This window comes from Picosynechococcus sp. PCC 7117, from assembly GCF_001693275.1.
Classification (GTDB): domain Bacteria; phylum Cyanobacteriota; class Cyanobacteriia; order Cyanobacteriales; family MRBY01; genus MRBY01.
Genome location: NZ_CP016482.1, coordinates 114,706 through 172,087 on the forward strand (window position 1 = coordinate 114,706; position 57,382 = coordinate 172,087).

Below are 57,382 nucleotides of genomic sequence, written 5' to 3' on the forward strand. Positions count from 1 at the left end.
CCAAATTCCTCAGTCGTTCTCCCATTTTCTCCCGGAAAAGATCAAGGTGCCGTTGATATTCTGCCAAGAGAGCTTGGGCGCGATTTTGTTTCCCCAAAGCCTCAGCATTCAATAACAAAATATCTTGCCATTCGCCATTTGTTTCTGCCCCCTCCAAAACCGTAGGGGCAATTTGAGACAATTGTTCATAAATTGCCCCATCATTGTATACTGCTCCCAAAATTAAATCTGGCTGTAACGATAATATTTTTTCAAGATTTGCAGATCCCTCCATACCCACAATTTCAGCCCCCTGTACCTTTTGTCGTAAAAGCTCAGGGGTATTACTAATCGTCCCAACAGGTTGCATCTCCAAAACAAGAACACTGTCTAGAGCCGCATTGCTCAAAGTAATAATTCTTTCAGGTGCCAGGGGGACACAGGTTTCTCCCAGAGCATGTTCAATAGGACGACATTCCTGGGTCTCTGCAACCCTAGTGACCCCGTCAGAATAACAGCCTATAACTAAGCTACAACTCAAAAATAAGAGTAAAAAAAAGCGCCAGTAATAGAACTTGGATTGGTGCTTTAAGGCTCTATACAGAAATTCCATAGTTTCTAAAAAGTTAAAGAGTAACGAAGACTAAGGGTCCGACCACTGCCAGCGCTGTTAAAAGTGTCAGAAAAACCAGCACTACGTTGGGCATAGGCCGGAAAATACAAAGTATCAAACAGATTTTTAACACCAATCTGAAGGGTGCCTTGACCGAGCTGGATGCTACTGAGCCAATCCACCAGAAAATAACTATCAATCTCTCGAGGATCAATATCTTCTTGAAAAGCACGGTCTCGACTGCCGACATATAACGCTTGTAAGCGATTCGTCCAACCTGGCAGTGTCTCATTTTCTACATAAGCCGTCAGCTTTAAGGGTTGGATTCTTGCGCTGCTCAAGGGAAGATAAGTGCCATTGTTTTCGAGATCTGCTTCGCCTTCTGACCAACTGATCGTTCCTCCTAGGTTCCAAGTGTCATTGAGCTGAGCATCAACGGTTGCTTCAATGCCATAAACACGTTCGGGAGCCCGTAAGATATCAAATAATCCAGTGCTCGGATTAAATTCAAAGGTAGAGCCTAGATCTGATTGATTATAAAAACCAGCAATAGAGGCTTGAATATTACGCCAATTACCCCGAATACCAAGTTCAAACTCGTCAACTTTTTGAGGTTGGTTAACCGTCACATCTGACGCTACAGAAAATCCAGGGTCTGGAAAGCCTAAAACCAAGCCAAAATCAGGTACAGAAAAACCCTGGGCAAAATTCGCAAACAAATTGGTATGATCACTGGCATCATAAACAAGACCTGCGTTGAAAAGTACAGTGTCAAAGTCCTTACGCCCTCCTTCGATAAAGTCTCCGAAGAACGTTGTGTAATCTCCAACCGCAAGATCGATCTTTTCGTAGCGGATGCCTCCCACCAGTTGTAAACGTTCTGTCGCATCCCATTGCACCTGGGTAAATAAGCCAAGGCTATTGAGATCAAAGGGAGGCACTAAAGCGCGTTGTTCAGTGAGTACATTAACTTGGCCATTGCTAGCATCAAATGCATTGGGGTCAAAAAGATTAAATGTATTTGAGGTGGTTTCTTGATCGTAGTCTGCCCCCAGAGTAGGCTCAATTTGGGTGTCAGCGGAGTTTGTACGCCAAGACGTCCGCCCCAATTTTCAGAATTGAGCTCCCCTTGAAAAATGCCAAAAGGACGAGGGCGACGGTCACGGGGATCAGTGCGGCTCAGGTTGTCTCGATAATAGACTTGGGCAGAAACGTTGCTACCCCATAGATCTGCGTGATTGTAGCTCACATTAAAAACTGTGTTGCGATCCGTTTGGGGGCCTCCTCCTGCGGGGAATTGGAGTTCTCCGACTTCTAGGGCTTGGGCTTTTTGGACACCGGGTATCGCATCTACGATGGGATCAGAAATGACATCTGTGGTTCGTTTACTGTTATAGTGATTAGCCGAAAACTGGAGCCGTTGTTGTTCTCCGAGGGCAATCCCCACTTTGCCTAGGATATTGAATGTCTCACTCTCATCATTTCCTTGGATGACAGGGATGCGATTGCCTTCCGCATCAAAAATGGCTCCACTACTGGTGCGGGATAAATCGACTAAATAATCAACATTGTTTTCCTGGCCAGATAAGCCATAACGAAGAAAATTACCAAAGCTTTCCCCCTCAAAATTCCCTAGAGCAGCATCAACACCCAATTCAACCTGCGTGACCAGTCTCTCTTCCCCTGCCCTACGGGTAATAATATTGATAATGCCCCCAGTCGCCTCACCACCATAGAGAGCAGAAGGGCCTCGTACCACTTCAATCCGCTCAATAGCATTTGGGGCAATCGTCTTTAATTCCCGGTCAAAATCACGGTTATTCACATTAAGGGGAACGCCATCTACCAAGATCGAAGCCGTACGACCCCGCAAAGATGCAGCCGTAAACGCTCGGTCTGAGGTGGGGCCAAAACCCGGTACTAACTGTCCTAAAATATCACCTAAATTTTGATTGAGAGCAGCTTGGGTGACAATTTGGTCGCGTGTAATAATCGTGACAGAGCGGGAAATATCCTCTGGATCTTCTGGTGTACGAGTTGCCGTAACCACCAACTCAAGGGTTTCCGTTCCATCGTCCGTTACCCGGTTAGGCTCAGAGCCTTGTGCCCGGAGAAACAAACCGTCTATCGTTAAATCTGTGCTGATTTCCGGCAATGCATTCATGCCTGTGATCTGAATTTGGACGCTATTTTCTGTAGCCTGGAAAACTTCTACACTTTCGATTGTGTTGCTAAAGCTAGTTTGTTGCAGAGGCTGTCCTTCTGGCAAACGCAATTGGGCATTGGTAATCTCAGTGATCAGGGTATTGCCTGATTGAGTTGTCGATATTTCTAATGCTTGAGTCGTCGTTGTCTGTAAAAATACTTCAGCCCCTGTCAATGTTTCAATAATTTCAATGCCTGTAATGGCTGATGTTTGTGCCTGGGCGGGCTGGGTGGCAATTAATACTGGCATCATACTTCCCACCGCCAGGGCAAAAGAACCGCGTGCTTGTTGCTTCATGTCTCACACCATCTACTTTACTAAAAATAATTCTCAAATACCTGGGTATAGGCTTTGGATAGTAAAGGATTTAGCAGATTCTTTTTTGCCCGAAACGGAGTTTATTTTGCCCCGGAGGGATCCGTTTTATATCCATGGAGTTGTTTTTGATAGGTTCTGGGCGTCATGCCAAATTGCCGTTTAAAAGCATCGCAAAATCGACTGGGGCTGTTGTAACCGATGGATTGGGCTACCCCCGCCAAAGTCAGATGTGATTCTGCAATTAATTGTTTGGCTTGTTCCATGCGATAGGCACGTAAATATCCAAATACGGTTGTCCCAAAACAGTGACGAAAGCCTCGCTTTAGTTTGTGATCGTTTAAACCCACCTGTCGAGCCAGATCTAGTAGAGAAGGCGGATTATCAAAATTATTGATTAAAATTTCTTTGGCATGGTGAATACGATCAATATCTGCCCTGGGTAAAGGGGGGCAGTTAGCCGTAGATTTAGTTGTGAACTGTTCCAATTGAAGGACAAATAATTCTAAGACTTTACTCTCTAAGTACATCTGGGCCATCAATCCTTGGTAAGGACAACTCAAGATCTGTTTGAGGATGACTTGCATATTAGAAGTTGTAATGCCTGTGGTAAGAAATGGCGCTACTGTTTTTTGATCGATCCATCTTTGAAGCGGCGAAGGTAATTGGTATGTTGGCTGATTGCTAAAACTCTGAAGGAAGCAGGGCTCAATTTGCAATTTGATCGAAATAATTTGTTCCTGGCCTGGGATTTCATCAATTTCTTTGGTATCTGCCATCAAAAACATTTGATTTGACTTAATATTCAAATGACGATGATCGCTTATGCCCGGCACAATTGATTGATAATTACCTGCTAAGTAAAAGCTAGAGACAAAGTGTGGTGACGCTTCAGTTTGTCCATATTCAATGATTGAGTCATGGCAAGTGTAGTCTTGAATCAATAAATTAATACCCGAACGTAACTGAATATCACGCCAATAGCCTTTTCCTAATTGTTTCGGAAATTCAGTGAAGGTAGCTAGTGCATCGGAATATTGAACAATTGTCCCTGTTTCTAAGCTATCATTCCAAATTTGATACAGATCATTTGTGGACAGCGTAATAGTCATCGTCGGTGTAGAAGCTAATTAGTAGGGGAGTAAATGAGAATTATTAGCATCATACTGTAATTGACGAACTTAATGTTCATTGTTATGGCATTTTTCATTGAAACAAACGCTTTAATGTGAGGAAATCTTAGCGTCCATGGGTCATTTTGGAACTATTGCCATTATGGAAAATTGATCCCAACAAAATTATTTTGTTGGTTTTAAGTTGTTTGCAAATAGGTTCTCAACGGAAAATTTTTTGATTTTACGGGCGGTAGATATTTTTTGCAAAAAGATGTTTACCCATAAAGTGATTGATCGATTAAAAAATTATCTACTGTGTTTCAAAATCCCCCCTTGAGGTGAAGGCGATTGCCGGGATAAATTTAAAAAGACGACCAAGCCCGTTGAAAGGCTTCGTAAGGCAAAGTTTTTGACCAGTCCCAGAGCAATTTATAACAGTAGCGTCGATTGGGAGAATTGGGGTTTACTGTCTGATAAATGTGTTTCACCTGGGGCAAAATGAGGGGTAATTGTTCCGTCTCAATTAATTGACCGAGGGTGTCAACGGCCAACTTGAGGGTACTTTTGCGGCGGGCCTGACGAAGGGTTGTGAGCAGATTGGGAATCAGATCCGGGTGGTCAGGCAGATAACCACTGAGACGGGCAACTAGCCTGGTGCGCTGATCGAGATTAGTTTCTAGGCTTAATTTTTTTAAAAGACTTTGGCTAGCTAGAGTCTGCTCACGGGGCGATTTTGGCTGGGGCGATCTCTCCGAGATCCGCTTTGCGGTGCGCCGTCGGGCGGGCAGAGTTTGACTAACAGTATCTGTTTGCACCAAGGGATGATCCGGACAAATTTCCTGGAGGGTGGCGATCGCCTGGGGATGATGGGGCTGGAGTTTACCGAGACGCAGGGCGGCTTTACGGCGGATGGTTGCTTTTTGATCCGCTGCCAGCAGGCGGGTAAGACTGGCAATGACTAGGGCATTATCGGGAACGATGGCCCCTAAACTACGGCAGAGATTAAGTTGAAAATTCGGATCTGCGGTTTCCGTCAGCAGATCTTCGAGGTTGGCGATCGCCGTTGGATTGCCGAAATCATGGTTTTTGCCGAGGCTATGGGCTGCTAACCAACGGTCAAAGGCATCAGGATGGGTCGCTAAAAATTGCTCGAGGGTAACCACCACCCGCTGGCGATCGCTTCTGGAGAGCGCAATGCCTGCCTCTTCAACTAGGGGCGATGGTAACTTGGGTTGCCTCTGGGCGGTGACAAAACGCCATTGCACCAGTTGATCGATCACTGCTTGCCCTTGGGAAAATTCCGGAAACTCGGCTAAAGCTTTGCCAACAAAACAGGTGGCGCGTACTTCGTAGAAACCACCACAATGGTCTTGCCAGTGCAAAAGCGCTTGCAGAAAATTTTCTTTTTCGCCAGCGGCAATTTCTTCGCGCCCCAGCCACAGTAAAATCGTTTCCTGCCAACCCAACGAAAATATCGGATATTCGCCGCCTTCGTCAATAAAAATCTCCCAGTGGGCGATCGCCGTTGCCGCAAAGTATTCTTGAAACGTTAAATGATGGAAAGCGTAGACATTTTCCCCCGTTGTTGCAGAGCGACTGACCCGCTTTAACCACCCCAACTGGAGCGCGAGGGTAAAAAAATCAGGATCAACGGCATCGAAAAACGGTTGAATTTCAGCCTGACGAAACCGAGCTTTTGCGGGATTTTTTTGAAGCACCTTGAGAGCGCACTGCCCTAAAATCTGATTGAGTTGCTGGCGTTGGGTCTGGGTTGTGGGAAAAGTATCTTGTTTCCAGTCATAGAAAGCCTCCACAAACTGGCGATACAAAATGGCTTTTGTCCCCGGCAATTTGCCTTGGGTGAGCTGCCAGGTGCGACACAGTAAGGTCAAATACAGCGGCTGGCGCGCAACCCCACGGATGCGACTATGGATACTGCGGTTTAGTTCACCATAGAGGCGATCGCCGAGTTGAGGTTGTCCTTGAAACCATTTTTGGATAAAGCATTGCACTTGTTGGCGCTGGGCATCATCACTAAAGCCCTGGCAACGGTGGATCACAAAATCAGTAAGGGCATTTTTCCCTGTGTCCCACACCGCACTGCGACAACTTAAAACGACGGAAGCATTGCCTAACCAGCCCTGGAGTTCCCGGTCGAGTTTTAATGACGCTTGGCTGAGATTGTCCCCCATTTCATCAAGGGCATCTAAAAATAACCAGACCCGTTTGTTTTGAATCAGTTCAGCAAATTCAGTCTGGATTTTTGGCGCGATGGTAAATTGCTTAAAAAGCTGCTTTAGCCAAACTTCAAGCAAATAATTTTCTAGCGATCGCCCCCCCCACATCGGCCAGGGGGATCCAAACGGGTAGATCTTCGGTTGCCGACAAAGCCAGAGCCAACTGTTGCAAAAAAGTCGTTTTTCCGGCCCCTGGCTCCCCAATGATCGCCAGTCGATTATGGGAGAGATGGCGATATTGCGCCAAAAAATCCTGGGGATCATCGCTGGGAGAATCTTCCTCTGCATGGGTGGCAGTTACTCCCAAGGGCACGTACAAATCCGCTAATTCAAAGGCCATGCCATCCCCCGCCGTTAGGGGATTACTGGTTAAGTGGGTATCCAGCGCTTGCCGACACAGGCTTTGCCAGTCCGGGTGAGTTGCGCCGTGATTTGTTTGGGAATTCTCCTGAAAATTATTTTGCTTCTTCTCGGATATCCCCAAGCGACGCGCGGCCCAAGTGTGATTAAACTGTTGTATATTTTCTGCCCGTGCCCAGCGATCGCCCCAGAAATTTAAGGAAAAATGCCAAGTATCAGACCCCCGGATCGTCGTGCGATGATCCTCTAAAATCCCCAAAAAACTTTCTAAATCCTTGAGGGCCGTTTTCAATTGGGGTACGGTTAAAGGCGTAGTAGTGAGTGCCGTTAAAGTTTGCAAATAGCGCAATTTTGTCTGCACCACCAGTCGTCTGGGCGATTGCCAATGGACTTTTATCGTCGCCCGTAGTCGGTCTAGTTGGCGTTCATCTGCATCGAGGGCATCATTCGCGAAATCAAGCAAGCCAAACAGTAGCGTTTGCGATCGCCCCTGGGGAATTTTTCCGTAACTTTGCTTTGGCATACCCTCTAGTGTCCCATAAGGATCACCAACCAAAACAACCACAACCCATTGGCGATCGCCTTAACCCTTCAAATCCTAAGACTCGACTTTGACGCCGCGCCAAAACGCCACGTAGCCTTTAATATTCGCCGCTTTCTCCTTGGGTTCTGGGTAATACCAAGCCGCATCCTTATTTTCTTCTCCGGCTACGGACAGGGTGTAATAGCTAGCCTGACCCTTCCAAGAACAAGTGGTGTGGGTGTTACTCGGCTTAAAATACTCTGTTTTAATGGTATCGGGGGGAAAATAATAGGGTAGTACTAAAGGGGTAATGAGGAATTGTAGTGATGGATGAAATTCCACAATAGTCCAATGTGATTAAATACACACTTGGAGAAGGCTAGACTGCGTCTCACAAACCGTGACATCCTTTGCCTCACAGTACAATTAAAGCGCTCAATATAACTGGTTTTACCACTCTGTTTGCTAACCACCCGATGACGCTTTGAAGGGAATACGCCACGGTAGGCTTCCCACTCATCCGTGTAGAAGACTCCACATTGCCGATATACCCCAGGCAATGACGCCCACAGTGCTTTTGCACTCTCTCGACCACGGCAACCAACGTGCAGACCAATAATTTCCCGGGTTTGAACGTCAAGGGCCAGCCAGACCCACTGTTTATTGCCTTTGTGGTCAACAAAAGACCAGAGTTCGTCACACTGCACCTTTAAAGACCCCTTTTTTTGGGGACAACTTTGGCCCTTCTTGGTACTTGTGCTGCTTTCATATTGACGTAATTTTGCAGCCATTGTTCAGAAACTTGAACAGCTCTGGCGATGCCGGCCATCGAAATACGTTCGAAAAGCAGACGGTCAATCAGAGCGCGGGTTTCAGCATCAATGAGTTTATTGGTGGGATGTTCCACGAATTGACGACCGCATTGCTTGCAGAGAAAGCGCTGTTTACCGTTGTGGATGTGCCCATTTTTGACTGTATGTTGGGATTGACAGCTGGGACATTGAGGCATGGGTCGGAGTCAATGACTTCCGTTCTACCTTAACAAAACCGTCATTACCCTTTTAGTACCACCAATAATAGTTGCCTTCTACCACCTCGCAGCGATCGCTTTCTGCCACCACTGCACCATTCCAAATTGCCTGAGCCATCGATATAATCTCCTAATTTTTGCCGTAAAATTATTACGTTTAGAGTTTAACGCACCTGCCTATCTGCTGTGGCGAAAACCGGAGTCAATTCAGTCTTACAAGCTGCTTTGAATTGTGGGCCTGATCTCCAAGCTTTAATCAGGATTAATTCTGTCAGAAATTATTCTAAGGATAGTCAGCTTAGTGATGAATTCAAAAAATTAAATGAACAGTCACAATATTGTTGGAATTTATAAAATTAAACACTATATTTTAGGTTAATACAGTGCAAAGAACCCACGCAATAAAATAGATGAACTGCTATTATTTGCCTCTGGATTCTGCCTTAAGCGCAAAAAAAAATTCGCCCCAATTGCCTAGATCGGGACGAATATAGCTTGATGGAGGAAACTTTTAAAAAACTATGGACGACACCCGGTTGTCATGGGTCAGGTAACTGTGGCGAGCATCGGGGGCGTAGTTGGGCATTCAGTCAAGGGTCGCAATAACCAAAAAATCAGAATGCTTGTATTGGTACATAGTTTCTTTTTGTAATGCTGTAATTGACTGAGACGTTAGAGGACAAGGGAATTTTGAGGGAAAAGGCAAAACCCCATAGAACTTTGCCTTTAGGGTTGGTGATATAAATTTGACAATAGTATTTAAGCTATGGACTTGAAATTTAGTATAGCTATTATTCAATGAAATGTAAACAGGTTCAGCCTTAGTATTCCGAGGAAAAATATAAGCAAAACTTATGATAGTGCTGTTTTTTAGGGTGGCGATCACCTTCAAAGTAGCGACAGTGATGCTGAAATGCCCCAAGCTACCGGAGATTGAGGGGAGTTTTGGTTTAAATTTCTAGAAAAAATTTTTTAATGTTTGGAATGAAGAGGTCTTTTTAGATCAAAGAAAAGAGTCAATTATTCAAGAGTTGTATGGATAAGAGAAAAACTTCTACACGTAAAACCCTCCCCAGGAATAGCCTCAATGGACAAACGGCGAGAATCAACTGAATAAAGCATCGTTGGGTTTTGCAATTCAGCGAGAATTCCATCCATTGCACTGGGAGATTGCGCTTCAACAATTGCCCTTTCTTCTGCATTTAAAAACGCAATGGTTTCTGATGTTTCATTTATACTTTCTGAACAACGCAGCAGAACTGCCTCAGCGGGAATTTCTATGGCATCTAAGATTCGATTGTAAGCTCTACCATCATCAAAATTAGAGATTGAATCAAAGAATAAAAAATATTGCTGCTCAAATTGAAAAATATTGACACCCAAGGAACTTGGCGCGAACACGTCATTACTCGGAATATCCAACAACCATCCCCCTTGATTGCTCCCTTGCTGAGGCAGACCGATGAAAATACCAGGGCGATTAATGGGCATTCCCCTCGTATTTGGGTCTTGGTAATAAACCAAACCCTGGAAATCCTCGGCTTGTAATAAGGGAGTAGCACTAATTTGGGAACTTGCCCCAGGAATAACGGCTATAGAACCTAAAATTACAAACGCGATCACCGCACTATTTTTAATTAAAGTTTTGAACATGGGCCATAGAAGTAAATATTAAGGTGACAGACCTAGACTAAATTGTGAGTCTAATCTTTCTATGGTAGTACTAAAGGGGTAATGAGGAATTGTAGTGATGGATGAAATTCCACAATAGTCCAATGTGATTAAATACACACTTGGAGAAGGCTAGACTGCGTCTCACAAACCGTGACATCCTTTGCCTCACAGTACAATTAAAGCGCTCAATATAACTGGTTTTACCACTCTGTTTGCTAACCACCCGATGACGCTTTGAAGGGAATACGCCACGGTAGGCTTCCCACTCATCCGTGTAGAAGACTCCACATTGCCGATATACCCCAGGCAATGACGCCCACAGTGCTTTTGCACTCTCTCGACCACGGCAACCAACGTGCAGACCAATAATTTCCCGGGTTTGAACGTCAAGGGCCAGCCAGACCCACTGTTTATTGCCTTTGTGGTCAACAAAAGACCAGAGTTCGTCACACTGCACCTTTAAAGACCCCTTTTTTTGGGGACAACCTTGGCCCTTCTTGGTACTTGTGCTGCTTTCATATTGACGTAATTTTGCAGCCATTGTTCAGAAACTTGAACAGCTCTGGCGATGCCGGCCATCGAAATACGTTCGAAAAGCAGACGGTCAATCAGAGCGCGGGTTTCAGCATCAATGAGTTTATTGGTGGGATGTTCCACGAATTGACGACCGCATTGCTTGCAGAGAAAGCGCTGTTTACCGTTGTGGATGTGCCCATTTTTGACTGTATGTTGGGATTGACAGCTGGGACATTGAGGCATGGGTCGGAGTCAATGACTTCCGTTCTACCTTAACAAAACCGTCATTACCCTTTTAGTACCACCCTTTCTATTAGTCGCTCTCTCTGGATTTAGTTAAGATATCCTGTGAGATATTTCTTTAATTCTAGCCAATTTTTTCCATTAAATTTCCCTAAAGAGCCGACATCAATGCGGTGGTGTAAATAAGTCATGCAAGCAAATAATGATGTAAAGAATCGTTGACGCTTATCAGAAGAGATGTTTGTCTTAGCATGGGTTGTGACAGCATCAAATTAATTGTTTGTCCTGGTGGATCGCTGTGATGGAACCAAGTCATATTTGGACATTTGCTCCGGAAGATGTTTATGCTGTTTTGGAATCCCGGCCTGGTGGTTTATCGGCCCAAGTAGCGCAGCGACGTTTAGAAAAATTTGGGCCAAATGCGCTACCGGAACCGCCACAACGGCCCCTATGGTTGCGTTTTTTAGATCAAGTCACTCACTTTATGGCCCTGTTACTCTGGGTGGCGGGAATTTTGGCATTTGTATCGGGGACGCCGGAACTGGGTTGGGCGATTTGGGCCGTGATCTGGGTGAATGGCATTTTTAGCTTTTGGCAGGAATTCCAGGCAGAAAAATCCCTAGCAGCTTTGAAAAAGGTGTTGCCCGCACAGGTGAAAGTGTACCGAGATGGTGTGCTCCAATCGATTTCGGCGGTGGAACTGGTACCGGGAGATGTGATGCAACTGGAAGAAGGCGATCGCCTTTCTGCGGATGCACGGTTGGTCGCTTCAGAAAGTTTATATCTTGATCTTTCGGTGATGACGGGGGAATCGTTGCCTGTGGCGCGGAATGCCTATCCGGTACGGGTGCGAGAAACGGCGTCCGTGCGTGATGGCCAGCCCCTCCGCCGGGGAGAACAACCCACCCGAGAAAAAACAAATCCTGCAGAAATTGCCAATTTACTCTTGGCGGGGGCGACAGTTTCGTCGGGGCGGGGGGTGGCGGTGGTTTATGGCACCGGTGCCCAAACAGAATTTGGTCATGTGGCCCATCTAACAACCAATGTGAAACGGGAACCCAGTAGCCTCGAAATTCAGGTGGGTAAGATTGTCCGCGTTATTACGGCGATCGCCTTGACGATGGGCGTGATTGTTTTTCTGTTGACGGAATTTTTAGTGGGGATGGAACTGCGGGAAAGTTTCGTCTTTGCCATTGGCATTATCGTTGCCCTCGTGCCAGAAGGATTGCTGCCGACTGTTACCCTCGCCCTTGCCATGGGTGTCCGGTGGATGGTGCGCAAAAATGCCCTGGTGCGCCGTCTTTCTGCGGTGGAAACCCTCAGCGCCACCACGGTGATCTGCACGGATAAAACGGGCACCCTCACGAAAAATGAAATGACCGTCCATTACCTCTGGTTGCCCTGGTTAACCGAAGCAGAATTGCCTGTTCAACCGCCTCTACAAACCCCTAATCACGGCCAACCCGGAGAAATTCAACCCTTTTTAATTGAAGTCACTGGTGCCGGTTATGACCCTGGATCGGGCACCGTGAATTTAGCCGCAGACTTCACCGCCCGCTGGAAAATTGACCTGTTATTGACGGGGGCTGCCCTTTGTTCTAATGCCCAGCTCATCCACCTCGACACACCGAGCCGCTGGCAGGAAATAGGCGATCCCACCGAAGCTGCTTTGATCGTCGTTGCGGTTAAGGCCGGCTTAAATATTGAACACTTACAACAACAATATCCCCGGTTACGGGAAATTCCCTTTGATTCTCGCCGGCGACTGATGACTGTGGTCTTAGATTGGCAGGAGTCAGATATTTGGCAGAGCGAACTGCCCTGTATGGCCTTTACAAAAGGGGCACCGCTAGAGGTGTTGCGCCATTGTCAGGCGGTGTTGCGCAATGGGGCGATCCAAACTTTGGGCCATGAACAGTGGGAAGAAGTGGTACAAGCCAATGATCGCCTTGCAGCCCAGGGGTTTCGGGTGTTGGGGGTGGCGGCGCGACGGGGACAACGGGATTTGGTTAATCTGCGCGCCCAGGATCTTGAGCGGGATTTAATTTTTATTGGTTTGATTGCGATGTTTGATCCGCCCCGGCCGGAGGTGAAACAGGCGATCACCCAATGTCATACCGCCGGGATCAAGGTGACGATGGTGACGGGGGACTATGGCCTCACAGCCCAGGCGATCGCCCAACAAATTGGCATTGTCAATCAGCAAGTCCGGGTCGTCACCGGAGAAGGCATGGGTCATCTGTCTGATGCTCAACTGCGGCAAATCCTGAAATATCGTTCGGGCCTCGTGTTTGCGCGGATGTCTCCCGAACAAAAATTACGTCTCGTGCAAGCCTATAAAGATATTGGGGAAGTGGTTGCTGTGACAGGGGATGGGGTGAATGATGCTCCGGCTTTACGGGCGGCCCACATTGGCATTGCCATGGGGTTAAATGGTACCGATGTCGCCAGGGAAGCGGCGGATATCGTCCTCACCGATGACAACTTTGCGACGATCATTAGCGCTGTAGAACAGGGCCGCGCCATTTACCAAAATATCCGTAAATTTATCACCTATATCTTGGCTTCTAATGTTCCGGAAGTGGCTCCTTTTCTGTTGATGGTGGCCCTCAAAATTCCCCCAGCCCTGGTGATTATGCAGATCCTAGCGATTGATCTAGGCACAGATATGATTCCTGCTTTAACCCTAGGGATTGAGGCGGCAGAGCCGGATATGATGACCCAACCGCCCCGCAAACAAACGGAAAATCTGTTGGGGCGATCGCTCCTGATCCGTGCCTATTGTTTTCTCGGCCCCATCGAAGCAGTCTTGGGAATGCTGGGCTTTTTCCTGGTCTGGTGGAGCCATGGTTATGGCTTAACAGAACTCCAGGCGATTACCCCAGATTTACTGCGCCACAGCACCGATGCCGCCACCGTTGGGATCTACGCCCAAGCCACCACCATGACCCTAGCAGCGATTGTCGCCTGTCAAAATGGCAATGTTTTCACCTGCCGCTCTGAAACCACCTCGATTTTTCGGTTGGGCTTTTTCTCAAATCCGCTGATCTGGGTCGGCATTGCCACTGAATGGATTTTGGTGATTTTGATTATGAAGAGTGCTTTTTTCCAGGAGATTTTTTTTACCGCCCCCCTCGATCCGTGGCAGTGGCTGGTGTTGATTACTTGTCCGCCCTTGATTTTGGGTTTTGATGAACTGTGGAAATGTTTTTTCGCTCCGCGTTGACGCTGATATCGGAGGTAATTTTATCGAAAAATAACTTGAAAAATATTACTCCCCGTCCACATTAGGCCAATAATGACCCCAATAAAAATTAAGGCGATCGCCATACCGAGCAAGCTTAAAACCCCATCATCTTCCTGGAGGCCGAGGGCCGCAAAAAAAATGGCGATCGCCGGCACCGTATTCGCCCCCGGAATCGGTAAAACCACCAATAGGGCCATGGCCGACAAAACAATTCCCAAAATAATTCGTCCCGGCAGACTGTGACAAATGGGCGTCAGGCGGGGTTTCGTGATTTTCTCGACCCTTTTTAACCAGGGAATCAGATAACCCATAAACCGCTGAATTTGCGGTAGGGAAAAGGACGTTTGGAGAACTTTGCGGGGCACCCAAGGTTTAGACTGCCCCAGACATAGTTGCAGGGTGATCGACAGCATCGCCATGCCAAAAATAAAGGAGGTGCCAGGAATTGCAAAAATACTCAAAAAAGCAATGAGCGCCAGGGGAAAACCAAATAATCTTTCCTCGGTGAGGGCAAAAACATTGGCTAGGCTCACCTTCTCCGGACGTTCCTCCTCAAAAAAATAGTGGTGTAGTTTTTCAGAAAGTTTTTTCATGCTGACTGGGCGAGCCAAAAAACGGCTTATTTATTGATAGCGTTCGAGAAAATCCAGGGCTTCATTGCGCAGATCATAGTATTTTTGAGTTTCCCGCAGTTCGTGGATATGTCGGGGTCGAGGGAGATCCACCGTTAAAACTTGCCCAATTGTAGCCTGGGGGCCATTGGTCAGCATCACGATTTTGTCGGACATAAACAGGGCTTCGTCAATGTCATGGGTAATCATCATCACGGCCTGGCGGTGGTTTTCCCAAATGTCGAGGACTTGGGTTTGCAGTTTCGGTCGGGTCAGGGCATCGAGGGCACCAAAGGGTTCATCGAGGAGGAGCATTTTTGGCCGAGTCGCTAAAGCTCTCGCAACCCCTACCCGCTGTTTCATCCCGCCAGAAAGTTCGTGGGGATATTTGTCGGCGGCGGCGGTGAGATTGACCATGTGGATATGTTCGTTAACAAGGTGGCGGCGATCGCCTTTAGAAAGATGCTTGTGAACTTCATCCACGGCTAGGCGGATATTGTCCCGGACCGTTAACCAGGGTAAGAGTGCGTAGCCTTGGAAAACCATCATCCGGTCAGCACCGGGGCGGCGAATCAGTTTCCCCTCTAGGGTGACATGGCCGGCGCTGGGTTTTTCTAAACCCGCAACGATCCGCAGCAGGGTCGATTTACCGCAACCAGAATGGCCAATCACAGAAACATATTCCTGGGCACCAATGGTGAGATTGATATCTTCGAGGACAACAAACTGACTCCCATCGGCCTTGGGATATTGTTTGTGAATATGCTCAATGGCTAGAAAAGTATCGTTGGGAGATTCCATGGCGGCAGGGGAGGGGAAAGATTGGGGTCTAGTCATAGATTTGGGATGCTAATTTTGTAATGGGGTTTAGCTGACGGGATAGATTTGGGGACGGTTGGCCCGCAGTTCAAAACTATTGAGGTAACCGACTGGATCGCTTGGATCAAAGGCTTTTTGGTCGATAAAGGCAGTGGCTGGTTCTACCTTGTAATCTTCGCTGGGACTGGTAATCCCCATTTCGGCGGCAATGTCCCGGTAAAGATCGGTGCGCCAGGCTCGCTTGGCGATCGCCTCTAGATCGGTTGGCAATGTTTCAATTTGGCCCCAGCGGGCTGCTTGGGTCATTAACCAAATCCCCTGGGACTGCCAGAGAAACGTGGAATGATCATGGGGAATTGTCGAAGTTTCGGGGTGCAGCTCAAAAAAGGTCGTCGTATCTAAACTGCTCTCTAGCCGTTGCTGGGCATCAAAACCGCCGTAGTCGTAATCCCCGACGATGGCCGGACGAGTATAGTTCACATTGGCCCCTGTAAAGGCCCGCTCGGCGATAATGCTTGCCACCTCTTGCCGATGACTGGGATCGCCACAATACTGACAAGCTTCGATCAAGGCTTTGACGAGGGAGCGGTAGGTTTTGGGGTATTGTTCAATGAAAGATTCCGCCACCGCCAGTACCCGATCCGGATGGCCCCGCCACACATCTCGCCCTTGGATGAACGTAAACCCAATGCCTTCGTTTTTGGCGATCGCCCTAGTATTCCAAGGTTCTGCCACCATGTAGGCTTGCATCGCCCCAATCCGCATATTGCTTACCATCTGGGGTGGCGGCGTAATCACTAACCGTAATTCCCGCATCGGATCAAGGCCAATGGCGGCGACTAAATAACGGGCAAAATATTCATAAATTGAAGAACTTAAGGGAATCCCCCAAGCGCGGTCATCAAGGGGAGATTTTTGCCAAAAACTGCGGAGATCTCGGCCAAATTTAGCCAAATCACCTTGGTAATCTGGCCATGGTCTCATCCCAGCCTCCCAAAGCTGTCGGTTCATGGTTAAAGCATTGCCATGGCGGTGGAGAGTCATTGCTGCCACCAACGGAAAAGCCCTGGCTCCTTCGGCACCAATTCGCGCATTAGTCACGGCCCCAGAAACCACCGGCGACGCATCTAACCGACCGAAGATCAGTCCATCACGGGCATTGGCCCAACTGGCTTCGCGACTGAGTTGGACATTCAAACCGTATTTCTGGAAAAAACCTTTTCTGTAGGCGATCGCCAAGGGCGCACAATCATTCACTGGCACAAAGCCCACCGTTAAATTCGGCTTTTCCAAACTTTCTGGCCGTACCAAGGGCTCAACCGCTAAAGCATGGGGCAAACGACCCTGAATCTTTTTACCCGTTGGGGCAGTACAAGCACCATAAACTAATGCCGAAGCCGTTGCCCCCATCCCAAATACAAAGGAGCGTCTACTTATTTTATTCATTGCAGTGATGCTCCTAATGCTGGGCCGGACGATGGGTAATCGCCGTTTGCAGATAAGCGAGGGCCGAATCTAGGATCAAGCCTGTGATGCCGATGACAAAGACCGCCAAAAATACCGAACTCACATTGAGACGGTTCCATTCGTCCCACACAAAAAAGCCGATGCCAATGCCCCCGGTAAGCATTTCCACCGCGACAATGACGAGCCAAGCGACCCCCATGCTGATCCGCAGACCTGTGAAAATGTAAGGTAAACTCGCTGGCAAAATAACCCGCCATAGTTGTTTCCAGCGGGGCATTTCTAACATTCGCGCCACTTCGAGATAATCTTTCGGTACCTGGGTCACACCTTCTGCGGTGTTGATAATCGTTGACCAGAGGGAGGTGATAAAAATGACAAAAATCGCCGAGGGTTCTGCCCCATTAAAAATAGACAAGGCGATCGGTAGCCAAACTAAGGGTGATACAGGTTTGAGAATTTGAATAATCGGGTTAATCGCGAGCCAGGCATTACGGGAGAGGCCAATCCAGATTCCCACTGGGATCGCCACCAAAGCCCCCAAGATAAAACCAATAATTACCCGGCGCAAACTGGCCAGAAGCAACCAACCTAAACCCAAATCTCCAGGGCCACGCCGATAAAAGGGATGCAGAATAAAATCCAGGTTATTGACCAATGCTTCTAGGGGCGTCGGCATCATTTCGCCCCGCACTAAGGCGATCGCCCACCAGAGCAGTAACAATCCCCCAAAACCATAGAGGGGTAGCCAAACTTCTTTCCGGAGACTTCCTTGCCAAAAAGGTGGTACCAAAAACTTTCTGACCCCACGGGCCAAACTTGATAATAAAACCATGCAAAATTACCTACCCTTTCACAGTAAATAGAGGGAAGTGATTGGTAACTGACAGTCGTTGTCTGGGAATTCTGATTTACGGTGCGATCGCCGTGCTTCAGTCTTCTTCCGATGCTGACGAGGTTAGCTGACGGGCTAGGACTGGAAGATGTCCCTTTTCTATGTATCCCAGAAAATAAGCCCCGGTGTCTTCCCGGTTGGGTTGACGGGTGGTTCCCCCGCTTCAAGGCTTCGTAACCTTGAACTAAGCTGACTTACTCAGTTGGCCTATAAGCTAGCATTTCTCCAAGGACTTTGTAAATTACCGTAGGGATCAAAAAATCAAAAATCCAATCAAGCCCAGGGGACTGAACTCCCTTTGCCTCTGCCAGGAGATATCCCATTGGGGGGCGATCGCTGGGAGATTTTCGGTGCAGCTCTTCAGATCCAACGCCCATGCAATTCCATCGAGCACAGGCTTCCCTGTGGCCAGACCCCACCGGGCGTTTCCTGGGCTTGCTTCAAAACTCCCAAAATCCCTATTCTTGATCATAGGTTGGCCCTATTGCCGCAACAGTCACCACAAGATTTATCTTTGAGATTTCCTTAAAATTAGCGACTCTTTTTGGCACTTTTAATTTTTAACAATCCTCAAGCATAAATTTATGATTTGTCTGAAGAATATTCGCCTTCAGCACTAAGAATATGAATTCAATGATATTATAGAATCTACTTTCGGTTCTAGTGGGGATCAGCCACTGGAGGAAACGGGGAAAGAGCAGTGAAAATCTGCCGCTGTCCCGCAGCTGTAAGCCAGTTTTAGCGCTGTAATTTTAGGGGTCATTGCCATGATCAATCTAAAATTAAGCTCTAAAAATTGTGTAAGTCAGAATGCCCGCCGATCGCCAACCACCTTCTAAAACATCTGCGAGGTACGGATGATCACTGTTTTAGTCTTGGCACGTTCAAGAACGCATCGCCATAGAAGCATTTCGAACAAGCTTCTCCCCCAAGTCTTCAAAACCACTCAGGCATCACTGCCAAAATATTCCTAACGATTTTGTCGATTAAGTTGTGGTCATTGGCGCTGTTTCGATTCAGGGCCTGGGCGTTTTTTGCTGCCTCAATTTAATGGGCGATCGCCTTTTTCTTTTTAGTTTGTTTAATCCCTAAATGGGGTAATTTTTTGCTGCATTCATAGCATTAGTTTTCCCAGGTTAGTGGTCAAGCTTCCTAACAATTTGCCGTTCAATTTTTTAGCATCAAATTCATTCAGGACAATACATAATGACGACATTTCAAACAATGACTCTCGGCTATGCTCGCATGGGTAAACGCCGGGAACTCAAGAAAGCATTAGAAACTTTTTGGGGCGGAACTTCTAGCGCGGATGAGTTATTGGCCCTACGGCAGGATCTTGAGGTCAAAACCTGGCAAGCACAGTTAACGGCGGGCATTGATCGCATTGCCGTAGGGGATCAAACCCTCTACGACCATGTCCTAGACTGGACGGTGCGTTTGGGGCTGATTCCCCGGCGGTTCCAGGGTTTGAGCGGGCTTGATCGCTACTTTGCCATGGCTCGGGGCCGGGATGCTTTACCCGCGCTGGAAATGACCAAGTGGTTCGACACAAACTACCACTACCTGGTGCCTGAGATCGAAGACAAGATGCAACCCCTGGGGAACTTTGGGGAATTTTTGGCGATGGTGCAGCGATCGCAAGCCGTTTTGGGCGATCGCGCCGTACCCGTAGTCCTCAGTCCGGTGACCCTCTTGGCCCTGAGCCGCCACAACGGGAATTTGATAGCTTGGTTGGATCGGCTACTGCCGCTATATGTCGATCTTCTGGGCCAGCTCAAAGCTCTGGGGATCGAGGAAGTCCAACTGCATGAGCCAATTTTGGTCACGAGCCAAGCCGCCGATCTCAAGGCAGCGGTGCAGAAGACTTACCACCAACTAGCCGGAGTCGGCTTGCCCATACAGCTAATCACCTACTTTGATGACCTGGGGGTGAACTATGGCTGGGTGACGCAGCTACCTGTGGCCGGGATCAGCTTAGATTTTACCCGGGGTCACAACTTAGATCTGCTGATATCCCAAGGATTCCCCACCGACAAAATTCTGGGGGCGGGGGTCGTCGATGGACGTAATATCTGGCAAATTCATCCCGATGTCACCTTGGCATTGTTGAAAAAATTACAGGCGATCGCCCCCAACTTACGGGTACAGCCATCCGCCTCACTGCAGTTTGTCCCCCACGATGCCACCTCAGAAACCCAGTTGCCTGAACCCTTACGCCAGGTTTTGAGCTTTGCGGAACAAAAGTTGACGGAGGTGACCTTTCTCGCTCGCACGTTAGCTGGTGATGAGACGACGACCCAACAAATGGCCATTGAGCAGCAGTGGCAAACCTTTAAGCAGTTCAATCCGCCAAATGTCGCAGTGCAGAGTGCAATCCAGAAATTGACTGCAACAGATTTTCAGCGATCGCTCCCCTATGACCTCCGTTTAGCCAAACAGATCCAATTGCCTCCCTTGCCCACCACAACCATCGGTTCCTTTCCGCAAACGAAAGCTGTACGTCAGTTGCGAGTGAAATATAAAAAAGGGGAGATTTCCCAAGCAGACTACCAAGCAGCGATCGATGGGCACATTGCCGATTGCATTAAGCTCCAAGAAGACATTGGCTTGGATGTGCTGGTGCACGGGGAATTTGAGCGCACCGATATGGTGGAATATTTCGGTCAACAGCTGCAAGGTTTTGCCTTTACAGTCCACGGTTGGGTACAGAGCTATGGCAGCCGCTGCGTGCGACCACCGATTATCTATGGTGATGTTTCATGGCTCCAGCCGATGACGGTGCGAGAGTTTCAGGTCGCCCAATCCCTAACGAACAAACCAGTGAAGGGTATGCTTACTGGGCCAGTGACGATGATCAATTGGTCGTTTACCCGCACTGATATTCCCCGCCGTGACCAGGCAATGCAAATTGCCCTCGCCCTACGGAAGGAAGTAGCAAGTCTAGAAGTGGCTGGAGCGACCCTCATTCAAGTGGATGAACCAGCCCTACGGGAAGGGTTACCCCTAAAAATCAAACGTTGGCAAGCATACCTAGATTGGGCAGTCGATGCTTTCCGGTTGGCCACCAGTGCTGTTCAACCAAAGACCCAGGTTCATACCCATATGTGTTACTCCGAATTTGGCGACATCATTGAACATATTGAACGCCTAGATGCGGATGTGCTCTCTATTGAAAACAGTCGCAGTAATAATGAAACCCTGTTTGAAATTACTAATGCTGGCTATCGCTACCAAGTAGGAAATGGGGTTTACGACGTCCATAGTCCAGCTGTTCCGAGCGTTGAACAGATGGTGCAGCAGCTCCGCACGGGCATTGATCATCTGGCGATCGCCCAAACCTGGATCAACCCAGACTGTGGCCTCAAAACCCGCCGTTGGGAAGAGGTCATACCGGCCCTCAAAAATATGGTGGTTGCGACTCAAAAATTACGGGAGGAAATTCAAAATGCTGTTCAGTGATCTTTGGCAGTGCCGCGACACGACTTGGCAAGCTGCTTTTATTCGGGAAAACCTATTGTCCTTAGGTCATGGAGCCTGGCAAGGATATTTGACCCAAGGGCGCGGCCTGGTTGTTTGTGAGGTGGGCGCGACAGATCTGACTCGCTTGAATTGGCGTCAAGCAGTGGTGCCCTATCATCTCCAATACCGGCCAGCCGCGACCGTTTATCCATACCTAAAGTCCCGTGGTCTACCGAGCGACGTGCTGGATCATCTCTTAAAGGTGTTACAAACCTATACCCCTGAGCGGGAGATGCTCCTCGTTCTCAACCATGGTGCCGCCATTGAGGTGGATTGGTTCCAGAACTTGGCGATCGCCCCACCCGACTGTTACCAACAAGTTTGCGATCGCTGGGAAGAATTCAATCTGACCCCTGAATCTACCAGGAAGTATCGAAGTGGCGAACCATGAAAAATTAACACTATCGCCAAATCGGAGTACAGACTAAGCCTCAGCGATCAAAAGTCGCCAGCTCCAGCAGTATCTCCACTACCCTGGGCGCATTCCTGCCACTGTCCATCCCTTTGTCAAAATGGCCCAGGGTCAATCGAATTTGCCCCAATCAGGGCCCCAGCGCCACAATCTGATCAAGGTAAGGCGATCGCCCTTGGCAGCGCTGTCATCCTTGGGGGTCTTGCTCTTGGTCAAATTTCCCAAAGCCATCCTGATCAAATTGCCAGGACGATCAAAGCATAACTGTAAAGATTCACCTTTCGCTTTTGATTCTGGCCAGGCCGAGGAACGTTAGACAGCCTCAAGCAGTAGTACGGTTTGCCTCGATATGGACTTCGAAAATCATCAAGTAATATCATGATCAAAAAGTCAGATTTTGTTTTAGCGCCCTACATGCAGCGCAGCGATCGCCACGCCACCAATCAAATGCTCAATACGGTACTGCCCTATGTTGGGCTATGGATTTTAACGATTAAAGCCGCATCGATTTCCCTTTGGCTGTTACCGCCCATTGTTGGCTTAATGGTGCTATTTTTGTTGCGCTGCTTTTCGTTGATGCATGACTGCGGTCATTACTCTCTGTTTCGGACAAGACAGATGAATCGAGGGGCTGGTTTTTTGCTGGGAATTATTAACGCCATCCCCCCCTATGCCTGGTCACGGGATCATGCCTACCACCATAAAACCAACGGCGATTGGCAACGGTATCGAGGCATTGCCGATTTTTTGTCCACAGAGGAGTTTGCCCAACTCAGTGCCCCTAAGCAAAAGCTTTATGCTTTCCTAAGGCAGCCAATTATGGCCCTGCCCGGTGGCTTTTTTTACCTCGTCATTCAGCCCAGACTAACTTTAGGATTGGGCTTTTGGGAATTTTTTCGCCACAGCTTAGCCCACCTTAATCAACAGGGTTTAAGTAATTTTGGGGCGATCGCCACCACCTATCGATCTCAATACTGGCAGACCTGGGAAGAATTTTGGGACGTGCTATTAAACAATATTTTTGTGGTGGGTAGCTGGATTATATTGAGCGATCTCATTGGGCCAGGGCTATTTTGGAGCCTCTATGCCTCCGTGATGACCTTTGCTGGAACTATTTTTATCTGCATCTTCTTTGTCCAGCACAATTTTGAAGGGGCCTATGCCCACAGCACCGCAGATTGGGATTATCTACGTGGCGCTATTGAAGGCAGCAGCTACCTCGATCTGCCCCCTTGGCTACGGTGGTTTACCGCTGATATTAGCTACCACAGCATCCATCATCTCTCCGAAAAAATCCCCAATTACCATCTAGCCGCTTGTCATCAAGTCAATCGTCATCTGCTCTCCCAGGTGAAGACTCTCCGCCTGGGCGACCTACACCACTGTGCCAAATTTATTCTCTGGGATGCGGCAACCCATCAATTAGTTCCCATACCAACCCAGTCAGCCGTAGCGCCCAAAAATAGCGCGATGATTCCCACGACAGTATCGAAGCTACGCCCCAAAGGAAAGGGTTAATTATCTAAAAATTCTTTAAATGACTGTTTTAGTTCAATAAAAAGCCAAAATTGAGTGAATATAATGTCTATTCTTGCATTTTTTGTTGTTTTTCGCCTACTTTTACTGTTGGGCAGCCTAATGGTTTATCTGTTGACTGCCCATAAATACCAGTCTTCTGCATCCGTTGCCCAGTCCTATGATGCCTGGACCCAGGACGGCATTCTGGAATTTTATTGGGGAGAACATATTCACCTCGGCCACTATGGATCTCCCCCCTATCGGAAAGATTTTCTGCAATCTAAACATGACTTTGTCCATGAAATGGTGTGTTGGGGTGGCCTCGATGGACCAGGTGGCAACTGCTTCCCAGATTACTTGCCACTATGAAACATAGGTACAGACAGTGACCTATGGTGAGACAGCCGCAACGGTGACGGTAGAGACAAAGCAAGGAAAACAGAACCTTAATGCTACTTTGGTGGTGGCGGCCGATGGCAGGCGATCACCGCCCTACCCCCTGCAGAATTCATTGCCGCCATGGAACGCCACTATGGTGATCACTTTGGGCTACTACGCTTTGCTGTTTACTGATGCTCTGAACCGTATTTTTTCTAACAATTGGTGGCCCCTGGTGACAGGGCGGCGGTGGGTGCTGTAGCTCATGCATCGCTGGTCACTTCTGAGGCGCGCAATGTTACATCTGATGACAGGTCTCTGGGGAGATCACCCTTCAAATTTTGCTGTACCAAAAATAACGGTTAACCCAAGAAAGGATCGTGCCCTTGGAGTAAATAAAACTAGTATAGTCTACAAATTCTGCTAAAAGTAGTGGCAAAAATAGAGAAAATCCTTTAGAGGCAAAGTTTTTAGATAAAAATATACCTAATTGAGTCCATAAAATTGTGTTTTTAAACTATTTGCAATTTCATGACAAGCTACTTTCGCTGCTTGCACCACATGAATTGAGCGAATAAAACTATGGATTAGGGTCGGGTATCGAAGAATTTTGACCGGAACTCCAAATGACCGGAGGCGATCGCCATACATTAACCCATCATCCAGGAGGGGATCCTGTTCCGCAACTGCAATAATTGCGGGTGGTAGTTGACTGGCATCCTTAACTCTTAGTGGAGACACTTGCCATGCTTCTGCTTGGGAAAAATCTTCTAAATACTGCTGCCAGAACCAAGCCATTGTTTCTTTTGATAACCCAAGCTGATGACCTGCTTGATAGGAGTTTGTCTCAAAGCCGTACTGGGTAACGGGAGTAATCAGTAATTGGGCAATGGGCGAAATTTTCCTCTCATTGCGTAACTGGATTGCTGCCACCGCTGCTAAATTACCCCCTGCACTTTCTCCACCAAGGGCTAATCGTTGGCGATCGCCTCCCAAACTAGCTGCTTGTTGATCCGCCCAATAAATCGCATCAAGGGCATCATGGACGGCTGCGGGATACTTATGTTCTGGAGAGCGTCGATAATCTACAGAGATCACAATACATTGCCCATATTTAGCTAAAAAAGAACAAGTATCGTCTGCACTATCCAAGGAACCAAAAACCCAACCACCCCCCTGAAAATAGACAAGTATTGGTAAAGATAAGTCAACACCTTTATCACAAATAGGACGATAGATTCTAATTGGAATTGCTGGTGAATGAGGACGTTTAATTAATTGATTCTCAAATTTTACGCCAGCTTCTAACCTGAGATCGTAGAGTTTAATGGCTTCTTGAAAAAAAAATCGCCCCTGCTCTGCTGTTAGTTGCGTGATCGGAGGATGTCCTAATGTTGTCATCCGCTTTTTGATTTTTTCAATGATTTTAAGAACCTCTAGATCGATTTTGCTTTGAGTGATCATAGTTATTCCTACCAGCAAAAGCTGCCAATTATTTTTGTTTAAGAAATGTATTGATCCCCTAAAAAATATAGGGAATCAATTGAATTTGTCAGAATTAAAGTACATTAATGTCGGACAAAATTATGGCTTGTTTGAATTTTGGAAAACTCTGAAAAAAAGGTGTGTTTTTCTAAAATCATCAAAGTTGCTTTTTTGTGGGGTAGCTTAACTGTGTCATAGATTTTAAAACCCATATTAGTTAAAAGAGGGATTAAAATTCGATTTTTGGCGTCAGGTTCAATAATAATTCGCTCCGTATCATAGGTTTTAAAAGCAAACTGAAACGATGCCCGAAAGATCGGTATAAGATATTCAGGGGTCAAATGACGTCTTTCACCTATGGCAATGTGCCCACCAATATCAGATTTTTGATAGGGATAAAAATGGCGAATATTATCTGCTGCGACCTGATAAAAAATACCATAACAAATAGGTTCCCCTTCCAAAGAAGTAATTACCAAATCCTTTTGGATTGCTGTAAGAGATTTTCTCAGGAACTTCTGAAATTCTGTAAATGAAAGATTAAGCTTCCAAAAAGGAACCAAATGTCTTTGGTGCATCCAGTTAAAAATACGTTCTAAATCTTGCCCATAATCAACAGTACGGATAGAGGCTGTCTTGTTATATTGCGCATCATAGTAATCAAAAGGAGTTGTTAAGGCTGCTTGAAACTTTTTTTTTCGAGCAATTAACTGATCATAATCTGCATCGTGCAATACGGTATGCAAAGCGTTATTGACCTTTCCATAAGCAGCAGCATGGGGGCGATCGCTGTCGTCGTTATAGCCGTAGGTAATTAAACGATTACGGTTTAAACAGAGCTTTGTAAATTTTGGAGCCAAAAGATTAAACAACTCAAAACGATCTTGAAGCTGTGGAAATTTCTCTTGGTAATTCAGAATGGCTTGTCGTACTTGCCGCCAGAATTTTACTTCGGGATAGCAAATATGTTGATCTAAAAGGTCAGAAAGATAACGATGGTGACAAATAAATAAGCCTGCAAAAATAAACTGACATAAGCCTTCGGGAGGTTCAGTGAGCAAGACTTCTTTAAGATCTGCAGAAAGATTGAGTAGTTCCGGTAGCGGCTGATCACTGATATTAACATCATCCACAAAATCCTTCATCGCAAGGCGACTGGGAATATTATTTTTGAGGACAAGAATTGTATTTTCACCGTGGGGTGAGAACACCGTGCCATATTGATAGAGGTAGTGAAGTAACGGTGGTAAAACAGTATTGAAAAGACGATCTAACCAATCTTCAAGGGTTAAACCGGACACATCAACTAACTTAAGAATCAGGGGATAACCATCAGCATCGAGGTGCACTAAAGACGCGAGAGTAACGGGTCTTTCGTCGGGGTCGGTATAGCTCAGAACACTTTCTCGCCAGAGACAACCCAACATTTCTTTGTATTGGTAAGGGGCACTGGAAAGTTGCTTGTAGTAATTGTGATTGTAATTTAGACTTGCCACTTCACCGGGCAGAATCATCCGGCATTCTTCACTCAAAAAAGGATCGTTGGCATGGATAGATTTGATGTACTCGGTAACCTTCGAGGCAATTTGGGTACGCTCATTGGGCAAACCACGATAAACCAACGTATTCAGAATGCTGAGAGGCAACTTCACATGGCGCTTCTGGCTGTGGCTAGTGTTGACAAATGTCCGGATGGATTGCTGCGGTAGATAGAGATCTTCGCTCTTACCGAGGTAAACAATCGACTGCAATGCCACCGCTTCACCAAAGATCGGCACAACGATGTTTTTCCATTGCCAATCATGGACGGGCATGAAGTAATACTTAGCTGGCTCTAAACCACGCTCCTCTAACAGACCACTGAATCTGGCAACCGCTTCAGGAGATAATTCTTCTTCGATTAAACGCTCATACTCAAGATCGGTAACGCCGTTGTAACTAGACTGCTCGCGGGCGATCGCCAACCAAGTCATCTGGATAGATTGCTTGCTTTCGGGGGCATGTTCTAAATAATCGTCATAACCAAAACCAATGCGACCCTTATTAAAAGTAATCCAAGGGTGACCTTCCATTTCCCCTTCCAGCTCGGCATAGTTGAGGTTGAGGAGATCAACATTTTTGCTTTGTTTGCGCTGATAAATGTGGGCATCAGCAATCAAAGTATTGGTGAGTTCCTTCAACAAATGGGCGGTTGTTTCACCGGTCATCCCCACTGTTTCATGGATATCTAATGCAAACTGAAAGGGGTTAGTTGCAGGTGTCCATTCATCATTTTCGCCGCGATAAATCGACTTTGGATCAACGCGATAACTATCAAACACTCGCAGCTTGGCAGTAAAGCGATAACCTAATCCATCAGGCAAGTTCAGTTGATAGGTAACAATGTCTTCTTTGTCATCAATAACATCTGGTTTAATGATCTCCTCATACATAAACTCCGAGAGCATTTTTGTTAGGAGATTGAGACTAACGGTTTTCCAGATTTCAGGAGTTAAGGCGGCATTCAAAGCTTGAATATTATTCATGATCATTAGGTAAATAAGTTAATTAATAGAAGAAAAAATCTGCTTTTTCAAGCATTATGTTGATATCGAGTTATCGTTTTTGCTAACACTGGATGTAATCCGAGTGACCAAGTATAGGCTAATGTAAATACTGATAAAATACCGGCTAGAATTAAAGGAAAAGCAAGATTATATTGCGCGATGACATAAGAGGCTGTTAAGGGAGATAAAACCATACCAATATTAGCAAAAGCAAACATTAAAGTGTAATTAAGAGGAATTTTTTGTGGGTCACTATTGTTAAATAAATAGAGTTCTAAAGCCGCTTGGGTGACAGCAAGAAAGAAACCATAAACTACTCTCGAAAATACAAACAGCGATAAAGAATTTGTTGACCCTTGGATTAGTAATGTCACTGCCAACAGCAAAGATCCCATGGTATAGAGCAATGAAATGCGATGAGGTTTGGCGTAACTGCGGATAAAAGGCAATGCGGCGATCGCCATTAAACTGGGAATGGCAAATAGAATACCGCCAGTCGTTAAAGTTGTGCCAAAATAATCTGCCCCAGTGACATAGCTAACAAAATAGGGCCGCACGAGATTGTGAATAAACTGAAACAATAAACAAATCACGCCAATAGCTGGGATAAATGCCCAATGGGTTTGCAGAATATCTATCGGTGAATTGTCTGATTTGACTTTTTTAATTGACTGTTTATTTTCAGGTAATGCTTCTAAGAAAAACCAACATAGAGCGAATTGCAATATATCTGATAAAGCCACAATAAAAAATGCATTAAGGGGATTTTGAAGCTGAATAATCCAGACTCCAACGATACTAGAAACAACAATTCCTGTGTGAAAAACAGCCTGGTAAGTTCCGGCCATCATCTCCCGTCTTTCTTCACCACCTAACTGAATAATTAGGGGATAAAGAATCACAAAACTACTCCGAAACATTAACAAAATTACTGTGGCGATCGTAAACTGCGTCACATTTTGAGTCAAGGTTATGGCTATGCAAACTAACGCAGAACAAATTTGCCCAGAATAAAGTAAAATTTTGATATTTAATCTATTCGAAAAAAATCCCCAAAACGGTGCAGTCAACACTACTGTCACCCGACAAATAAAAATATAGAAGCCAGTATAGCTTAAATCTTCAACACCGAATACTTTTTCAAAGAAAACAGGATAAAAAGGTGCGAGTAATACTTCTGAAAAAATATAAGTAAAGGCACAAACGAATAAGACTGAAATTGAACGATTTAAAGTGTGATTCATATCAGCTTACACCGAAGTTTTGGAAGACATTTTTCTGGGCTATCGGATAAACTTCTTGACCAAGTAGGGTATTAATAATTACCGAGCTGCGATGGGCACCTAAACCAAGATCTGGGGCACCAATGCCGTGGGTGTGAAGTTCGCCATTCTGTACAAAAATTGAATTAGGAATAGATTTTGTGAGAGTAATGCGATAGTTAAAGTCGATGCAGAAGCGGTCTTTATAATCCCACTCGATTAGATCGCGGATGGGTTTGATAAATTCTGGGACTCGATGCTTATAGCCTGTGGCAAGGACAATGCAATCGGTGTTGTGTTCAAAATAATGATTTTGCTGTACCTGGCGATAACCGAGACGATAGCCGTTCTCTGTAACTTCTGCCTCCTTTACCTCCAGAGAGGAGCATAGTTTCACATCTAACTCAGTGCCACCAATAGTTAATTCGTAGAAGCGATTGTAAATTTGGGCAATTAATTCTGCAGCCATGCCTTTGTACAAAAGATTTTGACCGGAACGAATTTCATCACGTTTTTCGATAGGCAAATTGTAAAAATATTCGATGTAATCAGGGGAAAAATATTCGAGACCTAGTTTAGAGTATTCCATGGGAAAAAACCCTGGGGAACGAGTATGCCATTCGAGGTGATAACCGCATTCTACTTGAGTATTTAACAGCTCATAAAATGTTTCGCCAGCACTTTGTCCAGAGCCAATTACAGTCACAGACTTTGCATTTTGCCATTGTTCTTTGCGGTGGAGAAATTCACTAGAATGGAAGATATTATCTTGCTTCCCAAGTTTCTTTAGACAATCAGGAATACTTGCGGTACTACCGACCCCAATTGCTAAATGTTTCGCGTGATAAGTGATGGCGTTATTGGTTTCATAATCACGAGCTGTCACGGTGAAGTAACCTGCTTCATTCCAGGCGATCGCCTCGACGTTTTTTCCGAACTGACAGGTATCACCCAACTGCTCGGAAACCCATTGACAATAGTGGTTATATTCTCGGCGATAAATCTTAAATTCCTCAAGGAAATAGAAATTATAAAGACGAGAATTTTCGCGGAGATAATTCAGAAATGTAAAACGACTACGGGGATCTGCCATAGTAACTAAATCCGCCAAGAAAGGTACTTGAATTGTTGCTGATTTAAGTAACAAACCGGAATGCCAATCAAATCGTGGTTTCTGTTCAAGAAATACTGAATTGACTTCAGAAATCGGGTCTAGCAGAGCCGCTAAACTTAAATTAAATGGTCCAATACCGACTCCAAGTAAATCATAAATTTGGTTATTCATTGCTACACTTATTGATTTTTATTGATAAAGTTCAGTCAGCGACCACATTTGTTCAAACCTTTGGCGATCACAGAACATTAAAGCGCCTGTTTTATCGGGAAGATCAACATTCTTTTGGAACTCAAAACCGCACTTTTTAAAAATGTGAATTATCTTGGCATTACGGGCATCTGGTTCTGTCACCGTTTTTGTGGTCGGAGTATGTTGAAACTGGAACATTGTCATCGCTCGTAGTAAAGGTAAGGCTAAGCCTTTACCAAGAAAATATGGCTCCCCAATTAATAAGTGAATACCTTGATCTGCTTCTTCTGCTGGATAATGTTTACCGAGAATATCGGCGATTGTCCAGTAAGATTCCCAGTAACTCATTGGTTCATTATTTATACAACCAATGTAAGCAGTTTGATGAGAATCTGCTAGAACTTTCTTCAGGTAAGCTTCAATTTTTTCAATAGGCCAGGCCATTTGCCAAAAGGGAATAACATGTTCGTGATTCATCCAGCAATGGATACGCTCTAAGTCCTTTTCTAATGTCATCGGATGAAAAGAAAGGTATGCTGAAACAGTTTTGTCATAGACTTTATAAACAGGCTGAATTTGAGTCTCTAAACTAGGCATAAACTTCCTCCTTTACACTTGCTTTCAAGAAATACAAAGGATTTTGGATGTTGATGTAAACTGATTGATTTGCTACAGAACCAACTAGTTCATCCATGTTATTAAAGCGCGTCAAAAGATTGGCTTTAGTACGGAAGGTTTCTCCTTGCAAATTATCAAGAAGCTGAGAACCTGCTAAATCAAAATCAGCAAATTCAGTGATGGCATTATTCAGTTCTTGAAGGAGAAGATTTTCATCAACGAGTTCAGCAACACCTAAAGCATTAATGATACCAAAGACATTGTTAATAAAGACGTAATAAACAAGCCGTTCGTCAATTACCTCATCAGGGCAAAAAGTTTCACTCTTTTGACTAATCCCTTCAAGGATACCATCTAATTTATCTGTAAAAGATTCGCGGTAATAGTAACCTTGGTTGTCGCGGTAATAGAAATACTTGGGATAGCCATTCTTAAGCTCTAAAATACTGTTTTGTTGGTGCGCTTCTAGGGCAATGCCATAGGTGAAGTACATCCATAATATTGGTCTCACTGACAGGGCTAGGTACTGCTTAAACCAATCAACGCTGACTGCTTCCGTAGAGCGATTTTCCTGGTTAGCTAAGGTACGAATAATATTTGCAAGGCGAGAACTGCTGCCATCAATCGCATCCTGACAAAGACCAATTAAGCAACTGGCATCGGTATTAGCATCAGTGGAATAATTATCTACTTGTTTCGCTTTGGTTTGAAAGGGATTAGCCCGTAAAATTGTGGCAAAACCTGATTCTTTGCCATCCAGAGGAATCGTGATATAAGCCGGATCACGAATCACTTCAAAATGAGGGAAATGGGCGCGTAAATCTTCACCGATAGTGCTAGAAAAGATTTTATTCACTTCTAAGCCTCGCTCCAATTCTTTAAAGAGGTTTGCCCGCACTGAATTAGTGATTTTAATATTAAGAGAAAGTTTCACCATAAAGCGGGCATCTTCGTTGTAGACAGTCCGCACGGAGGATGTAGGTTTAAATTTACGACCTTGCTGTCCCAAATCTTCCAGCAAACCCTGACTAATGAAATCCTGAACTTTCTCAGAGTGCAGTAACCAGCGACCTTGCCAAGGATGAACAGGCACTAACGCATATTCGTCGTCGCCACAGTAAGCGGCTTTAAAGTCTTCGGGAACAGTCTCATCATTGCGTAATTCTGTTTTGATTAGCTCGGTGGCGCTGGCTTCTAAGGTAGAGCCTTCAACGACGATGGATTTGTGGGCGCGGAAATAATGGAGGGCAAATTTCCCTTCTGTTTCTGGAGAATAATCATTCATCTCCTCAGGTAAAAACCCTTGTCTACTTTTTGGCGTGGGATGCAAGTGATGTCCTAGGATTAAGGATTGCTCTGTTTCACTGAAGTTGCGTTTGAAGTTGTATAGTTCAGAGACATTGGGCTGTCTGGCTTCGACAAATTGCTGAATGTTGTTGCAGCTTTGGATCATCCTTTCAATTAGCTCGTCATAGGGTTCTGCTGATCCCGTGTTGAGGCTAAGTTCCTTGAGGAGTAGGGTACTCAGGGTTAAATAATCTAGTTCGAGCAGCTGGTCGCGGGCGGCGCATTTATAGAAGAGCGGAAAGGTAAAGAGGTGGCGATCGCTGGGAGACCAGTATTTTACACCTACCAGAATCTCGATATTTTGCTGAGGGAGGGGACAAATAATCGCGGATTTTGCGTCAGTGCGCTCTTTCACTTGGAAGGTGAGGGGATCATCGGTGGTGAGGGAGTTAAAATTCCCTGTTTCACGTAAATAACAGTTTAAAAAGCTCTGAATTGTTGCTGCTTCGGCAATTTGTCTACTATTCATTTTTTTTGATAGTCTTGCTCTAATTGTTGACCTAATACTTTGATTTCTGCCAGTAGGGACTGGAGATGTTCAACTTGAGTTAGGGGATTTAGGAGGGTGAATTTTAACTGGGTTTTTTGGTGGACTTGGGTTTGGGCAATGACGGCTTTTCCCATCAGCATGAGCTGCTTTGGAATTTGCTGATTAATTGCTTCTAAGTTCACTGCGTTTGGGCGATCGCCAACATACCGGAACACCACGGCATTAATGGCAGGATTTTTGGTAACCAACTCAAAACGGCGATCGCCGTCAATCAATTTCGCGGTAGACTGGGCGAGGTCGATGGTGGTATTAACCATTGCGTCAAAAGCCTCGACCCCAAGCACTTGCAGGGATAACCATAATTTCAACGCATCAAATCGCCGCGTCGTTTGAATCGATTTCGTCACCAGATCGGGAATGCCTTGCGCTTCATTAATTTCCGGATTGAGATAATCTGCATTGAGCCGAATTAAGCTGAAATTTGCCCGATTTTTCAGCAAAAACGCACCACAACTAATAGGCTGATAAAACAGTTTATGGAAATCAACGGTGATCGAATCCGCTTGCTCGATGCCCGATAATTTGTGGGCGTGCTGCGTACTCAGTTGTAAAGCGCCGCCAAATGCCGCATCAACATGGAACCAAATGCCTTGCGATTGAGCAATTTGGGCAACTTCTGCGAGGGGGTCAATACTGCCAAAATCAGTAGTACCAGCCGTGCCGACAATCAAGATTGGTCGTAAACCTTGGTCTTGCAGCGCCGTTAACTTTCCTTTTAGAGCCGCCGTCTCCATGCAAAAATTTGCATCGACAGACACTGGAATAACAGCATTTTCTCCCAAACCCAATAACGCTGCTCCCTGACGCACGGTGAAATGCGCTACTTCCGAACATAAAATTCGAAATGTGGCAGCCTCTGGCGGCAAACCCTGTTTTTGGATCTGCCAATTTAAATGGGTTTTAGCATAATTATCCCGAGCCAACAGCAGGCCCATCAAATTAGACTGTGTTCCACCACTGGTAAAAATCCCGTCTGCGTTACTGCCATAACCGAAGGTTTGACAGAGCCAGTTTGTCAGGTTCTGCTCAAGAATTGTGGCACAGGGACTTTGATCCCATGAATCCATCGACTGATTCGTCGCGCCAATGATCAATTCAGCGGCGATCGCCGGAATGAGAGGCGGACAATGGAGGTGGGCAATGCAAGTAGGATTTGTTACCGAAATCGTATGGGCCAGCACTTGTGCGAGCTGAGTTTGCAGCTGGGAGTAATGTTTGGGTGTGAAATCGAGGTAATTATTTTTGTGAAAATTCTCTAACAATTTTTGGGGTGATGCCCCTGAATAGGGTTGCTTACTTTGAGAAATATTCTGAATAAGCAGCTCTTGTGTAAAAGCAATTATCTCAGAATAGTAGTCAATACTTTCTGATTGATGGGTCAGAAAATATTGTTCAAGACGATGGGTCGCTTGGGAAAGTGCCATATCAAGTTTGCAAAATAACCGGACTGTAAGAACACTGGCAAAAAACTAGCCTAGTTTTTGCATCGCAGCTTGGACAGATTGTGCAAAAATGTCGCTAATTGCATCAATTTGAGCTGTTGTAATAATTAAAGGTGGTAAAAAGCGCACCACAGTACCAAAACGTCCACCTAGCTCTAAAATTAGACCCCGTTGCAAACATTCTGCCTGGATCTGTTTCGCCAGTTCAGGGTAGGCCGTTGTGCCAGCATGGGGATTAATAATCTCGACGCCGATCATCAAACCACGACCGCGTATGTCTCCAAGGCAAGGAGATTCCTGCTGAATTTGGCGCAGTTGTCCCAACAGGTGCGCCCCTAAAATTCCTGCTTGATCGGCCAGCTCGTTCTTTATAATGAACTTGAGCGTGGCGGTACCTGCTGCCATGGCTAACTGATTACCCCGGAACGTGCCTGCATGGGCTCCTGGTTTCCATAAATCAAGGGCTTCATTGTACAAAACCACTGACAAAGGCAAAGAACCACCAATCGCCTTTGAAAGTAGCACGACATCCGGGGTTATACCTGCATGGTCAAAAGCGTAAAGCTTCCCGGTGCGCCCCCAACCTGTTTGAATTTCATCCACAATTAAAGGAATGCCCCGTTCACTGGTAATCCGTGCCATCTCCCGTAGCCAAGGATCCGGCGCTGGAATCACGCCCCCTTCTCCCTGAACAACTTCGAGAATCATCCCAGCTGGCGGCACAATGCCACTTTCTGGATCATCTAAAAGATGTTCGATGTATTTGGCACTCATGCGCTGGCTGTCTTCTCCTCCTAGGCCAAAAGGACAACGGTAGGCGTAGGGATAGGGCAAGAAATGGACGTCTGCCATCAGTCCGGCGATCGCCTGCTTCGGGGCAAGATTACCCGTGAGGCTCAAAGCCCCATGACTCATACCGTGGTAACCTCCCGAAAAAGACAAAATACTACGGCGTCCGGTGGCTGTTTTGACCAATTTCAACGCCGCTTCGACCGCATCAGCCCCCGTCGGGCCACAAAATTGAATCTTGGCACGCCTCGCAAAATTTGGCGGTAAACTCGCAAATAATTCTTCTACAAACCGATCCTTAATTGGTGTTGTGAGATCCAGAGTGTGTAAGGGATAGCGACCTGTCAACGTTTGTTGCATCGCTTCCAGCACAACTGGATGATTGTGCCCAAGGGCCAAAGTTCCTGCTCCTGCCAGGCAATCAAAATATTCATTGCCATCGACATCTTTGAGGAAAATGCCCTGGGCTTCTTGGATTGCTAACTGAATGCGCCGAGGATAGCTGCGTGCATTAGATTCCCTGGCTCCTTGGCGTTCTAAGAAAGCTTGGGATGAGGGTCCCGGTAGCGATCGCCATTGACCGGAGCCAGCAGATCCAGACCCTGGCCTCGGCTTTATCTCATTTCGATAGAGCTGCTGCATAATGACACCCTTTTGAGTAAATTGATTTTATTGAGAAAGACTCTCTAAAGTAAAAGTGGTAACACCATATTCTTTTTAAGAAAGCTTGTCAATAAATTTGATTGTGTCACTGCCAGGCGTCACTACTAAATTCTCTCCTAGGCATCTTGCAATTTAAGCAATTTTATTAACCTAAGATTCTGGGCTTTTATCTAAAGTTGACCGATCAAAACATGGTGTTTTGGGAAATGCGAGTTAGTTAACCTATCTCAGAAATAGTCAACTCAGCGTAAAAAATGTTTACGATCAGAGTGAAGTTAAATTGTTGAGACCGACGATTATAGATTCCATGTTAAATTTCGACCGTGATACCCGCCGCCAGTCCCTAAATCTTGTGGCGATCGCCGCGGCCTTTGTGACTAATATCTTGGCAAATATTAAGCCCCTGGACGGTTTAACCATTGCTGAGATTTCTGACCAATACTTTGCTGCAGTGCCCATTGTGCCTGCCGGTTATGCCTTTTCTATTTGGGGCTTGATCTATCTCGGTTTGATTTCCCTGGCCATTTACCAAGCTTTACCCAGTCAGAAACAAAAACCCCACGCCCGCAAATTGGGTTATGCCCTCGCTTGGAGTAGTGTGGCGCAGATTTTGTGGGTTATTGCCTTTCAATACCAGCGCTTTGTCTTGTCTTTGGGGTTAATTGCCCTCGTGTTGTTGCCCTTGGTCTTGCTCTATCAACGGTTCGCGAGTGGGCCAAAGCCATTGCCCAAAAAAGTGAAGTGGTTTATGCAAATGCCGGTCTCGCTTTATTGTGCTTGGATTACGGTGGCGACGATCGTAAATGGGGCCTGTGTTCTGGATTTCCTGGGTTGGCAGGGCTGGGGCTTAGGGGCAGCCTTCTGGACAGTTAGTTTGTTGATTGTGGGGATTCTCTTGGCGATCGCCGTGACAATGAAACATCGAGATGTCGTCTATGGCGGTGTATTTGTCTGGGCTTGGGTGGCGATCGCTATCAAAAATTGGAGTCAGGGAATTATTCCCCTAGTGGCGATCGCTGCTGCCCTCGGTTTAGCAGGTTTATGTGGTGTGATTCTTTGGTTTCCCCAGCGCCTCTCGATTTATCCTACGTCGCAAAAATGAAAGTAACTAATTTTCAGGTTTTCTAATCTCCCGTAAGCCTCATGGCGTTGGCGATCGCCTGGGGGAATTAAGGTCACGGGTGTTTATCAAAGAGTATATAACATACTCTTTGTCTTTAAAGCTTAACTAAGCGTTTGTGACTCAATATTGCTCTTTTATTATTTAGTTTGTCGTTAATGGTTAGTTTGAAGCTTGGGTAAGCACTGCTAAAGCTTCTTTGGCAATGGTCTCTGCTCTCTGAGATGTCACCTTTTGGTAGCGTAAGGTTGTCTGGATATTTTCATGGCCCATTAGGGCTCTCAGGGTTTCAATACCCATCAACCCGACCCGCTCGGTGGCAAAGGTATGGCGCAAATCATGGAACCGGAGGCCCTGGAGTTGGGGTTCTCGTTGGGTCATGGTGCGCCAATCGCTGTAGGCGGTGCGATAACTGAGGCGACTAACGGCTTTTGTTAAGGGTTGTTGGGCGGTAAACAGGGCTGGATGCTCTGGATGGCGATAGTACTTTAAATAAATCCCCAGGCTTTCATCGACATCTGGACTGTAAAAACACCAGCGCTGTTTGTTTCCTTTACCAACCACCTGGAAGCGACGTTCCTGTAAATCCACTTGGTCATAGTCCAGGGACAATAATTCGGCAATGCGGGCCCCGGTGCGGTGGAGTAAGCGCACAAGACACTGGAGACGGGGCTGCTGGGCGGTGGCTTGGTAGAGAAGTTGGAGTTGGTCTGGGGTCAGGTAACGGATCGTCTGGTCGCTGTGGTATTCGCCTTTGTTTGGATTAGGTTTGCGTCGGGGCAGACGGGCCAGGGGATTGGTCACTAAATACTGCTGCTCAACGGCAAAGTTCAGTAGGGATTGGAGAATGGCTTGGTGGCGACGGTGGGTAGTGTAGCTGAGGTGTTCTAATTGTTGGAGATAATCCTGTAAGGTCTTGCGGTCGAGGTGGGTAATGGGCCAAGCACCATAGTCTGCTAGCAGGGGTAGCAGGGCTGTTGTGTAGGAACGCACTGTGCTGGGGGCCAGTCCTGGCCGTTCTAGAAATTCTGTGGCGACGGTGGCAAGGGTAGGCATTATCTCTAGTCTTAAAGCTAAACTCTAGGGTAGAAAAATAAAGTAGGCTAAAAGTAGCATATTAAAGATATTTAGATAAATGCTAGTTGATATAAAAAAGTAAAGAATTATGGATAAATTAGAAGCGCTAATAACACCGCAATCTGACGAGTCTTTGGGGAACTATGTTCAGCGTCAACGGCGACGGTTAGGGCTCACCCAAAGGGAAGTGGCTTTAAAGGCAGAAATTCATCCCCAGAGTTATGGGAAGGTGGAACGGGGTCAAACAGTGCAACTTAATCAGCGCACGCAACGGGGATTGGCCTATGCGCTCCAGGTGCCGGAGGAATATTTAGAGGCTTTAAGTCGCGGCATTGCGGTGGAGGTGGAGAAGCAACAGGCGTTGCGGTTTTGTCCCCAATGTTGGACGCCAGGGTCAGCACCGGATCCATTATGGTTGGTCTTACGGGCACAGTATTGTTTTGCTTGCGGGACGAAGTTGCAGAGTCGCTGTCAGGGTTGCCAACAGCCAATCACTTCTTTAAAACATCGTTTTTGTCCCTATTGTGGTAAACCTTATAAAAGTTAAGTCAATCGCCCTGCTTCCCAGACATGATTGTCGTCTTTAAATAATTTAGGTAAAGGCTAGGATTAGATTTCACGGTAGTTAGCTCGATGGGTATACGATGACTCGACCAATCAAACATTGCTACTGGGTTCTACCTGGTAAGCTGCTGGCAGGAGAGTATCCGAGAAATAAGGATGAACAATCTTCACAAGAGAAGCTTCACGCTTTACTCAATGCTGGGGTAACGGCTTTCATCGATCTGACAGAAGCAGATGAGGGTCTACAACCCTATTCAACCTTAATCAGTGCTGAGGCTTCTCACCACCAGTTTCCGATTGTGGATGTTTCAATTCCTGCATCTTCTGATTTAGTGGTCACAATTCTGGATACGATTGATCACTATATTGAACGGAACCAACTTGTCTATGTCCATTGTTGGGGTGGCGTTGGGCGGACAGGGGTAATCATCGGGTGTTGGTTAGCACGGCATGGTCATGGCGGCGAGGTTGCACTCGATCATCTGCGTGAACTGTGGCAAGCATGTCCGAAATCTCGTTATCGGCGATCGCCAGAAACGAGGGAACAGGAACAATATATTTTGAACTGGGAAGTTGGCCGATGATGTTCTGTTAACAATGGGTAAATGTCCTTCATGGACTCCATTGCAGGGAAGACCTAGCCTTTGTGATTGGCTATGCTTCGTCGCGATAGTAGGCAATTTTTTGTTCTAGGCGGGCGATCGCCTCGGTGAGGGAAGCATAAACTTCACACTCATCGGTGTTATCGTCCTGGAACATAACCTCGCCAGCAAAACGGTCAGGATGTTTGAAATAGGCAATGAGCTTGAGCTGATAGTCCAGGTTCCACCAAATGAACACCGGCAGTAATTCTTCATCGGGGACATAGAAGCCAAAAGTATCCATCGCTTCATCGGCAACTTCTTCCCCAACGATGTCCGCACCCGCAAAGGCGATATTGGTTTCGGACAATTGGCGGGATAGGGCAAATAACTGATCGAGGGCCTGCCAATCCGCCTCACTTGCTTCCTGGGTTAAGGCATGCCATTGGGTTTCGTCTGGGTCTAGGAGGGGCAAAAACAAAGGTAGAACCCGGTGACTGGAAAAAATTTTCCCGGATTGGGTTTGGGTGATTACCATTTCAAGGTACCAACCCCGCCGCTGCTCCCGGAAGAGGATTTTAATTTCAAACTTGTCTTCACTCTGTTCGGTATCCCAGTCAATAACTTCAATGGGTTCACCGTAGACAGTCTGGCAAATTTCAGCCACTGAGAGAGTTTCAGTCATAAGCCAAAAAATTCAAGTAAATATTACGTAACCTACATTATTCAGTCTCGCTTAAATTGATATGATCTTTAATCATAAAGTATTTAAAAGTATTATTTTCATCTGCTCATAATGTTTTTTTATCGTATCTTCATTCCAAGTTGACTCCTCTTTCATCATCAAATATTGTTTTATGCTATCAATCAAATTTTCTGCGTAGTATTGTTTTTTAGCCTCTGGCATTAGATTACTAAGCCGTGAGTTTTTGCTATGACTAATTAAGCAGAGATTGCCAAATGAATTTAAGATATTTGATTCTAACTTATTATGTCCAGGCAATGGATGCTGAGGATAATAATGCTCTACCGAACTACGGAAAGTAAATTCATAGTTTTCAACTTTTTGTTCAGATTTATATTTAAGCCAAAGGAGATAATCGAGGAAATTAAATATGAGGTTATTCTCAATTTTTCCAAATGAAAGCTTTTGCTCTATATCTAATTTTAAAATTGCTTCTCTTGTTTTCTGGCAGGCACTATTGTTTTGATAAATAATTTCATAGTAATCTAAGGAGTTATCACTCGATAAAAAACGATCAAAGATAAATGATTTAGCGACAGATTCCATTTGACTTAAATATTTTTCAGGTTCTATAGGTACAACTTGGCTGAATAAATAATAAAGAGCCGCGTCTAACCAATATTTATAATTTTGGTAGTACTAAAGGGGTAATGAGGAATTGTAGTGATGGATGAAATTCCACAATAGTCCAATGTGATTAAATACACACTTGGAGAAGGCTAGACTGCGTCTCACAAACCGTGACATCCTTTGCCTCACAGTACAATTAAAGCGCTCAATATAACTGGTTTTACCACTCTGTTTGCTAACCACCCGATGACGCTTTGAAGGGAATACGCCACGGTAGGCTTCCCACTCATCCGTGTAGAAGACTCCACATTGCCGATATACCCCAGGCAATGACGCCCACAGTGCTTTTGCACTCTCTCGACCACGGCAACCAACGTGCAGACCAATAATTTCCCGGGTTTGAACGTCAAGGGCCAGCCAGACCCACTGTTTATTGCCTTTGTGGTCAACAAAAGACCAGAGTTCGTCACACTGCACCTTTAAAGACCCCTTTTTTTGGGGACAACCTTGGCCCTTCTTGGTACTTGTGCTGCTTTCATATTGACGTAATTTTGCAGCCATTGTTCAGAAACTTGAACAGCTCTGGCGATGCCGGCCATCGAAATACGTTCGAAAAGCAGACGGTCAATCAGAGCGCGGGTTTCAGCATCAATGAGTTTATTGGTGGGATGTTCCACGAATTGACGACCGCATTGCTTGCAGAGAAAGCGCTGTTTACCGTTGTGGATGTGCCCATTTTTGACTGTATGTTGGGATTGACAGCTGGGACATTGAGGCATGGGTCGGAGTCAATGACTTCCGTTCTACCTTAACAAAACCGTCATTACCCTTTTAGTACCACCATAATTTTGCGATGGATTAGAAACATGAAATGCTGAAAGAAGCATAAGAAGACACTTATTAATATCTCCTAAATCAATATTTTCCTCTTCAAAAGTATTTTTGTAATATGGCTTATCTTTTTGATCTTTAGCCATTCGCTTAAGACTCCAAGAATCTTTACCATTAATAAATTCACGCTTGACAATATATTGATCGTAAAGAAATTTACAACGAAGTAAGTGAAAAACGAAATTTTTAATTTTTTCTACAGTATTCTCACTTTTAAAAATATATTCCTCGAATACTAAGAGAAGTTTTTTGTCATCTAAAGATATATCAGATTCAGTCTGAACGCGCAAAACATGTATCAAAAAATTCGGAAAACTTACTACAGAGTTAAATCGTTCTGAAATTTCTTCATCTTTTAAATTTATGTTTTTTCTAGCTTTTCCAAGAATTTCATCTAATGTTTCTTCAATATTCTGGGTAGAAGATTTATTGGTAGGTTTGTCTATTTTTTCTTGAAGCTCTTGAAAACTACTAATTGTCAATCTATCCCAGTTTTCAGCCCCAAAGATAGCATTACGTTCAGATTTCGAGAAACCCATTTGTACATATCCTTCCATGTTTGCACAAGCTTCCCAAACTAAGTCAAGACAATTTTGACTTAACTTATCATCTTTAAGATGCTCCATCATTCGTGATTTCAGAACTTCATGCTTTTCTAGTTGCTCACCCCGATTATTCATAATCTCAAAGTAATGATTAAGATCAGTATCTTTTGGGACTTTAACTTGCATAATTTGCACTTTTTCAAATAAAAACATTGAAAAATCCTGTGGTGCAACTTTATATTCAGTAAGCTTTTGAGGAAGTATTTTTTGAATTTGCTTATAACCATGAAGAACTTCTATATTACTTTTCTTAGGACTTTCTAAGTCTAATGACTGGACTCGATTTCTAAAAATAGCTTCTATAGTAGCTTGAGAGTTAGGACGACTATCAAATCTCAAGTTCAATCTTTTAAACCAATCAATTTCTACTTCTTGCCAGTTAGTTTCTTGTGTAGATGTTTTCTCTTTTAGATATGCTGCTAGAAGAGATAAAGTTGTCAATCTTTGTTGACCATCAATAACCTCAAAATTATCACTTCCACGATCGAAGACAACCAATGTACCAATGTAATAGTTTTTGCAAATCTCATTTTTATTATGTTAGATAGTCAAGTATATCTTGAATTAATTGTGCTATTTCAGCTTCACCCCAAGCATAATTTCGTTGATACATAGGGATTGTATAATTGCTATTACCACTTAAAAAATCGCGAATAGATAATTGAATAATATCATTATTCATAGTACTTCATTTCCTTAAATAATTGTTCAATTCTCTCAGTTTTTGTGGATTTTTTTTCAACTCCAAGCAAAACTGGCAAAGTACAATTCATAAAATCATCGGGCTTAATAGACTCTTGAACTAGCTTAAAAAGATTATTCTCAAGAACATAGTTATCTATACTGGCGAGTTGAACCACTTGCAATTTCAGACGAAGACTATAAGCCCAAATAAAAATCTTTTCGATTGCTCGAGAAATTTGTGCATGACCAAATTTATCAATGTAATAAATAAGCAAGCAATCAAAAATCATTCGAACATATTGATCTCCTGTTCGTTTGTGACCTTCATATTCATCGATAGTTTTTAAAATAGCTCTTGCATCTCCATCTAGCTCATTTATCGAAATTAGCTTTAGATTCAACACAAATTTTTTATTTTTCTCACCCTGGTTCTCTTGATAGAACTCAATCACTTTAAAATACTCATTTATCAATTCTTGATAGTGAGCAACCATTTCGAAGAAACGTCTGCCATTAATAATAATTTGATCTAGATGAAAAGGGAATCTTAAATTATGGCCGTCAATTTTACGTTCATAGGACTGATTATAGCAATCAACAAAATGGTGAGTTATCTGTAATTGTTTGACATAAGGATAACTAGCAGTTATATCAATATTAACACCTTTAAATAAAACGGTTTCTTCCTTGCCAAAATAACGAGAGGAGGATCCCTTAGACCAGTTCCGAATTCGATATAAATATTGGGAAAATAGGATTGCTAAATCTTTCGTTTTGCTATTTTCCCACTTTTCAACAGTAGAAATTTTCAAGACTTCATCTTCTGGATGAAATTCTCGTAAGTGATAAGCTTTTAGTAAATCATGTGGTTCCAGATCTCGACCACGTGCATTCTGAGAATCAAAAAACTGAAATGCCTCAGAAATATCACTTAGAATAAAAGTTACAACTTCACATTTATTTAGAAAAAAATCAATGTTTTCTTCTGTAAAATCAGAACGACCAATAATGCGGCAAATTTCAAGGTAGTTATTCTGGATGTTTGTCTTTGAAACTATACTTTTAAAACTTGGGACTATCATGTCCCGTTTCAAGTGGTTTAAATATTCTTTTAAATCTTCACGTTCAAGATTATCCTGACGCAATTCGGATAATGCTCGAATAGCTAACAAAAGTGTTATTATTCTCTGCTGACCATCAACAATATTTTTCTTTTCTCCTTCTTGATGAAATACAATCGTCCCAAGACGATAAGAAGATTTATCTCTATGGGCTACGATGTCGATGAAAAGTTGATTGACATTTTTTGCAGTCCACTTGTATGGACGCTGATACAATGGAATGGACAAACTATCATCTGAGAGAAGTTCTCTAAGCGTTAATATTTGACGATCAGGCGATCTTTGCATTCATATTTTCTCCAAATTCTAATATCATATAGCAATGTAACTAATTTTCATTGTGGCGATCGCCTACCCCCAATTTCAGCATCTACTAAAGGTTTTAACTGCTGAAGTAGTTCAGGAATCCTTTGTTCAACGACATCCCAAACAATATCAAGATCAATCTGATCATATTCGTGAACCAGTACATCGCGCATACCTGCTAAGTTACGCCACGGAATTTCTGGATGGCGTTCTCGGAAGTCCTTGGACAATCGCTTAGTTGCTTCTCCAATAATCGTAATTTGATACAGTAAAGCCGAAATTTCTTTTTCATTATTCAATAATGCTTCTCGACTCAACCCTTGGGTAAAGCGGATAATCCTTTGGGCAGCTTGCTGAATATCGATTAAACTCTCAAGATCCCTTGGCATAAATCACCTCAGCCGATTCCAGAATATTTTTACGCCGCAGCCAATTACTACTCCGGTCGATCGCCCCTTTGATCAGCAGATCGACTTTGCGACCCATAAGAGCTTCTAACTCTTGCTTGATCTGAATGGTTTCATTAAACCCCCGCTGGAAGTCGGGAGCAAAGGTGACCAGAACATCAATATCACTGTCTGAGCGAAAGTCATCCCGCAACACGGAACCAAAGAGGGCAAATTCTATAATCTGCCAGCGTTCACAGAATTGTTCGATGGCCTCAAGGGGTTGAGGTAGATTTTTTAGGGTTGTTTGCATCGCTCAGACAATACTTGGTGGGATAGGCTGCATGGTTTGGGCATTGTGCCATTATTCTTTCGGTCGTTTTTTACCATATTGGGCCGACCGACTACGATTTAAATGATACTTTTCCGCCATCGCGCGTTTACGAGACATTTGGCGATCGCCCGTCTCAAAATCCTCAGCTAAATCTTTTAAATTAGACAATTCTTCCATCAAGGGAGCTGAAGCAGGCATGGCTTCTAATGTCTTAGCTGAATCATTTAAAAATTGCACTGCCCCGGTCACATCCCCCTGGTCTAAACGGTCGATGGCCTCCTGGCGCGCTCGGGCTGCCATTAACAAAGCCACCTGTTCTTGTACTTCTGGGTTGGCCGGAAAATCACTCAGTTGTTCTGGGTTTACCACCTGTAACTGTAAAGTGGCTGTCTGGGTTAAGGTTTCGCCATGTTCAGTATCCTCCCACTGTAAGGCGACCTCAAGGACATCCGTTGCCCCATCACAAGCAGGTACACGCAACCGCACCACCACCTTTAGGGGATTAGCGACGGTTAGATTCGGTAACTTAATCGCCCCGGATTCCTCCCGCTCCAAATCATTCAGCACTTCTTTAACCGTTGTTCCTGCTTGGGAGTCAAGTTTTAAGGTGACAGAACGCCCAACGGTGGTGGCTAAACCCTGCAATTCTGTCTCAAAGATTTGCGGTAAATCTTCTGGTGAAGCGATGTGGAAGAAGTTACCATCGCCACTGCGGGCGATCGCCTCTAGGAGATCCTCGTCATAATCCCGCCCAACCCCCAGGGCAGAGGTGCTAATGCCGGTTTTCATCAGTCCGTGGACATCGGTAGCGATCACATCGGGGTTTGTTTCTCCCACATTGGCTAAGCCATCAGACAGGAGGATCACCCGGTTCAAATGGTCGTTGTTTAGATATTGACCCACTTGGATGCCTCCCTGTACCCAACCATCATGAAGCGCCGTCGAGCTGCCTGAACGAATCAGTTTAATCGTCTCTAACAGTCGCTGTTTGTCAGTGGCAAGGGTGCTGGGAATCTTCGTCTCCACCTGGGTATCAAATAGGGTCAAACTCAGGCGATCGCTCGGTAGCAGTTGCTCGATGGCATAGGCGATCGCCTGTTTGGCATAATCCAGCTTATTGCCGTGCATCGACCCGGACTTATCCAGCACAAACCCCAAATTCAGCGGCGGCCGGGCGTTGTTATCCAGCTCCACCAGAGGCGGCTCGATTTTAATCAGCACATCTAAAGTGACAGAGCGACCCTGGGCGATCGCCCCGTGCATTGGAATTAGAGAAATCATGGGCATATTCATTTCAATACCTGCCTAGATTGAAAAATAGCTTGAAGTTTGCGTGAAATTAATTGAGATAAATTGGCTAGTTCCTGGGGCGTCACCGGTGGCATAAAATCCTCACGGATATTCAGTTCCAAACCCGGCAAAATTTCCACTCGCCGCCAGTGGGAAACCGTCACCCGGTCTGTTTGCCCCTCCGCCTGGGAGAGCTCTTTGGACTGGCCATATTCAGATGCATAATGCAAATCCTGAGGCTTTGTTTTGGGAAAACTCACCTTATTCCCCTGGCGAGCCTTTACTTGACTTAAAAAGGCGATCGCTGGATTGCGCATCTCTGCTTTGATCTGAACACCCCCCTGTAGTAATCCCTCTAATTCGGCATTACGCTTATTGCCCATAATCGGCTGCATCGAGGCGATACTATAGCCTTCACTCAACAAACGACGAATTAACAACAATTGCAGTAGATGGCGATAGAGATAACGGGCTTCTCGACCATCTTTTTCTGGTTTATCCAAAACGCCCTTTGTCGTATAGAAACGCACTAGACGCGGATTCACCTCCCGTTCAGAACGATCATTGACCGGCTTCCCTGCCAAGTATTGGGGCAATAGTTCATTCGTGATTCGCACGAAGGTATCAATATCCCATGCAGGGTTGGCCAGAGAGAGTTCAACTAGGGTGTCCATAATTCAACAATAATTATTGCAGTTAAAAATGTCAATATCTTTCTTTTGATCCAAGGAACGGGCTTTATTACTTGTGTCTCTTCATCATTCAGAACAGCTGTAAATGCCGAATATCAGAAGCTTTGCCGGAAACTGCCAAAAGTCCTCCCAACAAGGCTTCTGCCACTAATGTCGCAATATTGCAAAAGAAACTGTTGACATTACCTGGAATTTCCTTTACTATGTGTTTCATCAACAGTCTGCTTTTTCTTCGCTACATCGTTCATCCTAACTTTTCAAAATTTATTACCTATGGCCCTCGAACTCCACAATTTCATCTGGTCCGAAGTACGTCTTATCCAAGTCGAAACTCAACCCCACCACATCGCTGGTGTCCTCGCTGAGGTTAATCGCGTCATCCGAGAAAATGACCTCAATTGGGAGGATGTTTACTCTGCTTACTACGAATGTGAGGCCGATGGCACTATCACGTTCTACGAGGCAGAAAGCGCCAAAGCGGGTAATTCTGGCATCTGGACTTACATGGTCTACGACTGTGAAGAAGGCGAAGAAGAGGTGAGCACCAAAGCTGATCTCGATACCTTCAGACCGGCCCTGCAATTGCAACAATCCTTAAAGGTTACCTCTGTATAGAGGTCAATATTCAACAACTTTCTTTTTCTGTCCAATAAAAATATGGGGTTTCTCAAAATGGATTTATCACAACTGAAATGGCTTAAAAATGTCAATCCAGGCAGTGGTTGGGCCTATGCTGATCCTGCTGAAATGCCACTCCCAGAGGCTAAAATTTTTCGCCTCGAGTGGAAAAAAGATAGAGCTGATGCTCAAAAACCGAACAAAGGTGATTTAATCGCCTTGGTGCAACATGCAAGAGTAACTCATATCGTTGAGGTGCTTGACGATACAGTCTATGACACCAAAAAAGCAGAATGGGGTCTCTATCGTGTCGTCAAAGCTATTTGGATGCCGCCAAAGGGCTTTAATTGGGCTCAGTTGCCTCACCAAGAAGAAATTTTTGGGGTTAAACACCTTCCTTCAAGCGGTCACACCTATGCAATACCAATTCCGAGTATGAGAAGTTCTCCGGCATGGCAAGAGTACAGCGATCTTCAAGGCTTTCAAGAACACGTAAGTGAATATTTAGAGCTTTTATGTCCCCAACCTCAAAAAAAGCGATATCGTGGCCTCCAAGGCCGCATGCAAAGCAGCGTAAATCCAAGTGGGGAACCCACATTCACAATAGTAGAAGAGAATCAATAAAAAGTTTTCTTAAAAAGGGTCAGCTTCTTTCGTTATGCATAAAAGCCTCGTTAAGCCTCATTTCAATAAAAGCGATGGTTTATTTTGCGATATTTCGCCAATGTCACGAGCATTACTCAAATCTTAGCAGGATTAAAAGTTTATCCTCACCTTTTTAACTTTTTTAGTCACATTTTATATTCTATCGATAACCATCATGAAACTTGCAGAAGCATTAATTCTACGCGCCGATAGTCAAACAAAAGTTTCTCAACTACGCCAACGTTTAGTTAAAGTTGCTAAAGTCCAAGAGGGGGAAGAACCACCAGAAAACCCCCAAGATCTATTAAATCAACTAGATGAAATATTCTCACAACTAGAAATCTTAATTCAGTGCATCAATCGTACTAATTCCCAAGCAGATTTTGGCGATGGTCTAACACTAGCTGATGCGCTTGCGAAACGTGATGTACTATCCATGCGTTACCAAGCTTTAAACAAGTTAGTAGACTCCGCATCAGACTTACAAGACCGTTATAGTCGTACAGAAATAAAAATGTGTAGTACAGTTAATGTTGTCAAGATGCAAAAGAAACTTGACCGTTTGGCGAAACAATATCGAGAACTCGACACAAAAATCCAGAGCATGAACTGGCAAGTAGATTTACTAGAATAATTGTGATGATCGGTAGTTAAATAGCAATTAAGGCGAGTGTAAAAGCTAACCAACGAGCTAAAACTGTTGGACACCTTGGAATGGTATAGATGCTATGGGCAGCATCTTTAATAAATGGGTATGCTCAGCACTGTTACAAGGGTACAAATTACTGTAAATGTTACAGACCATACACTGATTAATTGTTTTATTTAATGAGGGTGGGAACGGGGATTCATCACTTTTATCAATACAGTCAATACCAAAGTATCAAGGCTTATTAAAATCTATGGATGAATCAGATTACTTAGTTCTCATCCGTGAAGAAGGCGATAAAAAATATGTTTCAACAGAAAGTTATCTCAGCAATTATCCTGATTTTAAAGGGGTTAGGCTTGAGTCTTTTTTGGCACACAATTCCTACTGGAAAGATCTTTAGATCAAATAATCACAGAGGGTATGTATAAATGCACCACCACATGGATGATTATCCCCTACCCAATTTATCAAAGTAGAGATCAATTATCAGAAATCGAACCATGACCCCAAATAAGTTTCATGCTTGCCCCATTTGTGCTGAACCAGTACCTCATTGGGAGCGTTACCCCCGCGCCATTTGTCGAGATTGCAGCAACAAAGCTGCTGATATCCATGGCCAACACCTCAGTTTTTCGAATATTGACTTCGGCGGTGGTTTTCGGGCTACCTACACCGATGCAAAGACAGAATATCCTAGCCACATCTGCTATGTCGATGGCATCGAGTGCTGGGCCGATGAAGCGCGCTTTGGGGGCATCGTCATCCAGGCGGTTGCGGCAGAAAATTGATTACAGGCGATATTCTTTCAAGGCGCGGATTCCCTTGATGCTCTCAAAGTCTCGATCCTGATGGAGCAGCACCAGGTCATAACTGAGGGCTAATTGGGCAATGCAGCAATCGATCGTACTTCTCACCGTCTTTCCTTCGCGACGGAGATCATAATAAATACGGGCTGCATACTGCCAGTGCTGAGGTTGTAAATCTAGGTAGTCCTGATCACTTAGATAAGTCGTCAATAGCTGTCATTCTTGCTCATCACGACTTCCTTGGAGCAACTCTACCTGGGTAAAACGGCTTAAATAGTAGGCTTCCTCCCCCACTATCGTCTCAAATCGCTGGCATATATTACCCGTTCGGTCACGGAAGAAATATCCACCAGAAACATTCTTTAGCCTTCCTGGGAGTCACTACGGAGCATTTTGTAATCATAATTGGGCTGAAGTTGAATTTTGCCGCTTAAAGCCAGCAAATCATGTTTTTTCTGACTTTTATGAGGGCTTGGAGGGCAAGGTGCATCAGCTCTTTCTTGGTACGCACATTGGTTAAGCGAAAGGCTTCTTCAACCAGTTGATCATCGAGTTCTACATTTGTTCGCATGGTTTTATGTGCAAGAAATGTATATCTGTGTCTGTATGTATGTAGTGCATCGACTATAGCTCATCAGGGCTGGCTGGGTCGGCATGAGGACACTGAAGAGCAGCTCTTATGGGCGATCGCCGCTGATTAACTCCCTTTCCGAAGAATCCCTTCAGCTTTCAGTCTAAGGGGGTCAATCAGGCATAATCTGAAAATAGTCGCAATGCCTTGGACAAATCACAGAAAAATCCCGACGGTCAAGGGTGTAGATCGTCTCTATCTCTAATCTTTCGGCGATCGCCACAATCGCAGTATCTGTAAAATCAAGTTGATTATCAGCATAGATTTCTAAAAGCTCACTAATTCGCTTGCAGTCTTCTATCGTTGTTGCTTCGAGCTGTACCGCTTCTGGATGAATCCGCGAGATGAATTGACGCATTGCCCGATGACCTAGTCTGGAGGCAAGCAGGTAGCAAATTTCTGGAACAACAGCGACGGGGAGCACCAATTTCCCAGAAGTATTTTGAGCAACACTCAGTACACGACGGTGATTTAAATCATCGCGATCGCTCAGGGCAAATAAAAAGCTGGTATCCAGAATGGCAGTCATCATTTTTCTACGGATGAATTTGCCTGATGATGCCAACCCCGAAGCGAATCAATCTCAGTCCTAAGAATCGCTTCATCCGATTCAGAAATATTCCGCTCACCCGATTGACCTAGACCCGCAATGTCTAATAAAAAGTTTTGCTGTAATTCTTGAGATCCTTGCTGTTGCTGGGTTTTGTAGCTTAGATAGTCAAGAAAATTCGCAAGTTCTGTTAAAACTTCATCCGGTAAAGTTTCAATTGTGTTGATGAGGTATTGACGTTCGACAGTTGTTTTGGACATGGTACCAACCCTCCATAATTCATTCATTGTAGAATCCGCATCGGTACCTAGGGCATGCTAGGTCAACATAATAAGACTCGAGCGCGGCTCCTGTGGGCGATCGCCTTTGACATGACTACAAAGAGCTAAAATTATACATAAGATAATATTGAGCTAAACCCATGGATATACATTTGAGAAAATGGGGCAATAGTTTAGGGCTACGCATCCCTCACCACCTCGTCGAAAGTTTCGGCTGGGATGAAACCTGTACCCTGGAATTGCAAGAAAAGGATGATACCCTCGTCATCCGCAAGAAACCGAGTGCTCCTACTTTGGATGAGTTACTAGCCAGCATCCCCGATGATTTTCAATATCCTGATGATGTTCAGGCCTTTTTAGAAACATCGGCAACAGGACGGGAGCTCCTGTAGACCATGGCACCCTATCCCAAACGTGGAGAAGTGATTCGGATCAACCTCAACCCAACTCAGGGTCGTGAGCAGATGGGAGAAGCTCGTTCCTGTCTTGTCCTCAGTCACACCCAATTTAATCAAAGCCGTAATGGCATTGTGATTGTTTCGCCGATCACCAGCGTTCACAAACCAGAGGTTAAAACTTTAATTGCCATTCCAGCCGGCTACAAAGTGCAAGGGTCGATTATTGCTGAACAGGTGCGGACTCTTGATTTGAGTCAGCGTTGGTGGCGCAGTACTGGTGAAATTCTGCCAGCTAAGGTGCTCGAAAAGGCGATCGCCATTTTGCAAGTAATTATTGCTTAAGTCGGAAACAGGGTGGGGCAATCACCCTCATATTTTTTCAGGTCTACACGACAGAAGATGAACAGTACCGTGCTTATCTAGTTTTGGCCCATGGGCAGTATCTCAGCTAAAATACCTTCAAAATTTCTGAAAGAGGTGATCAGCTAGATCTTCTTGTTAATGGGCAGAATCCTGATCTTGGTACGATTCAGATCAACCGTCACTAATGCACCTGCTTCTAACTCTTCCGAAAACCGCCTTAAACACTGCACCACAATTTTTCCAATGGTCTGGGGCATAAGATCCTGTGTTCTTACTTGAAACACACTAGGCGCATCCGCTTGAGAAGCAGCGAGGATTGCCCCGAAATCCAGATCATTCGTGAAAATAATCGCTTCATTTGCCTTCGCCCAGGCAACAATTACCGTATCTGGGTCGTCAGACTGACCAACTGACGACCAATGCCATACTTTAAAACCAAAATTTTGTAGATAACCGACCCAAAGCGGACTTAAATTCATATCAACAACAATTTTCATGCCGTTGCTAAGTCCACCTCATATTCCTCTGCTCGCCACGCCGCAAATGCCAACGCCGCAAAAATATCGTCCCGTTCTAGATAAGGATAAGCTTTTAAAATCGCCTCGCTAGAATATCCTGCTGCGACCAAGCCCACCACTGTGCCTACGGTCACTCGCATACCTCGAATACAAGGCTTCCCACCCATCACTGCCGGATTTAAAGTTATCCTCCTCAACAAAGCTGTAGTCATAATTTTTGATGCCGACATTTCACTTTTATTTTAATGCCTTTACCCCAATGACACAGTGATATCTTGAACCAACCCATGACCAAAGCCAGACTCCTCGAAGATATGCAGTTCTTTCTCACAGAGAGGAGAATAGAGGCGATCGCCATTTTGCAGGTAATCGTCGCTTAGACCAAACATAGAGTGGGATTTTAGCTGAGTTCCCCTACCAAAGCAAACTTCCCGGCATCACAAATCTGACTATAAGGACAGTAGGAACAGTGGTCAGAGTCAGGTTTAGGCGTGTAATCCCGTTGGGCGATCTGTTGCATTAAGATGTCGGCTTCTTGGTCGATGCTTTTTAAATCCGTTGGGTGAAACGTATAGAGTTGCCGCTGGCGGAGATAAGCAATATGGGCTGTGGGTTTTTCTGCGGCTCTGGCATAGGCCCAGAGTTGGAAACGATGTTCTATCGGATTGGGCTTTGAATCTGTTTTAACGTCGAGGACAAAATTTGCGCCAACGAGATCTGCCCGACCATTTAAGACCAACTGATTTTGACGGAGTTCTAAAGCAACTTCCTTTTCACCTGCTTGGACAGTCGCAAATACTGGGTCTGTCCGGAAAGTTTGGGCAAGATCAAGGGCTTCTTGCACTTTGTCAGGGGGGAGCTTGAGATCCTGATTATGGAAATTCAATTGCTCGACGGTTTGATAGTCTTTTTCGAGGGCAGTATGGGTGAGGGAACCAATGACCGCCCCGTAATTACTTTCCCCTTCCGTTAAACCTGGATGTCTAATGATTTGTTCAAAGTAGAACTTTTTCGGGCAACGAGCATAGGTCGTCAGCGCCGTCATTGGTAACTCAAGGCCATAGCTCCGGGCTGGTTCTAGAAGTAATTGAGGAGGCTGTTGTGGTTTTGAAGATTCATCGCCTTTGCACCAGGGCTCTGCTGGGGGATATAAATCCGGGGAAATATCTTTGATCGCAAAATCCTCTAAACCCGGTTGGAGTAAATCTAGGCCCCCGCCTTTCTCTTTGGGCGTGGTCAGAATTAGGCGATCGCGGGCGCGGGTGAGGGCGACATACAAAACCCGTTTCGCTTCGGCGGTTTCTCGCTCTTGCTGATTCCCTTCGAGGAGTTGAAACAGCACCGATTTTTGAAGCTTTCCCTGGTCATCCCGTTGTTTGAGGGCAACACCAAATTCTGGATCAAAGAGAATACTGGAACTGGTATTGGAAAGTTTTCGGGTCAAATCCGGCACAATCACCACCGACCATTCCAAACCCTTAGCGGCGTGGATCGTCATTAGGGAAACGGCATCGTCAGCTTCGAGGGGGGGCCGGGGAATTTTAACCCCATGGCGCTGGAAGCGTTGTAGACGGCGAACAACAGATAACACATCGCCAGTGCCCTGTTCCACATGACGCAAGAGTTCTAAAAAGCCCTGCCAATCGGCAAGACGACGGGTGGCCTGGGGGAGATTGGTAATCACGGCAGAATAGCCAGTCAGTTGATCGGCCAATTGGAGGAGTTGGGATGGAGTGAAGATATCGCGTTTGTTGAGCAATTGTTTGAGAATCCTCACCCGTTGTTGGACTTCTGGCTGCTGACTTTCCTTTAGGCAAAACCACCATTTTTGGTCTTTAGGACGTAGTTCATAGAGCAGGCGATCGCTCAAGGTCAAAAATGGACTCCGGAGGACTGCAACTAAGGCCAGATCATCATTAGGATTGGCAATGAATTGGAGCAGGGACAGACCATCCAGGGCTTCAGGGGTATCTAAAAGGTTGCCGCCACTGGATTGGAGGAAAGGGATCTGCCATTGGGCCAGAGCTTGGCTGTAAATATCGAGGGGATCCCAGGTGCGGGAAAGAATCGCAATATCCTTCGGGACGATCGCCCTTAGTTCTCCTGTCGGTTTATCCCAAACCTTCATTCCCTGGGCAAGCATGTCGTAGATGAGTTGGGCGATTTGTTGGGCTTCGACTTTCCGGGCCTCGGCGATCGCCATTTTTTCTTCTGGGGCAAAGCGATAAATCTCTAAATGGAGCGGATCGTGGGGGGCTTCTTGACGATAAGCATCCAAATCCTGGTGTAGGTCTCCGAGGACAGGCCGAAATACAGTATTGATATTTTTGACTAAGGGTTCATGGGTGCGGAAACTTTGGGTTAAAGCGACGCCATTATTTAACTGCGATCGCCAGCTACGAAAAACTTCCACATCAGCCCGGCGGAATCCATAGATCGACTGTTTATCATCCCCGACAATTGTGAGTTTACTTTGCTCTTCACCCTTTCCTGTTAAGGCTTCGAGTAATTTCCCTTGGGTAGGATTCGTATCCTGAAATTCATCAATCAGGTAGGCTAGCCAACGCTCTTTGTAATAATCCCGCACCGCTGGATCTTCAAGAGCTTTGAGGGCATAAATTTCTAAGTCATTAAAATCTAAAACTCTGGCTTGCTGTTTGATTTCCTTTAGTCGTTGCTCTAGCCACTGGAAAGCACCTTGTAAAGTCATCACCCATTGGGTTTCCCGTTCATCCAATTCCCCCAAAGTCAAACCCAGTAACGAGATATCCGGAAATTTCTGGACAAAATCCCGGCAGGCGATCGCCTGACTGCGGACTGTTTTGAGGATATCTTCACTGGGCCAATTTTTCTTTGACCCAACACTGCCTACTTTTAAGCTTTTCAGCGCTTGTAAGGTACTTTGAAAGCGATCACTCGTAATATCATCCTGATTGCGTTCCAGGTCTGCCATTAACTCCGCTAAAGTTTGGCGTACCTGTTCTAATTTATCCCCAGGCGCTCCTTGGTGTTGGGTAATCAGGGCTTGGGTCTGTTGCCAAGTTTCACTGGCTAACAGATTTTTGATCACCTGCTGCTGTTTATCTCGCAAAGCAGGCAGCCAATCTTCACAACTTCTTTTTAGAGCTTCACGGGCACTCAGAGGATCACCAAGCAGGGCGGCGATCGCCGTTTTGAGGGTGGAATAAGGAATCTCCCCATAGAGTTCTGGGGGCATCTCAGCCAGGGCCACGTTTAACTGTTCCGCTTGCCAAATGCTCCCTTCCCACTCGTCCAAAGGTTGGAAATTGGCTGGTACCCCTGCCGCTTCGGGATGTTCTCGACAAATGCGCATTGCCACCGCGTGGAAGGTACTAATTTGGGCGGCTTCTACTTCGGCGAGCCAATCAAATTTATTTGGGTATTCCTGGGTGATCGCCTGACGAATCCGCGCCCGTAATTCCGTGGCTGCTTTTTCCGTGAAGGTCATCGCCACTACTTCGAGGGGAGACAAGCCATCATTTTTGAGGTGATGGAGATAGCGGGCGGCCAACATGTGGGTTTTTCCCGTCCCGGCCCCGGCGGTGATGCTGACACTGGTTTTTGAGGTGACCGCTTTTTCTTGTTGTTCAGTTAAAGGCATTATTCTTGTTCCTCCCGATTGATGCGGCACACTGATTTGAAATCACAATATTTGCAGGCGTCATATTTTTTGTCGGGGGCAACGGGATAAGAGCCTTCTTCGAGATGAGTTTTGAGGCGATCGCCCGCAGCCTGAAGATCTTTTTCATCGGGAAATTTTGCACTGAGTTTTTCCCCTTTGGTTAGGGAGTAATAAAGATTCTGCTTTACCTGAAACTCAGGATATTGGTGTTGTACCGCCGCTTCATAGATGGGCAGTTGGAGGTCAAGTTTTAAAGCGCCAGACTTATCCTGAATCCCTTTGGGTGGACTAGAACTGGTCTTGTAGTCCATAATCACTAACTCGTTTGTGCCACTGATTTGATCAATGCGGTCAATATATCCAGTAATCTGAAAATCTTGCCAGGTAAACTGAATCTTGTCTTCTAGCCTAAAGACATGACGGCCTTCTGGTAGAAATTCTGGGGCGGCGATCGCCCGTTGGAGGGTCTGAATATGTTCGGTGCGCTGTCGTTCCCAAGCGGACAATTTCGGCAATTTTAAAACGTCTTCTGCTTCGATAAACCATGCTTTAAGCTGCTCAAAGTCCGTTAAATCCAGGTCGGGATTCTTTCGATAAGCATTGAGAGCCAGTTCCAAAACTTTGTGGTAGAGAATCCCCCGCTGACTGGGTTCTAAGGTGGTTTCGGGTTCATCGAGGGCTGCGAGTTTCAGCACCTTACCCGCAAACCACTTGAAAGGACATTGCCCCAATTGCAACAGTTGCGACGCACTAAAAATACGTTCTCGCCAAGGGAATGGCATCCCGATCAAGCCTTGGTATTCATCTAATGCGCTCTTTTGAAGACGTCGTTGCTCGATCTGGTGGGCGGCGATCGCCTGGTCTAATGTTTTCGACTGAAGTTCTGTTGGAATTTGGGATTGGGTTAGATAAAACTGGCGGGCTTCTGCAACACTGGCGGCAATAGCAACCGATGCCTTCTCAGGCTGGAGGCCAAGCTTTTTAAAATAGATTGAAGCAACTTGGGAACGGTAGCGGCCTTCGCCTTGACCAAGGGTACTGTAGGAAAAAGTGAATTGCTTTTGGGGCACCTGCAACAGGCTATAAAACTGAAATTGTTCTCGCCGCGCCTTGGCGATCGCCCCTTCGATGGGCAATTTATCAGACAATTGCTTACGGGTATAAAAATCTAAAACGGGTTCATCCCGCAACGGTCGGGGCATTACCCCTTCAGCCCCATCAATACAAAAAATATAGTCATACTGGGCACCAATCAGATTTTGGGGATTATGCACCCCCACCCCACCACGCATGGGATAGGCTGGTGTGGTCAATAGTTGCAAGCTAGTGCGGATTTCTGCCTGAAACATTTCCCAGGTCATGATTTCCGTTAGAGATGTTGTTAAGCTGTCGAGACCATCAATGAATTTTTTGTAGGCGACGGTTTCCGTTACCCAGGGTAAAGCGCGGCGACGCACATCAAGAACGTTCAAAATTTCCTTCAGGTATTCCCTCCAAACCAGAAAAGTCCCTTGTTGGGGTGGCTGCAATACCGCAAGATCCCATTGATAATGCTCCTGGGTAAGTGCCTGCCATGCTTCAAAATGATTAGGCTTTAGGGTGCGGGCCACCTGCCAAAATTCTCTCCCC

At 45.3% G+C, this 57,382-nt stretch carries 54 protein-coding genes, 2 pseudogenes and 2 riboswitches (2 of these 58 running past the window's edge); of the genes and pseudogenes, 15 read left to right on the top strand and 41 right to left on the bottom strand.

Annotated features, from left to right (window positions below; all coding sequences use genetic code 11):
• The 10 genes from AWQ22_RS15595 to AWQ22_RS16625 form a co-directional block, all read right to left on the bottom strand.
• Positions 1 to 592, bottom strand: partial view of an ABC transporter substrate-binding protein gene (locus AWQ22_RS15595; protein ID WP_065711906.1) — the 5' portion only. 398 nt of this gene lie to the left of the window's left edge; the window shows 592 of its 990 coding nt (coding positions 1-592); its start codon is at positions 590 to 592; its stop codon lies off the left edge, out of view.
• A 5-nt stretch (positions 593 to 597) separates the two neighbouring features.
• Positions 598 to 1,647: a TonB-dependent receptor gene (locus AWQ22_RS16610; protein WP_232321594.1), complete on the bottom strand. Its 1,050-nt coding sequence runs from the start codon at positions 1,645 to 1,647 to the stop codon at positions 598 to 600.
• Positions 1,533 to 3,095, bottom strand: coding sequence for a TonB-dependent receptor plug domain-containing protein (locus tag AWQ22_RS16615; RefSeq protein ID WP_084449070.1), 1,563 nt, complete (start codon positions 3,093 to 3,095; stop codon positions 1,533 to 1,535). Before AWQ22_RS16615 ends, AWQ22_RS16610 begins: the two co-directional genes overlap by 115 nt.
• Before the next feature lie 101 nt (positions 3,096 to 3,196).
• Positions 3,197 to 4,225 (bottom strand): helix-turn-helix transcriptional regulator, encoded by a 1,029-nt coding sequence (locus AWQ22_RS15605; protein WP_065711907.1) that lies wholly within the window; start codon positions 4,223 to 4,225, stop codon positions 3,197 to 3,199.
• 365 nt (positions 4,226 to 4,590) lie between these two features.
• The gene (locus tag AWQ22_RS15610) at positions 4,591 to 6,543 is read right to left on the bottom strand and encodes an NACHT domain-containing NTPase (protein ID WP_232321585.1); all 1,953 of its coding nucleotides are present in this window, start codon (positions 6,541 to 6,543) and stop codon (positions 4,591 to 4,593) included.
• Positions 6,536 to 7,348, bottom strand: a complete 813-nt coding sequence (locus AWQ22_RS17195) for a hypothetical protein (protein ID WP_232321586.1) — start codon at positions 7,346 to 7,348, stop codon at positions 6,536 to 6,538. The genes AWQ22_RS15610 and AWQ22_RS17195 overlap by 8 nt, the downstream gene beginning before the upstream one ends.
• Positions 7,349 to 7,423: 75 nt before the next feature.
• Entirely contained in the window at positions 7,424 to 7,690 is a 267-nt protein-coding gene (locus AWQ22_RS15615) for a DUF427 domain-containing protein (RefSeq protein ID WP_232321587.1), read from the bottom strand.
• A protein-coding gene (locus tag AWQ22_RS16620) for an IS1 family transposase (RefSeq protein ID WP_397428282.1) occupies positions 7,648 to 8,357 on the bottom strand; the annotation gives its coding sequence in 2 pieces (ribosomal slippage) (positions 7,648 to 8,072 and positions 8,072 to 8,357; 711 coding nt in all). Before AWQ22_RS16620 ends, AWQ22_RS15615 begins: the two co-directional genes overlap by 43 nt.
• 1,041 nt (positions 8,358 to 9,398) lie before the next feature.
• Positions 9,399 to 10,031 (bottom strand): hypothetical protein, encoded by a 633-nt coding sequence (locus tag AWQ22_RS15625; RefSeq protein ID WP_065711909.1) that lies wholly within the window; start codon positions 10,029 to 10,031, stop codon positions 9,399 to 9,401.
• A gap of 70 nt (positions 10,032 to 10,101) precedes the next feature.
• Positions 10,102 to 10,811 (bottom strand): IS1 family transposase gene (locus AWQ22_RS16625; protein ID WP_397428282.1). Its coding sequence is split into 2 segments (ribosomal slippage): positions 10,102 to 10,526 and positions 10,526 to 10,811, totalling 711 coding nucleotides; the frame shifts between segments, so codons are not numbered across the junction.
• A 301-nt stretch (positions 10,812 to 11,112) separates the two neighbouring features.
• On the opposite strand from AWQ22_RS16625, the gene AWQ22_RS15635 reads away from it, so the two are divergent.
• On the top strand, positions 11,113 to 14,037 hold the full coding sequence (locus AWQ22_RS15635; RefSeq protein ID WP_198166565.1) for a cation-transporting P-type ATPase: 2,925 nt from the start codon (positions 11,113 to 11,115) through the stop codon (positions 14,035 to 14,037).
• A gap of 20 nt (positions 14,038 to 14,057) precedes the next feature.
• Here the strand turns inward: AWQ22_RS15635 and AWQ22_RS15640 are convergent, their stop codons facing one another.
• From AWQ22_RS15640 to ntrB, 4 genes are read right to left on the bottom strand one after another with little or no spacing between them, the layout of a single operon-like run.
• A complete protein-coding gene (locus tag AWQ22_RS15640) occupies positions 14,058 to 14,651 on the bottom strand; it encodes an exopolysaccharide biosynthesis protein (RefSeq protein WP_065711910.1) in 594 nt (197 codons plus the stop codon).
• A gap of 30 nt (positions 14,652 to 14,681) precedes the next feature.
• Positions 14,682 to 15,506 carry an ABC transporter ATP-binding protein gene (locus tag AWQ22_RS15645; RefSeq protein ID WP_065711911.1) on the bottom strand — a complete coding sequence of 275 codons (825 nt, stop codon included), beginning with the start codon at positions 15,504 to 15,506 and terminating at the stop codon, positions 14,682 to 14,684.
• 30 nt (positions 15,507 to 15,536) lie between these two features.
• A complete protein-coding gene (locus AWQ22_RS15650; RefSeq protein WP_065711912.1) occupies positions 15,537 to 16,934 on the bottom strand; it encodes a CmpA/NrtA family ABC transporter substrate-binding protein in 1,398 nt (465 codons plus the stop codon).
• A gap of 13 nt (positions 16,935 to 16,947) precedes the next feature.
• Entirely contained in the window at positions 16,948 to 17,787 is an 840-nt protein-coding gene (gene ntrB, locus AWQ22_RS15655) for a nitrate ABC transporter permease (protein WP_157094667.1), read from the bottom strand.
• A gap of 97 nt (positions 17,788 to 17,884) precedes the next feature.
• Positions 17,885 to 18,048: riboswitch (cyclic di-AMP (ydaO/yuaA leader) on the bottom strand.
• Between the two features lie 437 nt (positions 18,049 to 18,485).
• A riboswitch (cobalamin riboswitch) is annotated at positions 18,486 to 18,684 on the top strand.
• A gap of 369 nt (positions 18,685 to 19,053) precedes the next feature.
• Here ntrB and metE point away from each other — a divergent pair.
• The 4 genes and pseudogenes from metE to AWQ22_RS15680 all read left to right on the top strand — a co-directional run.
• Positions 19,054 to 21,306 (top strand): 5-methyltetrahydropteroyltriglutamate--homocysteine S-methyltransferase, encoded by a 2,253-nt coding sequence (metE, locus tag AWQ22_RS15665; protein WP_065711914.1) that lies wholly within the window; start codon positions 19,054 to 19,056, stop codon positions 21,304 to 21,306.
• Positions 21,293 to 21,757, top strand: a complete 465-nt coding sequence (locus tag AWQ22_RS15670; RefSeq protein WP_065711915.1) for a hypothetical protein — start codon at positions 21,293 to 21,295, stop codon at positions 21,755 to 21,757. The genes metE and AWQ22_RS15670 overlap by 14 nt, the downstream gene beginning before the upstream one ends.
• A 399-nt stretch (positions 21,758 to 22,156) precedes the next feature.
• Positions 22,157 to 23,296: a fatty acid desaturase gene (locus tag AWQ22_RS15675; protein WP_065711916.1), complete on the top strand. Its 1,140-nt coding sequence runs from the start codon at positions 22,157 to 22,159 to the stop codon at positions 23,294 to 23,296.
• Between the two features lie 120 nt (positions 23,297 to 23,416).
• Positions 23,417 to 23,623: pseudogene (locus tag AWQ22_RS15680) on the top strand (SAM-dependent methyltransferase); the annotation flags it as partial.
• A 537-nt stretch (positions 23,624 to 24,160) separates the two neighbouring features.
• On the opposite strand, the gene AWQ22_RS15685 reads toward AWQ22_RS15680, so the two are convergent.
• The 8 genes from AWQ22_RS15685 to AWQ22_RS15720 all read right to left on the bottom strand — a co-directional run bounded on the left by AWQ22_RS15685 (position 24,161) and on the right by AWQ22_RS15720 (position 35,661).
• Positions 24,161 to 25,156, bottom strand: coding sequence for an alpha/beta hydrolase (locus AWQ22_RS15685; protein ID WP_232321588.1), 996 nt, complete (start codon positions 25,154 to 25,156; stop codon positions 24,161 to 24,163).
• A gap of 86 nt (positions 25,157 to 25,242) precedes the next feature.
• Positions 25,243 to 27,684 carry a GNAT family N-acetyltransferase gene (locus tag AWQ22_RS15690; protein WP_084449071.1) on the bottom strand — a complete coding sequence of 814 codons (2,442 nt, stop codon included), beginning with the start codon at positions 27,682 to 27,684 and terminating at the stop codon, positions 25,243 to 25,245.
• Between the two features lie 47 nt (positions 27,685 to 27,731).
• Entirely contained in the window at positions 27,732 to 28,949 is a 1,218-nt protein-coding gene (locus AWQ22_RS15695) for an MFS transporter (protein ID WP_065711919.1), read from the bottom strand.
• 1 nt (position 28,950) lies between these two features.
• Positions 28,951 to 30,252, bottom strand: coding sequence for a lysine N(6)-hydroxylase/L-ornithine N(5)-oxygenase family protein (locus AWQ22_RS15700; RefSeq protein WP_065711920.1), 1,302 nt, complete (start codon positions 30,250 to 30,252; stop codon positions 28,951 to 28,953).
• An 18-nt stretch (positions 30,253 to 30,270) separates the two neighbouring features.
• Positions 30,271 to 30,870: a GNAT family N-acetyltransferase gene (locus tag AWQ22_RS15705; RefSeq protein ID WP_065711921.1), complete on the bottom strand. Its 600-nt coding sequence runs from the start codon at positions 30,868 to 30,870 to the stop codon at positions 30,271 to 30,273.
• Positions 30,863 to 32,707 (bottom strand): IucA/IucC family siderophore biosynthesis protein, encoded by a 1,845-nt coding sequence (locus AWQ22_RS15710; RefSeq protein ID WP_065711922.1) that lies wholly within the window; start codon positions 32,705 to 32,707, stop codon positions 30,863 to 30,865. The genes AWQ22_RS15705 and AWQ22_RS15710 overlap by 8 nt, the downstream gene beginning before the upstream one ends.
• Positions 32,704 to 34,212, bottom strand: coding sequence for an aspartate aminotransferase family protein (locus tag AWQ22_RS15715; protein ID WP_065711923.1), 1,509 nt, complete (start codon positions 34,210 to 34,212; stop codon positions 32,704 to 32,706). Before AWQ22_RS15715 ends, AWQ22_RS15710 begins: the two co-directional genes overlap by 4 nt.
• A 45-nt stretch (positions 34,213 to 34,257) precedes the next feature.
• The gene (locus tag AWQ22_RS15720) at positions 34,258 to 35,661 is read right to left on the bottom strand and encodes an aspartate aminotransferase family protein (RefSeq protein WP_065711924.1); all 1,404 of its coding nucleotides are present in this window, start codon (positions 35,659 to 35,661) and stop codon (positions 34,258 to 34,260) included.
• Positions 35,662 to 35,989: 328 nt separating this feature from the next.
• Between AWQ22_RS15720 and AWQ22_RS15725 the strand changes: the two genes are divergently transcribed.
• Complete coding sequence (locus tag AWQ22_RS15725) at positions 35,990 to 36,784, top strand: hypothetical protein (protein WP_065711925.1); 795 nt, start codon at positions 35,990 to 35,992, stop codon at positions 36,782 to 36,784.
• A gap of 180 nt (positions 36,785 to 36,964) precedes the next feature.
• On the opposite strand, the gene AWQ22_RS15730 is transcribed toward AWQ22_RS15725, so the two are convergent.
• Positions 36,965 to 37,858: a tyrosine-type recombinase/integrase gene (locus AWQ22_RS15730; RefSeq protein WP_065711926.1), complete on the bottom strand. Its 894-nt coding sequence runs from the start codon at positions 37,856 to 37,858 to the stop codon at positions 36,965 to 36,967.
• A 109-nt stretch (positions 37,859 to 37,967) separates the two neighbouring features.
• On the opposite strand from AWQ22_RS15730, the gene AWQ22_RS15735 reads away from it, so the two are divergent.
• Positions 37,968 to 38,426: a double zinc ribbon domain-containing protein gene (locus AWQ22_RS15735; protein WP_065711927.1), complete on the top strand. Its 459-nt coding sequence runs from the start codon at positions 37,968 to 37,970 to the stop codon at positions 38,424 to 38,426.
• Between the two features lie 97 nt (positions 38,427 to 38,523).
• Positions 38,524 to 39,027: a fused DSP-PTPase phosphatase/NAD kinase-like protein gene (locus tag AWQ22_RS15740; RefSeq protein ID WP_065711928.1), complete on the top strand. Its 504-nt coding sequence runs from the start codon at positions 38,524 to 38,526 to the stop codon at positions 39,025 to 39,027.
• A 70-nt stretch (positions 39,028 to 39,097) separates the two neighbouring features.
• On the opposite strand, the gene AWQ22_RS15745 is transcribed toward AWQ22_RS15740, so the two are convergent.
• The 10 genes from AWQ22_RS15745 to AWQ22_RS15785 all read right to left on the bottom strand — a co-directional run bounded on the left by AWQ22_RS15745 (position 39,098) and on the right by AWQ22_RS15785 (position 46,630).
• Positions 39,098 to 39,709 carry a hypothetical protein gene (locus AWQ22_RS15745; protein WP_065711929.1) on the bottom strand — a complete coding sequence of 204 codons (612 nt, stop codon included), beginning with the start codon at positions 39,707 to 39,709 and terminating at the stop codon, positions 39,098 to 39,100.
• Positions 39,710 to 39,781: 72 nt separating this feature from the next.
• Entirely contained in the window at positions 39,782 to 40,315 is a 534-nt protein-coding gene (locus AWQ22_RS15750; protein ID WP_065711930.1) for an HNH endonuclease family protein, read from the bottom strand.
• A gap of 93 nt (positions 40,316 to 40,408) precedes the next feature.
• Positions 40,409 to 41,118, bottom strand: a protein-coding gene (locus AWQ22_RS16630) for an IS1 family transposase (protein ID WP_397428282.1) whose coding sequence is annotated in 2 segments (ribosomal slippage) — positions 40,409 to 40,833 and positions 40,833 to 41,118 — 711 coding nt in all. Because the reading frame shifts where the segments join, the coding sequence is not laid out codon by codon here.
• A gap of 24 nt (positions 41,119 to 41,142) precedes the next feature.
• On the bottom strand, positions 41,143 to 42,360 hold the full coding sequence (locus AWQ22_RS15760) for a DUF262 domain-containing protein (RefSeq protein ID WP_084449072.1): 1,218 nt from the start codon (positions 42,358 to 42,360) through the stop codon (positions 41,143 to 41,145).
• 10 nt (positions 42,361 to 42,370) lie between these two features.
• A complete protein-coding gene (locus AWQ22_RS17225) occupies positions 42,371 to 42,517 on the bottom strand; it encodes a DUF262 domain-containing protein (RefSeq protein ID WP_084449073.1) in 147 nt (48 codons plus the stop codon).
• The gene (locus AWQ22_RS15765) at positions 42,510 to 43,928 is read right to left on the bottom strand and encodes a DUF262 domain-containing protein (protein WP_065711932.1); all 1,419 of its coding nucleotides are present in this window, start codon (positions 43,926 to 43,928) and stop codon (positions 42,510 to 42,512) included. The genes AWQ22_RS17225 and AWQ22_RS15765 overlap by 8 nt, the downstream gene beginning before the upstream one ends.
• A gap of 47 nt (positions 43,929 to 43,975) precedes the next feature.
• Positions 43,976 to 44,335 carry a DUF86 domain-containing protein gene (locus AWQ22_RS15770; protein WP_065711933.1) on the bottom strand — a complete coding sequence of 120 codons (360 nt, stop codon included), beginning with the start codon at positions 44,333 to 44,335 and terminating at the stop codon, positions 43,976 to 43,978.
• A complete protein-coding gene (locus AWQ22_RS15775) occupies positions 44,319 to 44,645 on the bottom strand; it encodes a nucleotidyltransferase family protein (protein ID WP_065711934.1) in 327 nt (108 codons plus the stop codon). Before AWQ22_RS15775 ends, AWQ22_RS15770 begins: the two co-directional genes overlap by 17 nt.
• Positions 44,646 to 44,696: 51 nt before the next feature.
• A complete protein-coding gene (locus AWQ22_RS15780) occupies positions 44,697 to 45,959 on the bottom strand; it encodes a VWA domain-containing protein (RefSeq protein ID WP_065711935.1) in 1,263 nt (420 codons plus the stop codon).
• Positions 45,956 to 46,630: a MerR family transcriptional regulator gene (locus AWQ22_RS15785; RefSeq protein ID WP_065711936.1), complete on the bottom strand. Its 675-nt coding sequence runs from the start codon at positions 46,628 to 46,630 to the stop codon at positions 45,956 to 45,958. The genes AWQ22_RS15780 and AWQ22_RS15785 overlap by 4 nt, the downstream gene beginning before the upstream one ends.
• 291 nt (positions 46,631 to 46,921) lie before the next feature.
• Here AWQ22_RS15785 and AWQ22_RS15790 point away from each other — a divergent pair, with 291 nt between their 5' ends.
• The 5 genes from AWQ22_RS15790 (at position 46,922) to AWQ22_RS15805 (ending at position 49,351) form a co-directional block, all read left to right on the top strand.
• Positions 46,922 to 47,263: a hypothetical protein gene (locus AWQ22_RS15790; RefSeq protein WP_065711937.1), complete on the top strand. Its 342-nt coding sequence runs from the start codon at positions 46,922 to 46,924 to the stop codon at positions 47,261 to 47,263.
• A 42-nt stretch (positions 47,264 to 47,305) separates the two neighbouring features.
• The gene (locus AWQ22_RS15795) at positions 47,306 to 47,890 is read left to right on the top strand and encodes a hypothetical protein (protein WP_065711938.1); all 585 of its coding nucleotides are present in this window, start codon (positions 47,306 to 47,308) and stop codon (positions 47,888 to 47,890) included.
• Between the two features lie 196 nt (positions 47,891 to 48,086).
• Positions 48,087 to 48,545, top strand: coding sequence for a DIP1984 family protein (locus AWQ22_RS15800; RefSeq protein WP_065711939.1), 459 nt, complete (start codon positions 48,087 to 48,089; stop codon positions 48,543 to 48,545).
• A gap of 268 nt (positions 48,546 to 48,813) precedes the next feature.
• Positions 48,814 to 48,963, top strand: coding sequence for a hypothetical protein (locus AWQ22_RS16875; RefSeq protein ID WP_157094668.1), 150 nt, complete (start codon positions 48,814 to 48,816; stop codon positions 48,961 to 48,963).
• 100 nt (positions 48,964 to 49,063) lie between these two features.
• On the top strand, positions 49,064 to 49,351 hold the full coding sequence (locus AWQ22_RS15805) for a hypothetical protein (protein ID WP_065711940.1): 288 nt from the start codon (positions 49,064 to 49,066) through the stop codon (positions 49,349 to 49,351).
• On the opposite strand, the pseudogene AWQ22_RS15810 reads toward AWQ22_RS15805, so the two are convergent.
• The 4 genes and pseudogenes from AWQ22_RS15810 to AWQ22_RS15825 form a co-directional block, all read right to left on the bottom strand.
• Positions 49,352 to 49,687 (bottom strand): annotated as a pseudogene (locus tag AWQ22_RS15810) (PIN domain-containing protein).
• Positions 49,688 to 49,799: 112 nt separating this feature from the next.
• Positions 49,800 to 49,940: a type II toxin-antitoxin system VapB family antitoxin gene (locus AWQ22_RS15815; RefSeq protein ID WP_339374707.1), complete on the bottom strand. Its 141-nt coding sequence runs from the start codon at positions 49,938 to 49,940 to the stop codon at positions 49,800 to 49,802.
• Between the two features lie 172 nt (positions 49,941 to 50,112).
• Positions 50,113 to 50,529 carry a type II toxin-antitoxin system VapC family toxin gene (locus AWQ22_RS15820; protein WP_065711941.1) on the bottom strand — a complete coding sequence of 139 codons (417 nt, stop codon included), beginning with the start codon at positions 50,527 to 50,529 and terminating at the stop codon, positions 50,113 to 50,115.
• Positions 50,529 to 50,810, bottom strand: a complete 282-nt coding sequence (locus AWQ22_RS15825) for a DUF2281 domain-containing protein (protein WP_065711942.1) — start codon at positions 50,808 to 50,810, stop codon at positions 50,529 to 50,531. Before AWQ22_RS15825 ends, AWQ22_RS15820 begins: the two co-directional genes overlap by 1 nt.
• A 161-nt stretch (positions 50,811 to 50,971) precedes the next feature.
• On the opposite strand from AWQ22_RS15825, the gene AWQ22_RS15830 reads away from it, so the two are divergent.
• Positions 50,972 to 51,223: an AbrB/MazE/SpoVT family DNA-binding domain-containing protein gene (locus tag AWQ22_RS15830; RefSeq protein WP_030008083.1), complete on the top strand. Its 252-nt coding sequence runs from the start codon at positions 50,972 to 50,974 to the stop codon at positions 51,221 to 51,223.
• A 3-nt stretch (positions 51,224 to 51,226) separates the two neighbouring features.
• Positions 51,227 to 51,571, top strand: coding sequence for a type II toxin-antitoxin system PemK/MazF family toxin (locus tag AWQ22_RS15835; RefSeq protein WP_065711943.1), 345 nt, complete (start codon positions 51,227 to 51,229; stop codon positions 51,569 to 51,571).
• A gap of 143 nt (positions 51,572 to 51,714) precedes the next feature.
• On the opposite strand, the gene AWQ22_RS15840 is transcribed toward AWQ22_RS15835, so the two are convergent.
• From AWQ22_RS15840 to AWQ22_RS15855, 4 genes are all read right to left on the bottom strand, one after another.
• Positions 51,715 to 52,089, bottom strand: a complete 375-nt coding sequence (locus tag AWQ22_RS15840; protein WP_065711944.1) for a DUF5615 family PIN-like protein — start codon at positions 52,087 to 52,089, stop codon at positions 51,715 to 51,717.
• Entirely contained in the window at positions 52,086 to 52,322 is a 237-nt protein-coding gene (locus AWQ22_RS15845) for a DUF433 domain-containing protein (RefSeq protein ID WP_030008086.1), read from the bottom strand. Before AWQ22_RS15845 ends, AWQ22_RS15840 begins: the two co-directional genes overlap by 4 nt.
• 188 nt (positions 52,323 to 52,510) lie before the next feature.
• Positions 52,511 to 55,732, bottom strand: coding sequence for an exodeoxyribonuclease V subunit beta (locus AWQ22_RS15850; RefSeq protein ID WP_065711945.1), 3,222 nt, complete (start codon positions 55,730 to 55,732; stop codon positions 52,511 to 52,513).
• Positions 55,732 to 57,382, bottom strand: the 3' portion of a protein-coding gene (locus AWQ22_RS15855) for a PD-(D/E)XK nuclease family protein (protein ID WP_065711946.1). It continues 1,022 nt past the right edge of the window; 1,651 of the gene's 2,673 nt are visible here — the last part of the coding sequence; the start codon falls outside the window, past its right edge; it ends in the stop codon at positions 55,732 to 55,734. The genes AWQ22_RS15850 and AWQ22_RS15855 overlap by 1 nt, the downstream gene beginning before the upstream one ends.

What these genes read in the sequence shown, in the direction of transcription:
- AWQ22_RS15735 (WP_065711927.1), top strand. Translation starts at nt 37,968, where the DNA reads ATGGATAAATTAGAAGCGCTAATAACACCGCAATCTGACGAGTCTTTG.
- AWQ22_RS15825 (WP_065711942.1), bottom strand. Translation starts at nt 50,810, where the DNA reads ATGTCCAAAACAACTGTCGAACGTCAATACCTCATCAACACAATTGAA.
- AWQ22_RS16615 (WP_084449070.1), bottom strand. Translation starts at nt 3,095, where the DNA reads ATGAAGCAACAAGCACGCGGTTCTTTTGCCCTGGCGGTGGGAAGTATG.
- AWQ22_RS15830 (WP_030008083.1), top strand. Translation starts at nt 50,972, where the DNA reads ATGGATATACATTTGAGAAAATGGGGCAATAGTTTAGGGCTACGCATC.
- AWQ22_RS15790 (WP_065711937.1), top strand. Translation starts at nt 46,922, where the DNA reads ATGGCCCTCGAACTCCACAATTTCATCTGGTCCGAAGTACGTCTTATC.
- AWQ22_RS15690 (WP_084449071.1), bottom strand. Translation starts at nt 27,684, where the DNA reads ATGAATAATATTCAAGCTTTGAATGCCGCCTTAACTCCTGAAATCTGG.
- metE (WP_065711914.1), top strand. Translation starts at nt 19,054, where the DNA reads ATGACGACATTTCAAACAATGACTCTCGGCTATGCTCGCATGGGTAAA.
- AWQ22_RS15705 (WP_065711921.1), bottom strand. Translation starts at nt 30,870, where the DNA reads ATGCCTAGTTTAGAGACTCAAATTCAGCCTGTTTATAAAGTCTATGAC.
- AWQ22_RS15765 (WP_065711932.1), bottom strand. Translation starts at nt 43,928, where the DNA reads ATGCAAAGATCGCCTGATCGTCAAATATTAACGCTTAGAGAACTTCTC.
- AWQ22_RS15795 (WP_065711938.1), top strand. Translation starts at nt 47,306, where the DNA reads ATGGGGTTTCTCAAAATGGATTTATCACAACTGAAATGGCTTAAAAAT.
- AWQ22_RS15725 (WP_065711925.1), top strand. Translation starts at nt 35,990, where the DNA reads ATGTTAAATTTCGACCGTGATACCCGCCGCCAGTCCCTAAATCTTGTG.
- AWQ22_RS17195 (WP_232321586.1), bottom strand. Translation starts at nt 7,348, where the DNA reads ATGCCAAAGCAAAGTTACGGAAAAATTCCCCAGGGGCGATCGCAAACG.
- AWQ22_RS15740 (WP_065711928.1), top strand. Translation starts at nt 38,524, where the DNA reads ATGACTCGACCAATCAAACATTGCTACTGGGTTCTACCTGGTAAGCTG.
- AWQ22_RS15650 (WP_065711912.1), bottom strand. Translation starts at nt 16,934, where the DNA reads ATGAATAAAATAAGTAGACGCTCCTTTGTATTTGGGATGGGGGCAACG.
- ntrB (WP_157094667.1), bottom strand. Translation starts at nt 17,787, where the DNA reads ATGGTTTTATTATCAAGTTTGGCCCGTGGGGTCAGAAAGTTTTTGGTA.
- AWQ22_RS15645 (WP_065711911.1), bottom strand. Translation starts at nt 15,506, where the DNA reads ATGACTAGACCCCAATCTTTCCCCTCCCCTGCCGCCATGGAATCTCCC.
- AWQ22_RS15785 (WP_065711936.1), bottom strand. Translation starts at nt 46,630, where the DNA reads ATGGACACCCTAGTTGAACTCTCTCTGGCCAACCCTGCATGGGATATT.
- AWQ22_RS15745 (WP_065711929.1), bottom strand. Translation starts at nt 39,709, where the DNA reads ATGACTGAAACTCTCTCAGTGGCTGAAATTTGCCAGACTGTCTACGGT.
- AWQ22_RS15640 (WP_065711910.1), bottom strand. Translation starts at nt 14,651, where the DNA reads ATGAAAAAACTTTCTGAAAAACTACACCACTATTTTTTTGAGGAGGAA.
- AWQ22_RS15720 (WP_065711924.1), bottom strand. Translation starts at nt 35,661, where the DNA reads ATGCAGCAGCTCTATCGAAATGAGATAAAGCCGAGGCCAGGGTCTGGA.
- AWQ22_RS15605 (WP_065711907.1), bottom strand. Translation starts at nt 4,225, where the DNA reads ATGACTATTACGCTGTCCACAAATGATCTGTATCAAATTTGGAATGAT.
- AWQ22_RS15675 (WP_065711916.1), top strand. Translation starts at nt 22,157, where the DNA reads ATGATCAAAAAGTCAGATTTTGTTTTAGCGCCCTACATGCAGCGCAGC.
- AWQ22_RS15840 (WP_065711944.1), bottom strand. Translation starts at nt 52,089, where the DNA reads ATGAAAATTGTTGTTGATATGAATTTAAGTCCGCTTTGGGTCGGTTAT.
- AWQ22_RS15780 (WP_065711935.1), bottom strand. Translation starts at nt 45,959, where the DNA reads ATGAATATGCCCATGATTTCTCTAATTCCAATGCACGGGGCGATCGCC.
- AWQ22_RS16875 (WP_157094668.1), top strand. Translation starts at nt 48,814, where the DNA reads ATGGATGAATCAGATTACTTAGTTCTCATCCGTGAAGAAGGCGATAAA.
- AWQ22_RS15710 (WP_065711922.1), bottom strand. Translation starts at nt 32,707, where the DNA reads ATGAATAGTAGACAAATTGCCGAAGCAGCAACAATTCAGAGCTTTTTA.
- AWQ22_RS15850 (WP_065711945.1), bottom strand. Translation starts at nt 55,732, where the DNA reads ATGCCTTTAACTGAACAACAAGAAAAAGCGGTCACCTCAAAAACCAGT.
- AWQ22_RS15800 (WP_065711939.1), top strand. Translation starts at nt 48,087, where the DNA reads ATGAAACTTGCAGAAGCATTAATTCTACGCGCCGATAGTCAAACAAAA.
- AWQ22_RS15715 (WP_065711923.1), bottom strand. Translation starts at nt 34,212, where the DNA reads ATGGCACTTTCCCAAGCGACCCATCGTCTTGAACAATATTTTCTGACC.
- AWQ22_RS15700 (WP_065711920.1), bottom strand. Translation starts at nt 30,252, where the DNA reads ATGAATAACCAAATTTATGATTTACTTGGAGTCGGTATTGGACCATTT.
- AWQ22_RS15805 (WP_065711940.1), top strand. Translation starts at nt 49,064, where the DNA reads ATGACCCCAAATAAGTTTCATGCTTGCCCCATTTGTGCTGAACCAGTA.
- AWQ22_RS15775 (WP_065711934.1), bottom strand. Translation starts at nt 44,645, where the DNA reads ATGCAAACAACCCTAAAAAATCTACCTCAACCCCTTGAGGCCATCGAA.
- AWQ22_RS15635 (WP_198166565.1), top strand. Translation starts at nt 11,113, where the DNA reads ATGGAACCAAGTCATATTTGGACATTTGCTCCGGAAGATGTTTATGCT.
- AWQ22_RS15835 (WP_065711943.1), top strand. Translation starts at nt 51,227, where the DNA reads ATGGCACCCTATCCCAAACGTGGAGAAGTGATTCGGATCAACCTCAAC.
- AWQ22_RS15845 (WP_030008086.1), bottom strand. Translation starts at nt 52,322, where the DNA reads ATGACTACAGCTTTGTTGAGGAGGATAACTTTAAATCCGGCAGTGATG.
- AWQ22_RS17225 (WP_084449073.1), bottom strand. Translation starts at nt 42,517, where the DNA reads ATGAATAATGATATTATTCAATTATCTATTCGCGATTTTTTAAGTGGT.
- AWQ22_RS15730 (WP_065711926.1), bottom strand. Translation starts at nt 37,858, where the DNA reads ATGCCTACCCTTGCCACCGTCGCCACAGAATTTCTAGAACGGCCAGGA.
- AWQ22_RS15670 (WP_065711915.1), top strand. Translation starts at nt 21,293, where the DNA reads ATGCTGTTCAGTGATCTTTGGCAGTGCCGCGACACGACTTGGCAAGCT.
- AWQ22_RS15625 (WP_065711909.1), bottom strand. Translation starts at nt 10,031, where the DNA reads ATGTTCAAAACTTTAATTAAAAATAGTGCGGTGATCGCGTTTGTAATT.
- AWQ22_RS15770 (WP_065711933.1), bottom strand. Translation starts at nt 44,335, where the DNA reads ATGCCAAGGGATCTTGAGAGTTTAATCGATATTCAGCAAGCTGCCCAA.
- AWQ22_RS15815 (WP_339374707.1), bottom strand. Translation starts at nt 49,940, where the DNA reads ATGCGAACAAATGTAGAACTCGATGATCAACTGGTTGAAGAAGCCTTT.
- AWQ22_RS15695 (WP_065711919.1), bottom strand. Translation starts at nt 28,949, where the DNA reads ATGAATCACACTTTAAATCGTTCAATTTCAGTCTTATTCGTTTGTGCC.
- AWQ22_RS15820 (WP_065711941.1), bottom strand. Translation starts at nt 50,529, where the DNA reads ATGACTGCCATTCTGGATACCAGCTTTTTATTTGCCCTGAGCGATCGC.
- AWQ22_RS15750 (WP_065711930.1), bottom strand. Translation starts at nt 40,315, where the DNA reads ATGGAATCTGTCGCTAAATCATTTATCTTTGATCGTTTTTTATCGAGT.